At 47.2% G+C, this 55,624-nt stretch carries 70 protein-coding genes and 1 tRNA gene (1 of these 71 cut by a window edge); 12 read left to right on the top strand and 59 right to left on the bottom strand.

All coding sequences use genetic code 11. The annotated features are described in order from the left end of the window. Positions 1-159, top strand: partial view of an alpha/beta-type small acid-soluble spore protein gene (locus GJ688_RS02825; protein ID WP_155475030.1) — the 3' portion only. Its footprint begins 78 nt before the window's first position; the window shows 159 of its 237 coding nt (coding positions 79-237); its start codon lies off the left edge, out of view; its stop codon occupies positions 157-159. A 13-nt stretch (positions 160-172) separates the two neighbouring features. On the opposite strand, the gene surE is transcribed toward GJ688_RS02825, so the two are convergent. The 5 genes from surE to GJ688_RS02800 form a co-directional block, all read right to left on the bottom strand. Then, on the bottom strand, positions 173-976 hold the full coding sequence (surE, locus tag GJ688_RS02820) for a 5'/3'-nucleotidase SurE (RefSeq protein WP_155475029.1): 804 nt from the start codon (positions 974-976) through the stop codon (positions 173-175). 359 nt (positions 977-1,335) lie between these two features. Then, complete coding sequence (locus GJ688_RS20490; RefSeq protein ID WP_155475028.1) at positions 1,336-1,950, bottom strand: DUF4264 family protein; 615 nt, start codon at positions 1,948-1,950, stop codon at positions 1,336-1,338. Between the two features lie 17 nt (positions 1,951-1,967). Beyond that, the gene (gene folE, locus GJ688_RS02810; protein ID WP_155475027.1) at positions 1,968-2,540 is read right to left on the bottom strand and encodes a GTP cyclohydrolase I FolE; all 573 of its coding nucleotides are present in this window, start codon (positions 2,538-2,540) and stop codon (positions 1,968-1,970) included. A gap of 20 nt (positions 2,541-2,560) precedes the next feature. After that, positions 2,561-3,313 carry a 7-carboxy-7-deazaguanine synthase QueE gene (locus tag GJ688_RS02805; protein ID WP_155475026.1) on the bottom strand — a complete coding sequence of 251 codons (753 nt, stop codon included), beginning with the start codon at positions 3,311-3,313 and terminating at the stop codon, positions 2,561-2,563. Next, positions 3,306-3,866 carry a DUF366 family protein gene (locus GJ688_RS02800; protein ID WP_170291602.1) on the bottom strand — a complete coding sequence of 187 codons (561 nt, stop codon included), beginning with the start codon at positions 3,864-3,866 and terminating at the stop codon, positions 3,306-3,308. The genes GJ688_RS02805 and GJ688_RS02800 overlap by 8 nt, the downstream gene beginning before the upstream one ends. 151 nt (positions 3,867-4,017) lie before the next feature. On the opposite strand from GJ688_RS02800, the gene GJ688_RS02795 reads away from it, so the two are divergent. Continuing rightward, positions 4,018-5,058: a DUF2225 domain-containing protein gene (locus tag GJ688_RS02795; protein ID WP_170291601.1), complete on the top strand. Its 1,041-nt coding sequence runs from the start codon at positions 4,018-4,020 to the stop codon at positions 5,056-5,058. Here GJ688_RS02795 and GJ688_RS02790 read toward each other — a convergent pair. Then, the gene (locus tag GJ688_RS02790) at positions 5,055-5,501 is read right to left on the bottom strand and encodes a Fur family transcriptional regulator (RefSeq protein ID WP_235910728.1); all 447 of its coding nucleotides are present in this window, start codon (positions 5,499-5,501) and stop codon (positions 5,055-5,057) included. The two genes, GJ688_RS02795 and GJ688_RS02790, sit on opposite strands and share 4 nt — an antisense overlap. 73 nt (positions 5,502-5,574) lie before the next feature. Further along, on the bottom strand, positions 5,575-6,243 hold the full coding sequence (locus GJ688_RS02785; RefSeq protein ID WP_170291600.1) for an SIMPL domain-containing protein: 669 nt from the start codon (positions 6,241-6,243) through the stop codon (positions 5,575-5,577). Positions 6,244-6,321: 78 nt separating this feature from the next. Here GJ688_RS02785 and GJ688_RS02780 point away from each other — a divergent pair, with 78 nt between their 5' ends. Further along, positions 6,322-6,717 carry a TIGR04086 family membrane protein gene (locus tag GJ688_RS02780; protein WP_155475022.1) on the top strand — a complete coding sequence of 132 codons (396 nt, stop codon included), beginning with the start codon at positions 6,322-6,324 and terminating at the stop codon, positions 6,715-6,717. Between the two features lie 195 nt (positions 6,718-6,912). Here the strand turns inward: GJ688_RS02780 and GJ688_RS02775 are convergent, their stop codons facing one another. The 8 genes from GJ688_RS02775 to GJ688_RS02740 all read right to left on the bottom strand — a co-directional run bounded on the left by GJ688_RS02775 (position 6,913) and on the right by GJ688_RS02740 (position 12,518). Then, the gene (locus GJ688_RS02775) at positions 6,913-7,482 is read right to left on the bottom strand and encodes a glycerol-3-phosphate acyltransferase (protein ID WP_155475021.1); all 570 of its coding nucleotides are present in this window, start codon (positions 7,480-7,482) and stop codon (positions 6,913-6,915) included. Between the two features lie 55 nt (positions 7,483-7,537). After that, the gene (locus tag GJ688_RS02770) at positions 7,538-7,744 is read right to left on the bottom strand and encodes a hypothetical protein (protein ID WP_155475020.1); all 207 of its coding nucleotides are present in this window, start codon (positions 7,742-7,744) and stop codon (positions 7,538-7,540) included. Positions 7,745-7,932: 188 nt separating this feature from the next. Beyond that, positions 7,933-8,442 carry a CDP-diacylglycerol--serine O-phosphatidyltransferase gene (pssA, locus tag GJ688_RS02765; RefSeq protein ID WP_155475019.1) on the bottom strand — a complete coding sequence of 170 codons (510 nt, stop codon included), beginning with the start codon at positions 8,440-8,442 and terminating at the stop codon, positions 7,933-7,935. 52 nt (positions 8,443-8,494) lie between these two features. Then, entirely contained in the window at positions 8,495-8,791 is a 297-nt protein-coding gene (locus GJ688_RS02760) for a DUF3343 domain-containing protein (protein WP_155475018.1), read from the bottom strand. Beyond that, positions 8,781-9,485 carry an HAD family hydrolase gene (locus GJ688_RS02755; RefSeq protein WP_155475017.1) on the bottom strand — a complete coding sequence of 235 codons (705 nt, stop codon included), beginning with the start codon at positions 9,483-9,485 and terminating at the stop codon, positions 8,781-8,783. The genes GJ688_RS02760 and GJ688_RS02755 overlap by 11 nt, the downstream gene beginning before the upstream one ends. A gap of 76 nt (positions 9,486-9,561) precedes the next feature. Further along, positions 9,562-10,800 carry an adenosylhomocysteinase gene (locus GJ688_RS02750; RefSeq protein WP_235910751.1) on the bottom strand — a complete coding sequence of 413 codons (1,239 nt, stop codon included), beginning with the start codon at positions 10,798-10,800 and terminating at the stop codon, positions 9,562-9,564. 39 nt (positions 10,801-10,839) lie between these two features. Beyond that, a complete protein-coding gene (locus GJ688_RS02745) occupies positions 10,840-12,219 on the bottom strand; it encodes an LCP family protein (RefSeq protein WP_155475015.1) in 1,380 nt (459 codons plus the stop codon). A 107-nt stretch (positions 12,220-12,326) separates the two neighbouring features. Beyond that, positions 12,327-12,518 (bottom strand): hypothetical protein, encoded by a 192-nt coding sequence (locus GJ688_RS02740; protein ID WP_155475014.1) that lies wholly within the window; start codon positions 12,516-12,518, stop codon positions 12,327-12,329. 171 nt (positions 12,519-12,689) lie between these two features. Here GJ688_RS02740 and GJ688_RS02735 point away from each other — a divergent pair, with 171 nt between their 5' ends. Both GJ688_RS02735 and GJ688_RS02730 read left to right on the top strand, forming a co-directional pair. Then, on the top strand, positions 12,690-12,842 hold the full coding sequence (locus GJ688_RS02735) for a hypothetical protein (protein WP_155475013.1): 153 nt from the start codon (positions 12,690-12,692) through the stop codon (positions 12,840-12,842). A 216-nt stretch (positions 12,843-13,058) separates the two neighbouring features. Beyond that, a complete protein-coding gene (locus GJ688_RS02730; RefSeq protein WP_207708738.1) occupies positions 13,059-14,282 on the top strand; it encodes a DNA polymerase IV in 1,224 nt (407 codons plus the stop codon). A gap of 5 nt (positions 14,283-14,287) precedes the next feature. Here the strand turns inward: GJ688_RS02730 and recJ are convergent, their stop codons facing one another. Both recJ and GJ688_RS02720 read right to left on the bottom strand, forming a co-directional pair. Further along, positions 14,288-15,979, bottom strand: coding sequence for a single-stranded-DNA-specific exonuclease RecJ (gene recJ, locus GJ688_RS02725; RefSeq protein ID WP_155475012.1), 1,692 nt, complete (start codon positions 15,977-15,979; stop codon positions 14,288-14,290). An 89-nt stretch (positions 15,980-16,068) separates the two neighbouring features. After that, positions 16,069-16,692, bottom strand: a complete 624-nt coding sequence (locus GJ688_RS02720; protein WP_155475011.1) for a GNAT family N-acetyltransferase — start codon at positions 16,690-16,692, stop codon at positions 16,069-16,071. A gap of 138 nt (positions 16,693-16,830) precedes the next feature. Here GJ688_RS02720 and GJ688_RS02715 point away from each other — a divergent pair, with 138 nt between their 5' ends. Then, positions 16,831-18,132 carry a uracil-xanthine permease family protein gene (locus tag GJ688_RS02715; RefSeq protein ID WP_207708737.1) on the top strand — a complete coding sequence of 434 codons (1,302 nt, stop codon included), beginning with the start codon at positions 16,831-16,833 and terminating at the stop codon, positions 18,130-18,132. Positions 18,133-18,167: 35 nt separating this feature from the next. Here GJ688_RS02715 and GJ688_RS02710 read toward each other — a convergent pair whose 3' ends face one another. After that, on the bottom strand, positions 18,168-18,620 hold the full coding sequence (locus tag GJ688_RS02710; RefSeq protein WP_170291599.1) for a GNAT family N-acetyltransferase: 453 nt from the start codon (positions 18,618-18,620) through the stop codon (positions 18,168-18,170). Positions 18,621-18,630: 10 nt separating this feature from the next. Continuing rightward, positions 18,631-19,032: a phage tail fiber protein gene (locus GJ688_RS02705; RefSeq protein WP_155475010.1), complete on the bottom strand. Its 402-nt coding sequence runs from the start codon at positions 19,030-19,032 to the stop codon at positions 18,631-18,633. A gap of 381 nt (positions 19,033-19,413) precedes the next feature. On the opposite strand from GJ688_RS02705, the gene GJ688_RS02700 reads away from it, so the two are divergent. Beyond that, positions 19,414-19,490 (top strand) — tRNA-Pro (locus tag GJ688_RS02700). A 273-nt stretch (positions 19,491-19,763) separates the two neighbouring features. Continuing rightward, positions 19,764-20,612, top strand: coding sequence for a lipid II flippase Amj family protein (locus tag GJ688_RS02695; protein WP_155475009.1), 849 nt, complete (start codon positions 19,764-19,766; stop codon positions 20,610-20,612). A 257-nt stretch (positions 20,613-20,869) separates the two neighbouring features. Here the strand turns inward: GJ688_RS02695 and GJ688_RS02690 are convergent, their stop codons facing one another. The 4 genes from GJ688_RS02690 to GJ688_RS02675 form a co-directional block, all read right to left on the bottom strand. Further along, positions 20,870-21,607, bottom strand: coding sequence for a hypothetical protein (locus GJ688_RS02690; RefSeq protein ID WP_155475008.1), 738 nt, complete (start codon positions 21,605-21,607; stop codon positions 20,870-20,872). Further along, positions 21,604-22,557 (bottom strand): ATP-grasp domain-containing protein, encoded by a 954-nt coding sequence (locus tag GJ688_RS02685; RefSeq protein ID WP_155475007.1) that lies wholly within the window; start codon positions 22,555-22,557, stop codon positions 21,604-21,606. Before GJ688_RS02685 ends, GJ688_RS02690 begins: the two co-directional genes overlap by 4 nt. 6 nt (positions 22,558-22,563) lie before the next feature. After that, the gene (locus GJ688_RS02680; protein ID WP_155475006.1) at positions 22,564-22,791 is read right to left on the bottom strand and encodes a hypothetical protein; all 228 of its coding nucleotides are present in this window, start codon (positions 22,789-22,791) and stop codon (positions 22,564-22,566) included. Between the two features lie 393 nt (positions 22,792-23,184). Beyond that, positions 23,185-23,712: a hypothetical protein gene (locus GJ688_RS02675; RefSeq protein WP_155475005.1), complete on the bottom strand. Its 528-nt coding sequence runs from the start codon at positions 23,710-23,712 to the stop codon at positions 23,185-23,187. A 1,002-nt stretch (positions 23,713-24,714) separates the two neighbouring features. Between GJ688_RS02675 and GJ688_RS02670 the strand changes: the two genes are divergently transcribed. Then, positions 24,715-25,041: a hypothetical protein gene (locus GJ688_RS02670; RefSeq protein ID WP_155475004.1), complete on the top strand. Its 327-nt coding sequence runs from the start codon at positions 24,715-24,717 to the stop codon at positions 25,039-25,041. A gap of 46 nt (positions 25,042-25,087) precedes the next feature. Then, on the top strand, positions 25,088-25,453 hold the full coding sequence (locus GJ688_RS02665) for a hypothetical protein (RefSeq protein ID WP_155475003.1): 366 nt from the start codon (positions 25,088-25,090) through the stop codon (positions 25,451-25,453). Positions 25,454-25,514: 61 nt separating this feature from the next. Here GJ688_RS02665 and GJ688_RS02660 read toward each other — a convergent pair whose 3' ends face one another. Both GJ688_RS02660 and GJ688_RS02655 read right to left on the bottom strand, forming a co-directional pair. Continuing rightward, on the bottom strand, positions 25,515-26,024 hold the full coding sequence (locus GJ688_RS02660; RefSeq protein WP_207708736.1) for a ferritin-like domain-containing protein: 510 nt from the start codon (positions 26,022-26,024) through the stop codon (positions 25,515-25,517). A 46-nt stretch (positions 26,025-26,070) separates the two neighbouring features. Then, the gene (locus GJ688_RS02655) at positions 26,071-26,592 is read right to left on the bottom strand and encodes a ferritin (RefSeq protein ID WP_155475002.1); all 522 of its coding nucleotides are present in this window, start codon (positions 26,590-26,592) and stop codon (positions 26,071-26,073) included. A gap of 148 nt (positions 26,593-26,740) precedes the next feature. Here GJ688_RS02655 and GJ688_RS02650 point away from each other — a divergent pair, with 148 nt between their 5' ends. Further along, positions 26,741-27,184 (top strand): cytochrome b5 domain-containing protein, encoded by a 444-nt coding sequence (locus tag GJ688_RS02650; RefSeq protein WP_235910727.1) that lies wholly within the window; start codon positions 26,741-26,743, stop codon positions 27,182-27,184. 518 nt (positions 27,185-27,702) lie between these two features. Here GJ688_RS02650 and GJ688_RS02645 read toward each other — a convergent pair. The 19 genes from GJ688_RS02645 to GJ688_RS02555 all read right to left on the bottom strand — a co-directional run bounded on the left by GJ688_RS02645 (position 27,703) and on the right by GJ688_RS02555 (position 42,500). Then, the gene (locus GJ688_RS02645) at positions 27,703-28,377 is read right to left on the bottom strand and encodes a hypothetical protein (RefSeq protein WP_155475001.1); all 675 of its coding nucleotides are present in this window, start codon (positions 28,375-28,377) and stop codon (positions 27,703-27,705) included. Between the two features lie 379 nt (positions 28,378-28,756). Then, the gene (locus tag GJ688_RS02640; protein ID WP_155475000.1) at positions 28,757-28,918 is read right to left on the bottom strand and encodes a hypothetical protein; all 162 of its coding nucleotides are present in this window, start codon (positions 28,916-28,918) and stop codon (positions 28,757-28,759) included. Positions 28,919-29,045: 127 nt separating this feature from the next. Next, on the bottom strand, positions 29,046-29,453 hold the full coding sequence (locus GJ688_RS02635; RefSeq protein WP_155474999.1) for a hypothetical protein: 408 nt from the start codon (positions 29,451-29,453) through the stop codon (positions 29,046-29,048). After that, complete coding sequence (locus GJ688_RS02630) at positions 29,450-29,818, bottom strand: sigma factor-like helix-turn-helix DNA-binding protein (RefSeq protein ID WP_170291598.1); 369 nt, start codon at positions 29,816-29,818, stop codon at positions 29,450-29,452. The genes GJ688_RS02635 and GJ688_RS02630 overlap by 4 nt, the downstream gene beginning before the upstream one ends. Continuing rightward, positions 29,751-30,368 (bottom strand): nucleoside/nucleotide kinase family protein, encoded by a 618-nt coding sequence (locus GJ688_RS02625; protein ID WP_207708735.1) that lies wholly within the window; start codon positions 30,366-30,368, stop codon positions 29,751-29,753. The genes GJ688_RS02630 and GJ688_RS02625 overlap by 68 nt, the downstream gene beginning before the upstream one ends. After that, positions 30,356-30,547 (bottom strand): hypothetical protein, encoded by a 192-nt coding sequence (locus tag GJ688_RS02620; RefSeq protein ID WP_155474997.1) that lies wholly within the window; start codon positions 30,545-30,547, stop codon positions 30,356-30,358. Before GJ688_RS02620 ends, GJ688_RS02625 begins: the two co-directional genes overlap by 13 nt. Before the next feature lies 1 nt (position 30,548). Continuing rightward, the gene (locus GJ688_RS02615) at positions 30,549-31,061 is read right to left on the bottom strand and encodes a hypothetical protein (protein ID WP_328597295.1); all 513 of its coding nucleotides are present in this window, start codon (positions 31,059-31,061) and stop codon (positions 30,549-30,551) included. A gap of 80 nt (positions 31,062-31,141) precedes the next feature. Next, entirely contained in the window at positions 31,142-32,278 is a 1,137-nt protein-coding gene (locus GJ688_RS02610) for a DNA-methyltransferase (protein WP_155474996.1), read from the bottom strand. 79 nt (positions 32,279-32,357) lie between these two features. Then, on the bottom strand, positions 32,358-33,296 hold the full coding sequence (locus tag GJ688_RS02605; RefSeq protein ID WP_155474995.1) for an FAD-dependent thymidylate synthase: 939 nt from the start codon (positions 33,294-33,296) through the stop codon (positions 32,358-32,360). A 33-nt stretch (positions 33,297-33,329) separates the two neighbouring features. Continuing rightward, positions 33,330-33,830 carry a dUTP diphosphatase gene (gene dut / locus GJ688_RS02600; RefSeq protein ID WP_235910725.1) on the bottom strand — a complete coding sequence of 167 codons (501 nt, stop codon included), beginning with the start codon at positions 33,828-33,830 and terminating at the stop codon, positions 33,330-33,332. 83 nt (positions 33,831-33,913) lie between these two features. Continuing rightward, positions 33,914-35,143, bottom strand: coding sequence for an anaerobic ribonucleoside-triphosphate reductase (locus GJ688_RS02595; RefSeq protein WP_328597294.1), 1,230 nt, complete (start codon positions 35,141-35,143; stop codon positions 33,914-33,916). 156 nt (positions 35,144-35,299) lie between these two features. Beyond that, positions 35,300-36,145, bottom strand: coding sequence for a hypothetical protein (locus tag GJ688_RS02590; protein WP_155474992.1), 846 nt, complete (start codon positions 36,143-36,145; stop codon positions 35,300-35,302). An 82-nt stretch (positions 36,146-36,227) separates the two neighbouring features. Continuing rightward, positions 36,228-36,911: an anaerobic ribonucleoside-triphosphate reductase gene (gene nrdD / locus GJ688_RS02585; RefSeq protein ID WP_155474991.1), complete on the bottom strand. Its 684-nt coding sequence runs from the start codon at positions 36,909-36,911 to the stop codon at positions 36,228-36,230. A gap of 3 nt (positions 36,912-36,914) precedes the next feature. Further along, entirely contained in the window at positions 36,915-37,352 is a 438-nt protein-coding gene (locus GJ688_RS02580; protein WP_155474990.1) for a 4Fe-4S cluster-binding domain-containing protein, read from the bottom strand. A 103-nt stretch (positions 37,353-37,455) separates the two neighbouring features. Then, positions 37,456-37,815, bottom strand: a complete 360-nt coding sequence (locus GJ688_RS02575) for a PDDEXK family nuclease (RefSeq protein ID WP_155474989.1) — start codon at positions 37,813-37,815, stop codon at positions 37,456-37,458. Further along, positions 37,815-38,720, bottom strand: a complete 906-nt coding sequence (locus GJ688_RS02570; RefSeq protein ID WP_170291597.1) for a hypothetical protein — start codon at positions 38,718-38,720, stop codon at positions 37,815-37,817. The genes GJ688_RS02575 and GJ688_RS02570 overlap by 1 nt, the downstream gene beginning before the upstream one ends. A gap of 15 nt (positions 38,721-38,735) precedes the next feature. Next, the gene (locus GJ688_RS02565) at positions 38,736-41,003 is read right to left on the bottom strand and encodes a DNA polymerase (protein ID WP_328597293.1); all 2,268 of its coding nucleotides are present in this window, start codon (positions 41,001-41,003) and stop codon (positions 38,736-38,738) included. Between the two features lie 102 nt (positions 41,004-41,105). Next, positions 41,106-41,846 (bottom strand): hypothetical protein, encoded by a 741-nt coding sequence (locus GJ688_RS02560; RefSeq protein WP_155474988.1) that lies wholly within the window; start codon positions 41,844-41,846, stop codon positions 41,106-41,108. Positions 41,847-41,852: 6 nt separating this feature from the next. Then, a complete protein-coding gene (locus tag GJ688_RS02555) occupies positions 41,853-42,500 on the bottom strand; it encodes a sigma-70 family RNA polymerase sigma factor (protein ID WP_155474987.1) in 648 nt (215 codons plus the stop codon). 142 nt (positions 42,501-42,642) lie between these two features. On the opposite strand from GJ688_RS02555, the gene GJ688_RS02550 reads away from it, so the two are divergent. After that, entirely contained in the window at positions 42,643-43,095 is a 453-nt protein-coding gene (locus tag GJ688_RS02550) for a helix-turn-helix domain-containing protein (protein ID WP_155474986.1), read from the top strand. On the opposite strand, the gene GJ688_RS02545 is transcribed toward GJ688_RS02550, so the two are convergent. From GJ688_RS02545 to GJ688_RS20240, 15 genes are all read right to left on the bottom strand, one after another. Further along, positions 43,049-43,999: a toprim domain-containing protein gene (locus GJ688_RS02545; RefSeq protein ID WP_155474985.1), complete on the bottom strand. Its 951-nt coding sequence runs from the start codon at positions 43,997-43,999 to the stop codon at positions 43,049-43,051. The two genes, GJ688_RS02550 and GJ688_RS02545, sit on opposite strands and share 47 nt — an antisense overlap. Next, positions 43,996-44,802 carry an ORF6N domain-containing protein gene (locus GJ688_RS02540; protein ID WP_155474984.1) on the bottom strand — a complete coding sequence of 269 codons (807 nt, stop codon included), beginning with the start codon at positions 44,800-44,802 and terminating at the stop codon, positions 43,996-43,998. Before GJ688_RS02540 ends, GJ688_RS02545 begins: the two co-directional genes overlap by 4 nt. A 156-nt stretch (positions 44,803-44,958) precedes the next feature. Then, positions 44,959-46,227: a DnaB-like helicase C-terminal domain-containing protein gene (locus tag GJ688_RS02535; protein WP_155474983.1), complete on the bottom strand. Its 1,269-nt coding sequence runs from the start codon at positions 46,225-46,227 to the stop codon at positions 44,959-44,961. Beyond that, the gene (locus GJ688_RS02530) at positions 46,227-46,988 is read right to left on the bottom strand and encodes an ATP-binding protein (RefSeq protein ID WP_170291596.1); all 762 of its coding nucleotides are present in this window, start codon (positions 46,986-46,988) and stop codon (positions 46,227-46,229) included. The genes GJ688_RS02535 and GJ688_RS02530 overlap by 1 nt, the downstream gene beginning before the upstream one ends. Positions 46,989-47,001: 13 nt before the next feature. Next, complete coding sequence (locus GJ688_RS02525) at positions 47,002-47,979, bottom strand: helix-turn-helix domain-containing protein (protein ID WP_170291595.1); 978 nt, start codon at positions 47,977-47,979, stop codon at positions 47,002-47,004. 100 nt (positions 47,980-48,079) lie between these two features. Continuing rightward, positions 48,080-48,310 carry a hypothetical protein gene (locus GJ688_RS02520; protein ID WP_155474981.1) on the bottom strand — a complete coding sequence of 77 codons (231 nt, stop codon included), beginning with the start codon at positions 48,308-48,310 and terminating at the stop codon, positions 48,080-48,082. Positions 48,311-48,362: 52 nt separating this feature from the next. Next, positions 48,363-49,043: a peptidoglycan recognition protein family protein gene (locus GJ688_RS02515; RefSeq protein ID WP_155474980.1), complete on the bottom strand. Its 681-nt coding sequence runs from the start codon at positions 49,041-49,043 to the stop codon at positions 48,363-48,365. A gap of 5 nt (positions 49,044-49,048) precedes the next feature. After that, the gene (locus tag GJ688_RS02510; protein ID WP_155474979.1) at positions 49,049-49,294 is read right to left on the bottom strand and encodes a BhlA/UviB family holin-like peptide; all 246 of its coding nucleotides are present in this window, start codon (positions 49,292-49,294) and stop codon (positions 49,049-49,051) included. Between the two features lie 57 nt (positions 49,295-49,351). Next, positions 49,352-49,495, bottom strand: a complete 144-nt coding sequence (locus tag GJ688_RS02505; protein ID WP_155474978.1) for a CD1375 family protein — start codon at positions 49,493-49,495, stop codon at positions 49,352-49,354. Then, positions 49,488-49,703, bottom strand: a complete 216-nt coding sequence (locus tag GJ688_RS02500; protein WP_155474977.1) for a hypothetical protein — start codon at positions 49,701-49,703, stop codon at positions 49,488-49,490. The genes GJ688_RS02505 and GJ688_RS02500 overlap by 8 nt, the downstream gene beginning before the upstream one ends. Positions 49,704-49,715: 12 nt before the next feature. Beyond that, positions 49,716-50,630 (bottom strand): hypothetical protein, encoded by a 915-nt coding sequence (locus tag GJ688_RS02495; RefSeq protein WP_155474976.1) that lies wholly within the window; start codon positions 50,628-50,630, stop codon positions 49,716-49,718. 3 nt (positions 50,631-50,633) lie between these two features. Continuing rightward, positions 50,634-51,359, bottom strand: coding sequence for a choice-of-anchor R domain-containing protein (locus GJ688_RS02490; protein WP_155474975.1), 726 nt, complete (start codon positions 51,357-51,359; stop codon positions 50,634-50,636). 12 nt (positions 51,360-51,371) lie between these two features. Next, a complete protein-coding gene (locus GJ688_RS02485; protein WP_155474974.1) occupies positions 51,372-51,782 on the bottom strand; it encodes a hypothetical protein in 411 nt (136 codons plus the stop codon). Then, positions 51,783-53,456, bottom strand: a complete 1,674-nt coding sequence (locus GJ688_RS02480; protein ID WP_155474973.1) for a hypothetical protein — start codon at positions 53,454-53,456, stop codon at positions 51,783-51,785. Continuing rightward, on the bottom strand, positions 53,456-55,624 hold a 2,169-nt coding region (locus tag GJ688_RS20240), incomplete at its 5' end, for a hypothetical protein (RefSeq protein ID WP_170291594.1). The genes GJ688_RS02480 and GJ688_RS20240, both read right to left, overlap by 1 nt.

The following is a 55,624-nucleotide window of genomic DNA, read 5'->3' as shown; positions in this document are numbered from 1 at the left end:
CTAGGGCTGACGCCGAAAATCCAGGACGGATACTGGGGCGCCCTCTCTGCCGCTGATTGTGGCCGAGTGGGCGGAAAAATCGGCGGCAACATGGTCAAAGCCATGGTTCGGCGCGCCGAAGCCTTACTGGCTCAGGACCAGGCGAATAAATTGACTTAACTTAATGGGAAGGCTACGTGCCTTCCCGTTTTTTGATCAATTCCAAAAAGGGCCTCTGGGTCTCGCCTAGCCACTGATCGACCTCTTGAATAATGGTGTAGTTCGTTAAATCAAAATGAATCGGCGTTACCGAGATCATCCCTTCATTGATAGCTCGAATATCGGTCCCTTCCCCCGCATCGACGTCTTTCACCTCACCAGCCATCCAGTAATAGGTTCTCCCTCGGGGGTCAGTACGTTTGTCAAAGATGTTTTGGTAGCGGCGGCTTCCCAACTTCGTCACCCCGATACCATGGATTTGCTCGCGAGGCAAATCCGGGACGTTCACATTGAGAAACGTTTCCGATGTTAGGCCTTTTTCAACGAGTTGTTCACATAAAAAACGGGTCGTTTCTGCCGCTAGGCCGTAGTCGGTCGTCTTCCACCCGGTTACAGAGACGGCAAGAGCAGGGAAACCATAGATGGCTCCCTCCATCGCAGCGGACACAGTGCCGGAATAGAGTACATCCGTTCCCAAGTTCGCTCCTCGATTGATTCCCGAGATGATGATATCGGGAGGATCGTCCATGAGTTCTTCCAGCGCGAGCTTGACACAATCTGCCGGTGTCCCGTTGACGGCCCAACCGTGAAAATGAGGCTTCGCGAAGGTGAGTTTTTCCACACGCAGGGGCTGGTGAACCGTAATTCCATGGCCGGTAGCGCTCCGCTCTGAATCAGGGGCTACGACAAAGAGCTCTGCCCAATCTTCAAAGATGTGCCATAACGCATGGATTCCTGGTGCATGTATCCCATCGTCATTGGTCAGTAGAATTCGCAAAACTGTTCCTCCAGTCGATTCACTCCAGAACCCCTATTACATGGAGAGACCCAAAGTTGAGTCCCAGGTCCCCAGGAATGGTAGGCGCGGCATCGAGGACAGCGAAGAATCAGCCCCGAACCCCGCTTCATTATGATTTCCCATTGTTCCGGTTGTAAATCGAGGTAACAACATAAGCAAAACTCAAAAGGGATCATAGCTGTGACCTCCAGTATGCCATTTAAATGGAAGAGTTTTACTACAGTTTATCCCTCATCAACCGGAGTTTGTTCCCATACTAATGAATTTAGATGCTTATTTAAGAATAAATAAAGAAGTTGTAGCAACATCAAAGGATAGCATTGTGATTCTGAGCGTTATTATATCTCAAATACGGAAATGGTCATCGTATCCCCATTTTCTCTCAATCCAAACCGAAGAGACCGTTCAGAAAGGGTGCTATTTAGAAAATCCACGAGTTTATAAAGGTCAGGGTGAGCTGTCAAAGTTTCCTCAGCGATCGGTTCAGATGCTATTTCGGCCTGGAGAAATGGATTCAAGTTGGAAAGGTTTTCAATGTTCGGAAGCGGTTCAACCGTAAAAAGGCATTCCTTCCTCTCGGAAGAACCCACTTGCTTCGACGGATCTGAAATATCATCGGCAAAAACCTCTCGGTTACCGATATAAACCCAAGCTTCAGATGGTTGATCGTCTATCCGAATCGTAACTTTTTCGCGGTAATACATAGGAACATCATCGAATAATCCTTCGTACTCATCGATTCGCTGCAGGTCGTCGTCTGTTAAACCACTCCATAGGGTTCCTTTTACGATAGCCTCTTGCACCGGAAGAATAAAGGGGTAGCCGTAGGACGAGGGATACCGCTTATAGCCAGTCAACAAGGCCGGGAGGGGTTCTCCTGCACTATGGTCTAAGAGTCCTTCCATCGTTTCCCGATCCATGAGGGTACCATAGACGAAGAGGGCGTGATCCATAACCTGCTCCTCCTTCCTTAGGGGAGATCTCGGGAGTCGCGGATCAAGGCAAAAGCTTCGCTTCTTGTGGCTTTGCTCGACTTAAAGACACCTCGTACAGCTGAGGTAACCGTTCGGGAGCCCGGCTTTTTGACGCCGCGCATCGTCATGCACATGTGCTCCGCCTCGATGACGACCAACACACCTTGCGGGTCCAGTTTTTGCATAATCGTATCAGCGATTTGCGAAGTGAGCCGCTCCTGAAGCTGAGGGCGACGGGCAAAACCCTCGACGACCCGGGCCAGTTTACTCAAACCGGTGACACGACCAGACTGAGGGATATAGGCTACATGGGCTTGACCGTAAAAAGGCAGCAAATGATGTTCACACATGGAGTAGACGGGAATGTTCTTGACGAGCACCATCTCTTCATGCTCTTCCATAAAGAGCACATCCAAATGCCGGGACGGGTCCTCTTCCAGTCCGCCGAGGATTTCTTGGTACATACGGGCGACCCGCTTCGGCGTGTCTAGGAGGCCTTCTCGTTGCGGGTTTTCCCCTACCGCTTCGAGGATCATCTGGACTGCTGTTTCAATTTTTTTCAAGTCCATTGTTAAACACCTGCGATTCTTTATAAAATTCCTAAAAACTTATGGGTTTGAGGGATGAGGCGAACGTCATGGTGAACTTGCAAGGCCGCTGCTTGCAAAGCTAAGAGTCGGGAAGGCAGAAGTGAAATTTTGCCGTCTTTTTCCGTGAGGGGCTGTAAGATGAGTGGATACGTCGGGGCTTCCCGCTGAACCATTTCGCCGGCCCGTAAAAGTTCCCTTTCGCTCACAGTGTCGGTAATGACGATCTTGGCATAGCCCTGTTTTCGGGCGGCGAGGCGCAGAAAATCCCGATGGAGAGCCCAACGAAGTGAATCCTCTGACTCCGGGATTTTTATATCCATACTGACATAATCGACAAGATCGATAAGCACAGCCAACTTGTCCGGGAGCGTTCCGTTCGTCTCAAGATAGAAAGGGATACCCAGATAACTCCATCGAGTGATCAATTCCTTGATAAATTCAACTTGCAGAAGCGGTTCACCTCCGGTTAAGCAAACCGAATGAACCGGTTTTGACGTTTGTTGAACTAGAAAATCCTCGATGCGAGATAAGGAAAAAGGGTTTTCCCAGTATTCGAAAAGGCCGCTGCCTGGTTCTCTCTCTACCCGGCAGTGAGTAGGTCTCGGCCCACTTCCCGGTGTGTCACAATAAGAACAGTCCAAATTGCATCCGAAAAAACGCAGGAAGATCTGGCGGCAACCGATCCAGGGGCCTTCCCCTTGGGCAGAAGTCATCAGTTCAACGAGGTGGGCCGCTTGCAATGATCTATTCAACTCCTCGTACTTTGCACCGAGCCATATAGATGTCTGCCACCTCTGCGGCGTACTGGTTCATTAACCGTCGCGCAAAAGCCTCTGGATTTTTTTCGCCAATCTGTTCCAAGGAAGCCGTAGGCACGGGAGTACCGTCGGTGCGCAGGTTTAATCCGACGTGGATCATCGTCGATACTGGAGTCAATGTAGCAATGGACACGGATAATTTTTTCTCCCGCCAGTACAGGTCGTCTCCACGCCGGATCAATGAGCCGCCACATACTTCTTCCAGATCTTCTTTGATGATAGTCATGAATAGCCGCTGACGGTAGACCGTTTTCTCCAGATCCATATCAAAATGCTCGATAATAAAATGCAACATCTCTGGACTATAGATCGTATCGCCGACGAGGACGTCTTCCAAATCAACCATTTTATCTAGGCCGACCTTACAAGGGCCGCGAAATGCTGTGACACTGTCTCCCATGATATGAAAATGGCGGTAGGCCCAAAGGGAACGCAATTGTGTGCCGTCATAGCCTAAGGGTTCTGAAAAAAAATAGGTTTTTAACACCGCTCCGACTCCTTCCCTGTAACAATCGTTACTTCATCTTTTCATTGTACCATTGAAAAAGGACGAGGGAAAATATAATTTCGGCAGGAAATGTCCCTTATAACCCGAACTATCCATGAAGGGACCTACGCAGAATAAAGGTGGTATTTGGATGACAAGGGAAAACGCCTTTTTCTCATTAGAGAAAACCTGCCCAGTCTGCGGCAGAACTTTTTCAGTCACTCGAATTCGCAGTTCCTCGATTCGCGTTAAAGAGCGGCAAGCCGATTTTCGTGTGGTCTTTGAGGGCGTAAATCCGCTCTATTATCAAGTATACGTCTGTCCAGCCTGTAACTACGCAGCTTTAGACAATAGCTTCGATAACCTCTCCGGAAACATGGTGACCATTCGCCGTTCTCTTCTCGACGCCCAGGAGCAGGAACCCGATTTTCAAGGCCGTCGCACGGAAGCGGTGGCCCTGCGGTCCTTTCAATTAGCTCTTCGAACAGCACAGATCTGTGGCTACTCCCAGAGCGTTCAAGGTGCTTTGTCACTGCGGGCAGCCTGGATCGCCCGGGACATGGGAGATCATGATACAGACCAGATGTACACGGAGCAAGCCCTGCATTACTATGAACAGGCTTTTGAAAATGATCGCTCTACCAAGTCAAATACAGTGACGATCACTTATTTGATCGGCGAACTGCACCGGCAAGTGGGCCATTACAATGACGCGATCCGCTGGTTTTCTCGGGCGGTGACGAACCCTGCCGTCAAACAGGAACCGGAAGTAGAGCGGTTAGCTCGGCAGCAGTGGGAACTGACCCGCCAACAGGCCAAAGGGGGAAGCGGAGACGATGCTCCAATGCCCCCCTCCTCTTCCCCAGTCGTTCCAGTTGCCGTCCAAATCGAAGAGTCCACGAATGAGAAGGCAGTTTTCGCTAGTCCCAACGTGGTGAAAACAAAAAAACATAGCGGTCCCAAAATCCGATTCACTGTTTCCCTTTATGAAGACGAATTGGATTGGCTGAAAAAGATCAGCACTGTCCCTTACAAAGAGGCCAAAGAGTTCATGGATAAAGAAACGGTTTTACGAGCCTTGTTAGATGCGGCCTTGGAAGTTATTCCAGATGTACAGGGCTTTACCAATGAAGACGAATTGAGGGAACGATTGATTCAATTGATGAAAGACGGAAAGAAACCAGGGAATTAATCCCTGGTTTCTTGGTTTTGACAGTGATGACAAATGCCAAAAAACTTCAGTTGATGATCGACGATTTTGAAGTTCTTTCGCTTCTGGATCGCCTGTTCCAGCGAATCAAGCAGATCATCTTCAAATTCGTAGACCTTGCCGCATTGAGTGCAGATGAGATGATGATGATGGTGAGCTTCATCGCCGGTGAGTTCATAGCGGAGTCGACCGTCACCAAAATCCATTTTCTGCAGGATATCCATGTCTGCCAGCAGTTCTAAAGTCCGGTAGACAGTGGCTAGCCCGATTTCTGGATGCTTCTGTTTCACAATACCATAAAGGTCTTCGGCGCTAAGGTGACCGTCTTCATCAAGGAGCAGGGCTTGAAGAATGATCTTTCTCTGTGGCGTAAGTTTGTATTCTTTTTGGTGGAGCCTATCGCACAAATCGTGAAACCGGTCCAAATTGATTGGCCCCCTGACACAGTGAAGTGGTTTTAATGGCATTATACTGATCTTGAGAATAGTGTGTCAAACCTCAAAATTTTAAACGGTACTGCACCATCAATTGCAGGGTGTTTCCCTGTTCCGTCTGCTCGATAGAGACCGTCTCCCCCAGTTCCCTGCCCATGGAGGCGGCGATCACCTTGGCTTTTTCACTGGCGTCGTTGAGAGCCGCTTTTACAGCCTGTTTCTTCGCTTCTGTTCCGGGAAGAGCCACCGATTTTACCAACTGAGTAGCACCGTTAGCTAAGGCCACGTTGAGGATGTTGTTCTGCTCGTCGGCAACGATGCCGCTCACTTCGACGGTCGTCGTCGCGATATACCCCTGGATGATCGGGGTACGGTACGAACCGGGGGCAGACCATTGAGGTTGGATTTGCCTATCGCCGATGTGGATGTTTTCCTGGGAAATACCATTATCAGTGAGGTTAGTGGTAAGCTTGTCCAGGGATTTGTTCATGGCCTGTTGTGCATCGTTCGCCGTCCGTCCTCCCTGTTGAACCGACAGGATCAAACGAACTTCTGAGGCCGTCAAAGCACTTTGACCGGTAACCGTAATATGTACATCCCGGGGGTCGATCGCAACGGCTTGCTCCAGGGGCGGTGCCGGTACCCGGTGAGTAGACAGATAGAAGGACGTGAGCACGATAACACCGAGAAAAACGACGACGACTTTGTTGGCTGTTGAAAAGGGTTTTGCCACAATCAATCCTCCGATACGGGAAATCTCGTCCTAAATCGGCTAAATCATGAATACAGTGTAGGCGAGGAGGTGGACTCGATGACAGATCAGAACGAGTCTGGTTCATTGTCTTTGGTTCCGGTGCTTATCGGAACCGGATATGCAGTGGCCGCATCGCTAGGCATATCGATCCTGCTCGTCTTGTTGACTCAATTACCCAAAATATCCGAATACCATAGCATGAACATGACCGTTGTACATACAGCCTATGGTCTTTGTTCTGTTGGTGCCGGTTGGGCGGCGGCTCGGAGAGCGGGAGCAAAAGGATGGATTTATGGTCTGCTCGCGGGTCTTAGCTTTTATCTCGTCACCATCGCGATTGGCTATTTTGTGCCTGAACCTGCATACACGGTAACGACATGGTGGAAAAAACTTACCTATGCGGTCATCGGTGGAACCGTCGGCGGTATTTCCGGAATTGCTTGGAAAGAATGAACTACCCCTTCGTATCTTATCATAGGGGCAAGAAAAAGCCAACGGGAAGAGGCCAAGCCTCTCCCCGTTTTCATGTGTGACTATCCCATGATTTTCAGCAACAAAGAGCGCAAGAAACCGGGCAATCGTAAAAAATATACCCGCATGTCGGTTCACTCCTTTTAATGTGTCCCTCCTACTCCCATTCCTTTCATATCATATTTTGGACAGGGGCATTTGGTGACAACGGATCAGCCAAGTTTGAAAAAAAACAGCGGCAGCTGTTACAGACAGTACCATGAGAACGGTCGTCGACAAATGGCTACCAAACAAAAGCAAGGCCGCCATGGCTGCGCTAGCACTCAAGCTGGGTGAGCGTGTCAATAGAAGAAAAGACAATGCCACCGCTACAGAGAGACGGCCCAAATCAGGAGCAAGCCAAAGCAATAAGCCGTTGAGCGGTACCCAGACATTTCCTCCCCGGCCGAACAGTACTGGTGACCAGCCATGACCGAGCGCAAGAAACAAAAGGGCCACCCAGCAATTGGTTTCATGAACTTGAAACCATGTAGCCAGGCAACCGATAAATACTCCTTTGGCCGATTCTAAAAGAAAAGCCAATAGCATCGCGTCAGCGCCAGCCAGTCGTAACAACTTAACCGGTCCAACCGAACCGGGTCCGTAATCGTCCACTGCCAAAGAGTAACCGAGTCGCCCCACCCAGTATGCCAGAGGGAGGGCGCCCATCAGATAGGCGCAACAAAAAAGCGCCAAGGCCGTGAACATAGAATACCTCCCAGAATGTGGTAGTAATGTCTATGCAACGGCCTTGTTCATTATGCTATCGTTCAGTTTTCGTCGGAACCTGTGTACAATCATCCATACCGGTACGGCAAGCGGCGCAGATAAAACGGCCGCACTTTTTGCAGACAAACATGTTGATCTGCTTTTTTTCCATGCAGTCGTAACAATACATGGAATCACAGTGGCCACAGATAGCTCCTTGCGTGTCCGTGGCGCCACAATGTTCGCAATAAGGGATTTGCATGAAAAATTTTTTCACCTCACTGTATGAAGGATGATATCGACGGTCATACTATGGGTGTGGAAGTCCCCTGTCGGCAAGATGGTCCCTTCCCGACTAGCCTAACCAGCGAAGAGGGACTTCCACTAATCTTTTTATAGACTTTGAAAAGAAACCCCTGGTGTCGGGCCAGGGGTTTTGCTTTTATGGTACTAAAACTTGGGAACTTTAAGATTGGATACCATCAGCCCCGCCAACAGCAACATAGCCACTGGGAAAAACAAATCAGGTAAATGATCTCCTGCTAAACTAAAGAGGGCCATCAAGGGGCCGGCGACGGTGATGGGGATACCGAGAAAATGGGTCGTAATGTTGAGGATGTTGAACCGAGCCAAGCGGATAGCGCCGCATAAGGCAAACAGGATAGCGACAGTCAGTCCAATGATCCCGTATGGCTCATTGAGTTGAGCCGCGTAGATCAGGATAGCCGGAGCCACACCGAAGGAGACAAGATCAGAGAGCGAGTCCAACTCTTTCCCAAAGGGAGAGGCCACGTCCAGTTTTCTGGCAACCTTGCCGTCCATGCCGTCCAGTATGGCTGCTAACAGAATCATGATGGCGGACATGCGGTAATTTTGATCCATTGTGTAGACGATGGAAAGGATACCGAGCAGCAAGTTCGTCAGTGTGAAGGCATTAGGGATGGCCGCCTTATGATTCATCAAATAAACCTCCATGGTACAACGCTTTGCCAGGGGCACGACGGACTTAGCTTTATTCTATCACCTTTATGGCTCCGACGAAAGGTTGCCATTTGTTTTCCTTTTCATTCCATTCGTAAAATTTTGCCTGAATGGTGCGCTGAGCCAGTGCGTCACCGCATTTTTCCACGTCCTGTGGAAATACACGCAACGACAAACCGCATCCCTCAGCTAGTTCGCGGGGCGTCGGGACGACGAGGCAGCTAAGGGTGACCTCTTTAAGGATTTCTTCGGCAGCCATTGCTTCTTGGGGCGAACGAAAGGTGATCAGGGGAAAGGTTTTATGACGCCAAAGAGTCTTAGCGGGCATATCTCCTCCAACCCAACCAGTAACGGCTCGGCTGGGCAAAATCAAGTATTTCCCGGCCTGTTTCCGTCATTGTTTCCGTTACGACGATGCCGGGGATCCCTTTTTGAATGGCTTTTGGGTCGGCACTGCTGTCAGCAGGTGCAAATAATATGGGCAGTTCCACTTGGCGAAACATCGGAATGTCCCCCGCTGAATCACCAACAGCTACGGTCTGTTCCGTACTCACTCGATATTTTTTACAAAAATGACGAACCCATGCTCCCTTATCCCGATGAATATCGTCGGCAGAGACATGAACAAAAACCTTTCCGCTGGCCTTCTCTTCCACTATCTCCAGTTCATTGGCTACGGCGTCGAAAATCCCGAATTCTTTGGCTAATCGGTCTGTCAGCAAGGTCAACCCGGTCGATAAAAGGATGATTCGGTGTCCCTGTGACTGTAACGTGTGCAGCAATTCTTTCACTTGAGGGCGAATCGGAATTTGTGAAACCCATTCTTGAAGCAGACGGGCAGGAGTGTCGGCAAAATGGGCGGCATCCCTTTGGGCAAATTCTTCGTAGGTGATTTTACCGCGCAAAAATCGTTCTTGAATAGGGATTCCTATTGTGTTCCATATACCTAAGCGGCGGTAGATATACTCCCATACGTTCGACCCTTCCGTCAGGGTTCCATCCACATCGAAGAATACAAGCATGCTGTTCTCCTCTCCCTCGACTCATGCGAAAAGGCCGTCAGGTGACGGCCTTTTTTCTTATTCCACGTCAGCGAGGTTATTCCTGCCAACTGTTCAGGTACTTCGATTGGACTTCCGTCAATTCGTCGATAGATACACCGAGAGCTTGCAAACGAAGTTGTGCGACTTTGCGGTCGATTTCTTCGGGAACGGGATAGACTTTTGGTTCCAACTGTTCCCGGTTGGTGAAGACGTATTCCAAGGACATCGCTTGCAGGGCAAAGGTTAAATCCATCACCTCAGCAGGGTGGCCGTCTCCACAAGCTAAGTTCACCAGTCGACCTTCTCCGAGCAGATAGACTTTGCGTCCGTCGCGGAAGGTGTACTCTTCGATGTTGTTCCGTGCGATACGGACACTCGTGGAAAGGGCGCGAAGATCTTCTTTATTTACTTCTACGTCAAAGTGGCCGGCGTTACAGAGAATCGCTTTGTCTTTGATGACTTCCAGGTGTTCTCGGCGGACAATATCCCGGTTGCCCGTGACGGTGACAAAGACATCACCGATTTTCGCTGCTTCCACCATCGGCATGACTTCAAAGCCATCCATCAAAGCTTCGTTTGCTTTAACGGGATCGATTTCAGTGACGACGATGCGGGCATTGAGGCCTCTAGCCCGGGCGGCAACGCCTTTCCCGCACCAGCCGTAGCCGCCGACGACGACGACTTTCCCGCATACGACCAGGTTAGTCGTTCGCATGATAGCATCCCACACAGACTGACCGGTTCCGTAGCGATTGTCAAAGAGGTACTTCATTTGGGCGTCATTGACGGCCATCATGGGGAAGCTTAAGTGACCTTCCTTCGCGAGCGCTTTCAATCGCAAAATACCGGTTGTCGTTTCTTCGGCTCCGCCGATGATTTTTTTGGCTTGCTCAGGCCGTTCCGCGTGAAGCGTAGCCACTAAGTCACCGCCGTCATCGATGAGAATATCCGGCTGAAAATCGAGGGCCTTATTCAGGTGCATTTTATATTCTTCATCTGTAGCTCCGTACCAGGCATAGGCGGTGACGCCGTTTTGCACGAGCGCAGCTACCACATCGTCTTGTGTGGACAGCGGGTTGGAGCCGCAAACAGCCACTTCCGCACCGGCTGCCTTAACAGTCAGCGCCAGGTAGGCCGTTTTCGCTTCCAAGTGCAGGCAGATGATTACTCGTTTACCAGCTAAGGGCTTGCGCTTTTCAAAATCCTTTTTCAACTGGTTCAAGATAGGCATGTGTTGGGCCACCCAGTCGATTTTCAACTGGCCTTTCGGGGCAAGAGAAATGTCGCGAATCATCGATTCCACAGAAGAAGCCTCCTTGAAGTCATTATTCATTTACAATCCGCTGTCAGGAGACTGAACGCCTGACGGAACGGGGGGAGCACCAGGGATGACACGGTTGGGCGCCGCCGTGGAGGGGTTAGTCGGCTCAACGGAATTACCAGCAGCAGGATTATTTGTGGAAGGAGTTCCGGTAGAGGGTATGTTGATATCGGGATAGCCAGAGCTATTGTTTTGGGGATTCGTGACAGAACCTGTTGAATGATTCCCCGTAGTAGATTGGTTACTGGAAGGCGCTTTCGGATTCTTCGGATTCAGCGGGTTTTCAGGAGATGCCTTTCCGTTGAGACTGTCCGTCTTTCCGTTGGACGTTCCCGGCTTGAGCGAGCCTTCGCCAGTCGTCTTTTTGCCGTCAGAGGCAGTCGATGGGTCGGCCTTCTCATCCGCTTTCTTATCGTCAGCTTTTTCGCTGTCATCCGATTTGACCCGCGGTTTTTCCTCTAAGACGACGGTCCCTTCATCGATCACTTTCGTCGTAATGATGCCGCGCATAAAGTCTAGGGCCGCCTGCTTAGCTTTCGAAGGGTCAACATACCAGTAACTGATCCCGTTTAAGGTCATAAAGTTGCCTGGCAAGGTGTGCGCGATGATGTTCTCAGACTTCCAGTCTTTGGCCATCATGGCCAAAGAAACCATATCGCCGACTCCGAGATCGGTTTCCACCACTTTAGATAGTTGCGGCACCAAAGCTGGCAGTTTCCACACCGTATTCATTTGCAGGGCCGATTTGGCCAAGGCTTGTAGAAACTTTTGCTGCCGTTGAGTACGGCTGATATCGCCGAGCTCGTCCGAACGAAAACGAACGTACTGCAAGGCTTCTTTGCCGTTTAATGTCTGTACGCCCTTTTTTAAATTAATTAAATCCTCGGAATCTCCTTCATTATGATACATGTTTTTTTCAACGTCAATTTCTACACCGCCGAGCGTTTCGACGATTTCGCGAAAACCGTCAAAATCGGTTTTCACGTAGTAATCGACCGGGATGCCCAACAAGTCTTCTACGGTCTTCTCCGCCAAGGGAACACCGCCGTACATGTGGGCCGAGTTGATCTTGTCCAAGCCGTGCCCGTCAATTTTTACGCGTGTATCCCGTGGGATCGATAAAAGGAAGACTTTTTTATCCTGACGGTCGATGCTGGCCAGGATCATGGTATCGGTCCGGCCGGTATTCTCACCGGGTCGTTTATCGATGGCCAACAGCAACACATTCATGCGCTTTTTTAATTCGGCCTGTGTCAGCGGGCCGTCGGAGGTAACCCCGTTATTCTCGGAAGATTGTAAGCTAAATAATCCGTATGAGACCCCTGCCGTCAACATAAACAACAAAAATAAACCCAAACCAAGCGTCAATCGGGGATTTGTAGGTTTTTTCATGCATCACCCTCCTTGCCCTTAGGATTCCATGCCATTATAATTCCTTACCCCTGGCATGGCAAGAAAATCAATAATAAATGAAGGAGGCTGCCGCCTCCTTCAGATTTTTACTGTTTCTTTTTGTCAATCGGTGCGCCGCAAATCAAGCAACGCTCCAGGTTTTCTCCTTCTACATTGTCGCATTCTTTACATTCAGGCGACTTTTCGACGACACCGCCCTCGACGAATTTTTCACGAAACCGCTCCAGTTCGTCCTGTTTGTCACGGCGGCATTCGTTACACTTGTCACAGAGAGACATCAGCGTCTCCTCCCTTCCTCCATTACAGCCATTATATCCGATTCATAGGAATACTTCCAATCATATCATTTACATATGCTTTTATCAGTGTTACACTAAGCTTGTACAATAGATGTACAGGTTGCCACTGGGAACACTTTGACATCATGTGTAGCTAGAAGGAGGATTCCCATGCGAATTTTCATCCCCTGGACCGAAACGACCTGGACCGTGCTTCAATACTTGGAGGATAAAGTCCTCGTTGTCGCAAACGATGGCCGCCTCACTGGTAAAGAGCTCATCTTTCCGCGGTACCACGAAGATTACGTCTACCTTCCCGCATAGGACAAGCCTGTTTCCAATAGGTTCATAATTTCCGATTTTTCGGGCGCCTTTACGGCGCCCTTTTTATTTTTCCCATGCACCATAATTTAGCAATCGAAAATCGAACAAATTTCCATGACAAAGCCAACGAATGTTCGTATAATGAAACTGACGTTCTAAGAATATATGTTCTAAGGTGAAGTTGTACACAGAGGAGACGATGGGTGTGAGTGAGCTGTGAAACCTACAGTTCTGCTGGCAGACATGAATTCTTTCTATGCTAGCGTGGAGGTAGCCCATAATCCCTCTCTGAAAGGAAAAGCGGTGCTCGTCTGCGGTGATCCGGAACGGCGGCACGGGATTATTCTGGCCGCTTCCCGGGAAGCCAAAGCCTACGGCGTGAAGACGGCCATGACCGTAGGGGAAGCCCGGGCTGTCTGTCCCGAGGCGATATGTGTCCGCCCTCGTATGAGTCTTTATATGGAAGTTTCCTGGCAGATCCAGCAAATCGCCCGGACTATCTCCCCCCTTGTCGAGCCCTACAGCGTCGATGAACTCTTTATCGATGTGCGGGGCACGGAACACATTTGGGGAGACGCCGTAGAAGCAGCCCGGCGATTTCGGCAACGAGTCTGGGACGAGGTGAAGGTCCCCTGCTCTGTCGGTATCGGCCAGAACAAGTTCTTGTCCAAAATGGCTTGCGACGTGGAAGCAAAGAAAAGCCCCTCTGGCGTGGCGCTTTGGACGTCCGATGATATCGAAACGAAACTTCACCCCCTGCCGCTCCGAAAAATGTTCATGGTTGGTTCCCGCATGGAGCGCCATTTTCGCAACATGGGCTTAATCACTATCGGCGATTTAGCCTACTATCCGGTCCATTACCTCATCAAGCGCTTTGGCATCCGTGGTGACATTTATCATGATCTCGCCTGGGGAATCGATGGTTCACCGATTATTCAGCGAACCCTGGAAGAACCGAAAAGCATCGGCCATTCGGTGACTCTTCCTCGGGATTATCACCACAGTTCCGATATTGAACTGGTCCTGCTGGAATTGACCGATGAAGTCTGCCGGAGGACGCGGCGGCTGAACAAAGCAGGCCGGACTGTTTCCGTCGGGGTGCGGGCCTATGATTTGACCCGTGGATTTTACCGGCAGACGACGATGCCGACGCCGTCCAATTTATCGGCTCAAGTTTATGAGAAAGTGCAAACCCTTTTTCGGCAGCATTGGGACGGCCGGCCTGTACGCAGTCTTACCGTAGACATTTCCGAACTCAAAGAAGACGGCCCGCTTCAACAGGAGCTGTTTCGCGATATGGACCGGGAAGACCGAGCCAGCCGGGTCATCGACCGGATCCGAGAGTCCTTTGGAACATCGGCCATCCTGCGCGGCTCTTCCTTAACCGCAGCAGGGCTGGCCCGGGACCGAGCTGAAAAGATCGGCGGTCATTATATGTGAAGGGCTCACTGATTCGCAGCGAAAACATCCCCATAAGCCTGCCAACCATCATCGCGCATGCGAAACTGAATCGCACCGTCGTAGTCATTGATTTCAGGAAGGCCTAAAATCGCCAAGGGACCATCAATGCCAGCCTGGCGGTATTCTTCGGCTTGGTTGAAGCCGATCACTTGAACTCCACCCCCACTCAAGCGCAAGTGATTCCCTTCCCGGCCCATAAACCGCACCTGTTCAGGCCAAAAGGGGGCCAGCAAGATGTTGGGCCGGGGACATCCAACGCCATAAGGGGCGAATTGCTCAATCTCTTCAATCAGCACCATATCTAAATCTTCCGGTCGCAGGAGGTAATCGATCTCCAGAAGGGGTGTGAACAGTTCCGGAGAAACACTGCCAGCGGCTCGGTTTAAGCGCTCCCTCAATAGGGGCAGGTTTTCCCGAGGCAATGAACAGCCGGCTGCCATCTCATGCCCACCGCCTTTCGTCAGCAAGTCGGCACAGTCGTCGATCAGGTGCTCCTTAACCGAAAAGCCTTTCACGCTTCGGACAGAACCTTTCAATATGCCTGCATCCTCGCTATCGGTGAGGACGAGCACAGGTCGATAATACTCCTCCTTGAGCCGTGAGGCGATTAAGCCCACGATGCCTTCGTGAAATTCCGGATCGTAGACGACGAGAAAAGAATCCCGCTGATTGACCAGCCGAGTTGCCTTGTCTGTCTGCCGGCGAGTCATTTCCTGCCGCTGTTGATTTACATCCTTTAACTCCATAGCCAATGCCCGGGCTTGTGCATAGTCCCGGGTGAGCAGCAGGTCTACCGCCGTCGCCGGGACGCCGTCAAGCCGACCCGTCGCATTGAGCATCGGGCCGAAGATAAAGCCCAAGTGATAGTGTGCATTGACTTCCCGGTGTAAAGCGGCCACTTCCTTAATAGCCCGCAAGCCCGTCCGAGCCCGCTCTCCCCAGTTGATCAGCTTCAGCCCGTTTTTTACGAATATCCGGTTTTCTCCAGTCACCGGCATGACATCAGCGACGGTGCCGATAGCGACCAGATCAAGGGAGCGGAGCAACTCACGAGGGCAGCCGGCCTCGTTGAACAAGATTTGCAACACCTTAAAGGCGACACCGACGCCGGCGAGACTTTTATAGGGATAGGGACAATCGGCTTGCCGGGGATTGACGATGGCGTCAGCCGGAGGAAGTTCGCTTCCCGGCTCATGGTGATCGGTAACAACGACTTGCATGCCGAGCTCTTTTGCCCGCTGGACCGCTGTGACAGCGGAAATGCCGTTATCGACGGAAACGATGAGCCGAGGGTGCCCTCCCCGCCGGGCGATCTCCTCTACGCCATTTGGGTGCATGCCAAAACCGTCGACAAAGCGGCTGTTGATATACCAGTCCACCTGAGCGCCGAGTTTGCGTAAGCTTTCCACCATCAAGGCGGTCCCGGTGACACCGTCACAATCGTAATCGCCATATACGGTAACAGGCGTTTGATTATCGATCGCCTGGCGGATCAGCTGCGCTGCTTTTCCGGCGTCTTTTAATAGAAGGGAGTCGTGCATATCGTCAATGGACGAGCGGATGAAGGCCTCCGCATCATCCGGTTTGATACCCCGTCGCCACAACAAGGCCGACTGAAAAGGAGAAAGTCCTGGATAAGGGGGCATCGATTGCTGCTTGGGAAAGACCCAGCGCATGGGGTCACCTCCGTGTAAATACAACTACTTCGATTTTAGGCTGCAGAATAAGCTTACAAAATTCTCTTTTTCTCGAAGGTTTTCCTGCTTCAATCATGAAGGTGTGGATTCGCCCACTCCACTAACACTGCTTTGTTCAGCGATTCTTCATCGTCTAAGTAATCATCTAACACCTGTAAGGGGCGCAAGCCTTGCCGTATCATAAAGGTGAGCACCAAATCAGTGATATCCCCCTTCACCACCTGCTGAACATATTCCTCACAGGACATTCGACGGGCATGCTTGTGGAAGTTCGGGATCCGGCAGCCGGCTAAAAAACGTTTCAGGCCACGGCGGATGACCAGTTCCTTGCGGGCTTCGTAAAGGGCGCGGGCCACGCCGCGGCCCCGGTAGGCGGGACGAACACAGACGTCAATGCCGTAGAGGCTGTCCCCATAGGGATCATGACTGCCGCGGATGTATCCGTCGTCAGCGACTTCTGCCCAGGTATGAGGTTTGCCTTCATGGCGGATCAGCAAAGACGTAGCCGATCCGACGATTTTTCCATCCTGTTCAGCCACCATGGCTCCTTCGGGAAATGTGTCTACATGGGCGGCGATTTGCTCTCGCTTCCACCATAACTCCTCTGGAAATGGCGGCGGAAAGGCTTCCCGCTGCAGATCGAGCATTCCCTCAAAGTCATTGAGTGTGTAGGTACGTACAGTGATCCCCATTAACGCTCCCCCTTTTCCACATGGATAATCATTTAACTAAACAGGACAGATGATCAGGTAATTTAATCCTTGTCCCAGGTAAGGTATAATAAAAAAGTCATGTTCGGTCATGAAGTAATTGATTTGGAGATGACCTTATTGAATGTACCATCGTACCGCTATGGATTAGAAGATCGTCCTCCCCGTTGGCAAAACCTGATCTATGGCCTTCAGTGGTTAGCCATTACGGTGCCGCTGATCATCATTCTGGGAAAGATTGTTGCCCGAATCCATTTTACCGATCCTATGGCCCAAATCACCTATCTGCAAAAGTTGTTTTTTATCACTGCAGTGATGCTCCTCATTCAGGTCTATTGGGGACATCGACTACCACTGGTCACTGGGCCCGCAGCGATTTTACTTGTAGGCATTATAACGAACGCAGGAAGTCCCATGGATGCCATCTATTCATCGATGATGGTCTGTGGATTTCTGCTGACTATATTCAGTGCAACCGGCTGGTTTACCTATCTAAAGAATCTATTTACGCCACGGGTCGTAGCGGTTATCTTGTTGCTCATCGCCTTTACACTTATCCCCACCATTATGAACCTCGTCATTGCCCCTGAAGCCGAAGGCTCTCCCCTTCAACATCTGCTGTTTTCTTTGCTGCTTTTGCTGGTTGTGGTGGCTCTGAGTCAAAGGCTGTCCGGGCTCTGGAAATCGACGCTCATTATCTGGGCGATGCTCGGCGGATCTTTGACTTATTACCTGTTGTTTCCTCAAGGCCCTTCCGAGTCTGCACAAGTACCCTTCTTGGCTTCTTTCTTTCGCGATGTGACCTTTCATGTTTCGCTGGAACCAGCTTTGATTGTATCTATGCTGCTATGTTACGTTGCCTTGGTGATCAACGATCTGGGGTCTATACAATCGGTTGGCAAGATGGTTCTGGCCGACAGGATGCCGGTGCGCATTTCCCGAGGTGTAAAGGTGACCGGTTTGGTGAATTTACTTTCGGGTTTTTTAGGCATTATCGGTCCAGTCAACTTTTCTCTAAGCCCCGGTGTCATCGCCTCGACAAGCTGTGCCTCCCGATTCACACTCGTACCGGCAGGTGTTTTCCTCTTCGTCATTGCTTTTTCGCCGAAGCTGATTCAATACCTCGGCAACATCCCACCGGTTGTGATCGGCACTTTGCTTCTATATATCATGTGTTCCCAAGTAGCGACGGGATTGAGGATCGTCTTCGAGTCGACAGACCCCTTGAGCATGGACAACGGTTATATCGTAGGCCTGCCGATGATGTTGGCGACAGTCGTTTCTTTTTTACCGCCTGCAGTCACAGCCAGTTTCCCAGCTTTGGTCCGGCCTATTTTGGGCAACGGTTTTGTCATCGGTGTGCTGGCGGTGATCATTTTGGAGCACATCATTTTTCGAACGGAGGATTTAGAAAGGGGCTGACCCGCTTAGTGGGTCAGCCCGCTTTTTCTTTTATTTTATTTCTTTGGAGAAGGCAAGACCTTCATCATACGAACGTGCCATATACCAGCGTCTAAGAAGGGCTCAGAGGACACTTTTTCGTAGCCCAATTTCCCATAAAAAGCTTGTGCATGTAATTGGGCATCGAGGAGGGTCCGGCGGTATCCCTCCCGTCGAGCGTTCTCCTCCAAAGCTTGGACGATGATCGCTCCCATCCCTTTACCTCGGTGTTCCTTCCTAACGGCTATGCGCTGTAACTTCGCCGTTTCCTCGTCATAACGGCAGAGCCGGCCCGTGGCGACACCTTTCCCGTCCAAGCGGATCAAGAGGTGTTTACAGGACGAGGGAGAGCGATCGTGATCGTCCACTTCCAATTCTTCTGGGACGGCTTGTTCCAGGATAAAGACGTCTTTGCGGATGGCCAGGCATTCCTTTAGTTCATCGACAAGGGTGACTTCTATTATATCCACTAGACACTCCTCACTCTTGATTAGCTTGGGAGGCCTTCTGTTGGCAATGCTTGCAGGTATGCTGGGGAATGAGTAATGCCAGCTCTCCGGGGCGTATTTCTATGGTATCACCGGCGATAATCTCCAATCCCTGGGTCAAAGGGGTACAAAATCCTCGATCTTCTTCAAACAGGACGGACATATGGGTGACGACGCCCCAGTCGGTCAAGGCTTCTGGAAAGAGAATAGAATCCAGATTTCGAGCCATGAATCCGTCACCGGTTTGGGTAAACTCAAACTTAACCGGCTGGCGCTGATAGCCTTGGCCAGACACTTCCACAGTGATATCCATTTCGTATGTATCAGTATAGGTCTCCACTTTAACTGGGTCAGCAGTAAATAGAGCGACGTAACATTCCGGATGTTGGGTCAATGTACTCCCTCCTCTTTTCCCGGTTATCATACCATATCGGGAGGGAAGTTGACATTTCTTTCTCCAAACGAAAAGCTTCCGCCACAATTCCAGGATTTTGAGCACCAAGTAGCCGGCTCCCATCCAATCGTGATGGTGGCTAAGGCTGCACAGGTCGATCCCTACAAGCAAACCGCAAAGCTGGGCGATTCTCTCGGTAATCTTGACCCCTGCAGGCGTCCGCCTGAGCCAGGTTTGGCATGGATAAACGCCAAACCTGTTGCATCTCGAAGGAAGTAAAATGGAGGTTTGTTAGGCTGTCTAAAACAGATTCTATCTTCGGTCAACAGTTATCCTCAGCTTGACTTCCGTTACGTATTTGTGTAGAATAACCTTTGTGTTCGGGGCGTGGCGCAGTTTGGTAGCGTGCTTGGTTCGGGACCAAGAGGCCGCAGGTTCGAATCCTGTCGCCCCGACCATGGTTTATCCGGGGTTTATAAAGTCTGACAGTGGCTATGGTTATGATTTGACGCCTAACGTGACGCCTACGGTGGTTTGAAGTTGGTATAGTTTAGGTCCAGGATGAGATGTCCTGGGCCTTTTTACTTCAACCGGATATAGATATTCCTTCTATTTCCGATTTATGAGATTTTCTGTTTTGATGAAATAGAAAATATTATGTCTTTAGAGTTATAATATTACTGGAATAAACAAGTTTGACTAGCCACTACGAACATAAAAGGAAGATTGTTATGCTTACGGAGTTTCGACTAACGATAGTTTTTTTACTAACTGCGTTCATCCATATGTTTCAAACGTTTAACTATTCTGTAAGACTGGCTGGTGTCCGTACAAGGCGGGTATCGATGGCCTATTCATTGTTTAGTGTATTATTTCTTTTAGCGAGTACGGCTAATACTATTCAGGCACCATTAATGGCTAAAGGAATTGAGGCAGCCAGTTCGTTGCTTCCAAATATCAGTTCTAATAGTCCCGATGCATACTCTGTTTTTGTAGAATCGGTAGATACACAACTAAGATATATTCTCCTAGGGGCGACAGTAGGGACAATTTGTGGTACGCTGTTGATTCCCAGTTTTACGAGAATTTTTTCAAACAGCATTCTGTTACTTGAAAAAGCAGGATCTGTTCCAAGGTTATTACTAGCCACTCTCTCTTTTCGAAGATTTAAGCACTTGGTCAACAACGTACAACTCCCTAACTTGGAAGTCATAGCCCGTATGAGAGAAGAACGTACAATACCCACTAAAACGCTCATCCTTAATATTATTGTCACAGCGATATTTTCGACAGGTGTTTTATCCGCTTTGTACGCTGGGGTGCTCGCACCTGAATATCGCCAAACCGCGGGATATTTGGCGGCAGTAATAAACGGAATGGCAACTATCTTACTTGCTACGTTAATCGATCCAGTAACAGCGATTTATACCGACGAGGCAATTAGTGGAAAAAGATCCGAAGACGAAGTAAAGTCGTTAGTCATGTACATGGCTTTTAGCCGGATCACCGGCACATTGTTTGCACAAGTGTTATTGTTGCCATCCGCAAAAATCATTCAGTGGGTTACTCATATAATCTAAATAAATGTTTGGCCGCAGGTTCGAATCCTGTCGCCCCGACCATGAGTTAGCTCTGGGGGTTTGTAACGTTAGGCAGTCGTTACAGTTAGGATTTGACGCCTACAGTGACGCCTACGGGGGTTTGGAAGAGTTAAAGATTGAGGGAATAGTTAAGGCCAGGATGAACGTCCTGGCTTTTTTGCGTGCTTAGTTTTTTTTCGGTTATAAGTCTGGTAAGTCCAGTACCATGCTTAAAAAGATAGTCAATAGTTATGAATTCAGTTTATATTCCGATAAATGCAAGGAGAAATATTTATTGATATTAGGCTATTATTAGCAATCAACATCTTGTATTTATCTTGTATTTTTTCATTATTACCATTTATTACATACATAATACTGCCAAGTAAGACTAATAACAATAATGCTATGATAGCATTCTTTATGTTATCATAGCTTGACGTCACAAAGTTTTCTTTTATAGTATTATACTTGTAATTAAAATGAATAGACTTGGATAGCTCTAAGCATCTTAAATACGAACCCTTAGACGCCATTTTTATTTCATCACTTAAGTATATATCATAAACCAACCCAAGCTGTAATGCTTTTATTGCATCTAATGCACCTAGAAATAGATAAATAAAAGTCGATAAAAACAATAGTAATAGTATATCTTCAGTAACACCGTGTTCAAGTTTTATGTTTGAGGTTTTAGTTCCATTCAAAAAGGTGATCGAACTAGACAACAACGTCAATGCTAAAGTTATTCCAGTAACATTTACTTTTGCTTTATCTTCAATTGTTTTTCTTCGTTCTTGTTCTTTAGAATATAATTTTTCTAAACGATCCAATTTAACTTTTTCTAAATAAAAGTACTCATCTTTTTCCTTTGCTAATTTATCTATTCCTTTTTTTACATTTCTATTGAGGCAAAAAGCTCTAAAACTAGGCATTATTAAATATGCTACTTTTTGACTTAAAAAGAGTGAGCATACTTTATCAGTTAAAGTCATTCGATAAGGCACCTAGTTATCGCTAAATCAATACGTTGTTCAGCCTGATCAATTAACCAAGCCCATTCCCCGGTTGGGTTTATTTCTATAAAGTAATAACAGTTATTAACTCTTACTAAATCTATCGCACCAAATACTAGTCCCAATCTGTTTACTAAATTGATACACTTTTGCTCGACTTCTGGTGGCAATGTTACTGGTATATACTTTACCTGATTTTTTCTTAATCTCCAGTCACCCCTAATTCCCTTTTGTTCTTCTAATATTTCTACTGCAAATACTTCATTCTCAACGATAGTTACTCTTAAATCCACCTTAGGTTCAAGTAATTCTTGTATTATAACGGGGGCCGATGATAGTTCAGCATCTAGTAATTCCTCTTTGTGAATAATATTAGTATATACAAATGCTTGTCTTTCTCCTAAATCTAACAGTACCGCATCTAAGCTTTTAACAACATAGTTATCGGTAGTGACTTCCAACTTTTCAATTAGTTTAGACGAGTTAGATATTATTGTTTTCGGTACTGAAAAACCTATTTGGTTAGCTAAAGATAATTGCACTGGCTTAGTTTCGGCATAGTATGTTGCCTTTGGATTATTTACCCACTTACTTTCGTTAAAAATCATAAGTGCTCTAATGAATGCTTGCCACTGAGATCGTGATAATTGTTCATCAGCAGATAGGGTAATTCCCTTTTCTCTCAAAAATGTAGGTCCACGGAAATATATTGACTTAAGGTTATTTGAGGACACTTCGTATACATCATTTTTATTTTCTACAATAATGCTATTACGAACGGGGTCCATAGAAACGTTAACAAAAGGCAAGTCTTCCTTATTTATTCGTAAAAACGAAACTTCCTTTTCTAACAAAGCCGTTGTGATGTAATCTGACGCGAAATCATATCTGTTGGAAACAATTAAAATATTTGGTTTTATGTTGCCCAAGAAAGCTTACTCTCCTTTTTGATCTTCTCCAGTTTCAACATCAGCTTTTTTAGTACCCGCAATAGGCTTGTTTGGATCTTGGGAACGCACTAGGGTGATTAACAGTCCATTTTCTTCTTTCATCCAAGCTCCTTTAGAAAAATCATAAGTGCAACCTTGAGGATCACGGGCTCCTTTTTTTTCGTGAAACTTAAATGCCTTATCTAACAAAAGATGATTACGAGCTACACTCATAAAAAAACACCCTTTCAAAAAATTATGGTTGGATTATATTTCTAGTCATAGTCAAGAAATCCTTCCTTACCAAGTAAAAATATCCTTGTAAATTTGGTTGAGCTAACTCCGGTTGACTTCCTCCCCCACCAGAGCGATGATGTCACTGCGGCCCCAAGGGCCGCCAACCACCAGGATCGCCGCTTTGAACCTGGCTTTCCTCAAATTAAATAGCGACCAACAGCGGAAGGACGGCTTGCTACCTACCCCTTCCTGAATTGAATAGCGATCATAGTTCCATAAACGAGGAAAAAGCGGAAAGGCACGTCGCCCTTCCGCAGTGGTTATTTATCGTTATTATTTCTTCGGTATTGAAGGTCAATTTTGAAGTTAAATCGTCTTTAATATCTATAGTTATTTTATTATGTTCCATCCTGCAGTCTTAGCATATTCTTCAACTTGAGGGAACATTTTTTCAACCTTTGAAGCCTTTAGAACCACATTAGCCATAGGTTCAGAATCTTTCGGAACAAACTTTTTCATATCCACTGTGTATTGAAATACTCTAATATCACCTTTCATAACTCCAATAGTAACTGTATTTGCACCCTTGAGGTCATCCTGTTGTAAAAAGTCATAAGACTGAGTTAAAACGTGTTGAGTCGCCAATGCTGGGGTTAGTTCGTCGCTCATAAAAACTGTAGCTGTTACATGTTTAGTAATGTCTCTGGCATCAGTAATATCTACTTTCTTGGCGTATGCAAATACGCCAGTCTTAATACTAGGTTCCTCTTTTTTAGCTGCTTCAGTCTTTGGTGCTAGAGTTTCAGATTGAACAGCTACGGTTTTCGGTTCTTCCTTCTTTGTGGCTTCCATTGTTTCAGAACAACCAGTTAATATTAGGCCAAAAGTAAGGACGATAAATAATACTTTCAATTTCACTTTACTCTTCCTCCTTATTTGGGTTGAGTTTCATTCTAACATAATTGGGTTTTAATGTCACCAATAGCTATGTGTTTGATATATCGCTTAGTTTTTTAATTCCAACGCTTGCAAAATAACTTTGAACCCATACCCCGCTAGCCTCCACTGCCGACAGATATAATCATCACCATACTTCTTCCTCCACTTCAGTAGCAGTTGAACATGTTGCTCGTACTTCATCCGATCAAACACTTCAAAAGGCACTAAGTCCTCAAATTATAAATAAGTGATCAACGGCCCTGGCCGTCGGTAGTCCCGTTTGGCCTTACCCGACATCCGATCGGACGGCATGACCATGCTGCGACACGGCCCAGTCGCTTTTTCTTGATAATAACTCGATTAAAATACCAGATATTACATTGCAAACTTGTGATCCCAATGGTAAATTTATAACGTCTAGCTCTTACACCCTCAGCCACTCCCTCAGTTGGCTTGAGGGTCTTTTTTATCCTGATATTGATCCTCAATTAGTATTATCATCCCTACGAATAAACATTCGAAAGCAGTTTATCTGGAAGGTCTTGTTTATCCGTCTAAAAGCTGTAGTGAAGCCTAAATAATATTTCTTGTAAATTAGGATAAAATAAAATTGTCTCCTGTTATAATTCTCAATATCTTGTCGCAAAGACAGGACAAAGCCTAGCTGTTACGGTCCGCAGCTAGGCCTTTTGTTGCAGAAAAATAGCGTTCGGCAAGCAATGGGGCCGGACGCTTTTATTACCTTTAGGTGACACACACGTGGAGTCATAACTCCTTTCGATGTTCAAGATTGACTAATTGCGAGGGAGGCAGGATAGGTTATCTCTAGTGGGGCAGTTAGGGAAGTTAAAGTTTCGGCGGCAGGAAGTTAGGAAGAGCTAATATTTGTCACCTAATTGTAACGAAACTGTCAAACAATTGAAACGAAGTGGTGAGATAATACGGATGACGGATAAATAAATTGAAAGGGTGGTATCTACGATGAAAAAGCAAATTATTGCTACCGCTCTAGGAGCTACGTTACTCGTCAGCATGGTAAGCCTTTCTGGTCCTGCAGATGCAAGAATGGGTATGCGAGGAAACGGGAACGGTGCTACGGTAACAGGTTGCCAAGGTCAAGGTCTTTGTAACGGTCAAGGGCGTGGTCCAGGGATGGGACTCTGTCAAACTCAAAATATAACCCCTCCGCCATGGCAAGGCACGGGTAGAACGCTATCACCGGAAGAACGGCAAGCGTGGTTTGAAGGAAGAGAAGCCCGACATGCAGCTCGGTTACAACAATTACAGCAACAACAAAGCCAAGAATAATGATTAGTCCCGAAAAAAATTTTCAAGAGGATGTGTTTCAGTGTTCGTGACCCTAAAGCGTTTTGCGGGTCTTCTCATTATCCCATTACTAATCGGATGTTCCGCTCAAAATCCTTCTATACCAACACAACAAACGATAGAAAATCAATCACAGCCAGACGCTAGTAATAATCAAATTGGGAACGGACGAGGACAAGGAAGAAATAATCAGGGTCAGGGGAATGGTAAAGGCAACGGTAATAGCGGTAACGGCCAGGGTAATGGTCAAGGAAACGGGCAGCACCTACAACAAAATGGGACTGCACCCCCATGGCAAGGAACGGGAAAAAACCTCTCTCCCGAAGAACGGCAGCAGTGGTTAGATGGTAGAGATGAGCGTCATAATGCGTGGGTACAACAGCAACAAAATTAATGACAATATGATAAGAAAAAGAAGCGGGAGCCATTTTGGAGTCTCGCTTCTTTGTTATTTCTCAACGACTTCTAGGTATACAATTGAGGCTATACAAAAAGTTCCACTTAACTCCATGTTTTAATTCGTCAGTATATATCTCAGTGATCATATTCCTATATGGTAGAAATTCAAAACCAAAGAGAATTTTACGGTATCGTTCCACCGCAGATAGTTCACCAAAGAGAGCTTTTTGGATACCCTCGCAAAAACTTCCGGGTTCTTGGAAGGTGACCTCAGGTGCTTGGGGAATCTCTTGTCCGGTTACTTCCCAATAAATCTGCCGTAGCATCTTGAAGTGCTTTAACTCATCATCCCGTATTGAAGCGACGATCTCTTTTTGTCCTTCTGGAGCCACTTTTAACAAGAAGCTATAAAATAAATCATCCTCTTTTTCGGCACTGACTGACTGTAAAATCAACTGTATCGCTTCTGGATACGCGAACATCGGTACGTACATAAACGTAGGATGGTATTTATAAGTGGTAAAGGGATAGCCTGGGTAAGGTGACTTGGGGATTGAAATATTCATCGTTACCCTCTCTTTCGGGTTTATCATCCATGAAGTACATTTACAACTAACCTGCAGGTGCCGCCACAGGTTGTTTTACTTGTCGAAGTCCTCCGACTTCCCGGTCAACCATGAGAATGCCGCCGGGCATACCTTCCACCAGCTTTAACTTACCAATTATGTCTGTCGTTTGTGCTTCCTCATCGACCTGTTCAACCAAAGCAGTTTGCAAAATCACTTGACTTTGTGTATCTCCTTGTTGTAAAGCCACATTATAACCTTTCTGGTACATATTTGTGACATATCGTTCGTGCTGTAAAACTACTTCCCATGCCTGCAGTGGGGTGCCGAAGTTGACTGGTTGTTGTGGAAGGGATGGGATTACTGGCACTCCACCCCTGTCTAAAAGATACCGAATAAGACCATGTGCATGTGTAAGTTCTTCATCGTGCTGTGCCTGAAGCCAGACGGAAAAACCTTTTAGGCTCATACGTTCAAAATAGTTCGCTATAGCCAGATAAAAATAAGCTGAATTTAGATCTACCTGAATTAGTTGATTGAAAATCTGCTGCATCGTTTGACTAATCATTTAACCGCCCTCCTTTTTCAGACCATATTATGCCTATTAGAAAATGTGGTTACATATATTTAGCAACATCTTTTGGGGACCATTGGAACTAAAGTAATACCTTGAGAATACCCTTAATTGATAAATATCGTTTAAGGGTGGAGATAATATGCATGAACAAGAAAAAGCTTTTCTGGAGTTTTATCAGGGCATTTGGGAACTAAATTATTATACAAGTGCAATGACTTATGAACCCTGCCCTTTTAGAAGAAGGTCATTCCAGCAATATATTCAGAGGGTTTCTTATAAGCTGCCTACTCTATTTAACGAAGCATTTTCAAATCAAGTTCAAGAATGTAATACCTCGCGTTCCACTAAGGCCACCCAAGTTGTAATTCCAAGGCAAGAATTATCGAAGTATAACGGAAAAAATGGCTTCTCTGCTTATGTTGCAATAAATGGTATTGTGTACGATGTGACTAATAATCCAAGTTGGATTAACGCTTCACATTTCGGCCTCTTAGCCGGTAAGGATTTGACACAAGAATACAACTCATGCCATACAGGGCAATCGTTGTTAGGACGATTATCGATAGTAGGAAAAATAGAGTAATTGTTATTCACAACGATAACGTTGACTTTCCCGCCTACAAGAGCGATGATGTCACTGCGGCAACCGCCCACAAGGAGGAATGAATATCGAGCAATAACTGGCTCCAATAAAAAATTGAAAAATAATTCCGCATAAGATTTTACCGTCGAATCAACGACAAGCATTTGCTTTAGGTATCTCAATCAACGACCCAGTGCATGATGGGCCAGCAGCAAGGAGGAGCGAATATCGTGGAATAGCCGCCCCAATAAAAATAAAAAATATAATTCCGCAATGATTCTATCGTTGAATCAACGTACAAGCATTTGCTTCAGATATCTTACATCTTGGTCCAGTGCATGATGGGCCGGTTAATTAGGAGGGGTTTTCAAGATATAATAGGGTTATCATCGTTCATTATCCCGTATAGCATAAAAACTTTATTGCAGGACTTCTTTTTTCTTATATAAAAGCGAATTGGCCCCCTTTTATGGAGGCCAATGGAACTTCATTATTAAGTTTGGAGGATATGTTATTTTTTAGGCCGTCATGATATGTCCAATTGAAAGCAAACATCCGATCAAAACCATAGAAACGTGGATCCGTCGCGTAAAGCCGGGTCTTTGAAACCTGATCATTTGGGCAATCCCCCCCAAAGCTCCTACGAACATAACTATACTTGCTAAAATCCCAAGAATAAATTCTTCTTCAAAGTGACCCTCTCCAATATACATAGCCATACCGTGCGTTAGGATAGCTGCAATCGCAGCAAGTCCTAGACCTTTATGAATACGACCAAAGAATCGACCCGCACTGTTAGTCATTTTTGTAGAAATGTTACTCTGGCTACCCTGGGAGGTTGTATTGCGAGTACCCTGAGTGAGTGGTTCAGAAGTTTTAGAATCTGAAGAATTTGATTCACATACTTCATTTGACGAGGCAACAGAGACAGCTTTATCCATTCGTCCCAATCGACGCAAAGGATAGAGCACTGCGGCACCTACTGTTAGCCATGCTGCTAAAACTCCTAAACCTTCACCAAGTTCTTTAATTGGATTATCCTCTTCTCGCTCTCCCCTTTTTTCTGTCCTCTCAGTTGAATGGTAATTTTTGGTTTTCAAGTCATCTGCAAACGCATAGTTAGGGATGGCAGAGAAAAAGAATAATCCATAAATCAATAACAGACCACTAAGTATCCTTTTAGTATTTCGCACAAATTTGACCTCCATAGTTTTAATCTTTACATTCTCTTAATTTAATGGATTAAAATGAAATTTAGCTGAATTAAAAGACTAATTGCTTTAGGAATAATCATCCAGATAATTCCATATTCTTTTGAGGTCCACAGTGAACTTCGCTGATTTTACTGAAAGCCAACCAGCTCGTAGAACTGACAGCCGATCTCGACCGCTAAGCATGGAGGCCAGTTTTTCATCACGATCAACAGCGAAGTCAGCTTATCCATACCAGAGTCTACGTCCGACCATTTATCAAGCGAAGGTACTTCAATCTTCTGATCGTCGCTTATTTGGCGTGGGCTTTTTTTGTTGTCAAAGAGCGAAACAGCCCCCGTTGCGGGGGACTGCGTTGACGTCATTCGGCTTTTTCGGGTTTACCCATGTTCTCGTTGAGCTTCTCGATATTCTGGTTCAACCGGGCCAGCTGTTCAGCGATGGTGGCTAGGGATTCAGCGATTTTTGGAACGTCTCGTTCGTAGAACTTCCTGCCCAGTCCGGTTTGATAAAACTCTGTCATTCTGTAAATCCTCCCTGCTTTTGTTGCGAGGCAGGTACAGCTTATCTAGGAGTTATTCAATAGTAAAGTTAAGTTAGTTTCGTGAACGCAATGTGTCATCTCCAGATATAAAAAACAGAGAGGGCGATTATGCCCCCTCCCGTTGCATATGACGGTATTTTTTCGGCTTAATCCTTTGTCGTTTACCGATAGATGAGAAGAAACCCATATCCCCAGTTGGTGTTTCTCTTTTCATCCGTACTTGTATCTGCCCTCTGCTCAAAAACGGAAAATCAGTTCGCGTTATCTTATCCGGGCATTGATCTCGAAGATCATCCTGAAGAATGTAGTTCGCCAGCCGGTGTAGCTGTACTCCATCTGGTACCTGTTTAGTCTGTTCAATATAAGCTTCAGTTAACTGTTCAACCGCATGATTCCGCCATTCCAACGGCATATTCTGTTTCTTTAACCGGGTAACTTCATCTTCAAAAGACTTCTTAAATTTCGTCCCCGGTTGAAACCGTCCGGAATACGGATTCTTCAATGTATCATTCACGCTACCCCAACCCCCTGCTCTTTCATTCGATTCACCGAAGCGATACGGACTACAGCAGCATTGATATGATCGCTTACCCCCTGCTGGGTAATGTTAAGCATCCGGGCCACCTCATGTTGAGAAAAGCACCGAATGTAGATTAGATACAGTACGAGCCGTTGCCGAGCGGTAAGACCGGCTTCCCCTACGGCATCTGTGAAGTCGATTAAAAGGTTGCTGGCGTCATAATCGCCTCGGCTGAACCGCATTTCCCGCAGCTTGTGTACATTAGCGAGTAAAGCATATATCCCACGTTCTTTATCTAGCGGATACGTTACGTCTATCCTTTTTTGTTTTCCTGAGAAGTCGATCTTGCAAGTTCCCAATTCTGGTTCCCCCTTCGCTCATAGATGAAAGCATCGATTCTATCCTCTTATAAAGCTGGTCAACACCATCGTCGTTTGTGATATCGAAATCAACCACGAAATTGTCTATGTGAGATTCCGTTTCGTGATTGATATCATCCATGGTGAACACATCTCCTACGGCGTTCATCCGGGCCAGGCGGTTTTCAACTGTGGATTGAACCCGCACTATGGTAAAGCCGTTATTCAAGAGAGCCTTATACTCATTTGGCTGTCTAAGGTCGGAAATCACGATGGAGTCGAATGGGTTGGTACTGGCGTTGATTTCTTTCAGTGTATAGTTCAGCCATACCGCCGGATCTATCTGCCGTAAGGCTTGTCCGATCTGCTGATATAGGGAACGGGGTTTTGTACCGCTGTTTTGTATGTCGGGGTAAATCAGATGCGTTACTGCCCTTACTCCATCCCCGAAGGCGAAACGCCTAAATCCGTATTTCCGCACAAGGTACTCCGCGATCAGGTCTTTACCGCTTCGCATTTTTCCGGTGATGGCGATTTTTACACCGTACATTTTTTAACCGCCTTCGCCGAATCTTTTCGCTGCCACCGTAGCAACAGGCCATATCGCCGTTCAAGCCATTTCAAATAACCTAACATTTCGCCGGGTTCGATTCCTTGGTGGTTTACGATTTCTTCCACTTTTTCTTCTGTTCGCTTCAGGACATCGAGATAGCGAAACAAGATACCCATTTTACTCTTTCCCTCCTTCTTTCAATGCCGTCCACGTGTAATCTGATGCCGATAGTTCGTAGCACAGTTTACTGCCCCAAAAAATGAAAGGTAACGGTGTTTTGCTTTCTTTAATCAAACGCAGATGTTTTGGTTTTAGAACTGTAAATACCGGAATTGAAGTCTGCCACCCATTTACCCAGATTACCGAGGCACCCTGCTTCATGTAACTGTTTAACTGGTCCGATTTGAATCGAAATGTGGAGAGATTCGAGTTGTTAAACTTGACCTCCACGGGCCTTCCGTTTAGCAAGTAATCTGCCTTTAGGTTTACGTTGGCCCCCAGCAAGAGCCGTCCGGAATTATCGCAACCGTTGTTTTGAATGGAAAGCACCTCACCCGTCTTTCGTTGCCAGTAATCAACGTACAGTTCGATAATCTCTCGTTCCACCCTAGAGCCGTGTTCGATGTCTCGGGCAAAATCCTTTATATCTCTATCGTCCATCCGGTAGTTCAGTCGGGCTACTTGGTTCACGGGTATTTCACCTCCAAAATGTTCGTTCACTATTTAATGCCGACAAATAGAGGACTTTGTGACAAAGAAAAGGGGCCGGGTTATCCCACCCGAGCCCTTGCGATTTCTACATATTCTGCTTCCCGTTCAATCAAGATGAACTTTCTGTTCTCTTGTAAGGCTGCTGCCCCTGTTGTACCGCTACCCCCAAACGGATCGAGCACAACGCCTTCTGGGGCCGTCACAAGGCGAATCAACCACGCCATCAACCCGGTTGGTTTTACCGTTGGATGATGGTTGCGGTTAAAAACGGGCTTTCTCTCTCGACCATCTAATGTATGAGTACTGTTTAGAACTCCTCGACCACTACCGGGATACACTCGCCGTTCTTCTAGGTCGATGACGTTTCCCTTCCAGTCGCTGTTCTTGTCTTTCTTAGTGGACTTCTTCGATAGTTCTTGGGGCGTAATGTTGAAAAACTTGCTATACCATTCGTTCGGTTCAACGGTAACACAGTTGGCCGGGTATCTACCTTCTTCTCCAATTCGGCAACCGTCCACGTTGATCGCCCCAGTACCGAATCGTTCAACCGTATCACAGATGTTACCCGTTAAAGGCTTTCGGCCCATAATTACTGGCTCATGTGCGGGTTTGATTGAACTACCCCATCCATCCCATTTCTTCGCCAGTTCACTGACAGGCTCATCACCGTCCACCTCATGAAAACCCTGCTCTAACGCTTTTTCCATCCATGGCCGAGTGTTCTGGCCGTTTATCATCATCACCGGGTTATATGGAATCCGTATCTTTTCCCTTACAGCACCTACTCTTTTATCGAACTGTTTGCTGACATCTAAGTTTTTCGGAAAACCACTGGTGTACAGCCATTCGATGACATCACGGATTTCAAATCCGGCGATCCGCAAAGCCACTGTCATCAAGTCTTGGGTTCGTGTTCCGGCGAAGCAGAGGATGTGTCCACCGGGTTTTAGCACCCGAAAAACCTCACGCCATATAGCCGGTCCGGGAACGAAGGAGTCCCACGTCTTCCCCATAAAACCGCTACCCCGATGAACATAATCTTCACCGGCCAGCCATTTCGTAAGAACTTCCTTAATATCCGGCTCCTTTGAAAGACCGTATGGGGGATCGGTCACGCATGAATCCACGCTATTATCCGGTAGTGTTTTCAGAATCTCCAGGCTATCCCCTTGCAGCACTTGATTTATAAATTGCATCGTTTGATTACCCCCTTCAATACTTAATGCCGACAAGAGGACGAATTTGTGACAAAAAAAGAGGGCCGAAGCCCTGCTTTTAATCCCACATTGTTTTCGGTGCTTTCCCCAATCTGTTCATCAGCAGTTTGTAAACGTCCAGGTCCAATACGTCGGTGGCCTGGTTTTTTTCTTTGTCATCCAACAGTTCACCCAGCCTAGGCCGCCTAACCCGAAGTTTCCGCATTACCCGCTTTTGCGTTGTCATGTGCTCCCCATGATACTCCTTTAGGAAGTCCCATTTTTCGGGGTCGAGTTCTCGAACGGCATCGAACATGTTTTGTACGATCTCCCTTGTTTCTCCTTGAGCACCCCGCTCCCAGAGACGTTGCTTGAACACGTTCTTCACCAGTGCTTCTTCAGAGAAATCAAACATAAACGGGGGCATCATGACGCCCATGGGGTAAAGGGAACGCAAGGCTTGAAGCGGTTCTTCGGGATGCTCTTTCATGACCTCTTCACAGCGTGCTAACTGATTTTCCATCATCATAAAATACCAGTTTGGGTTTTTCGCCTCATGGGGAATCACTAACCCCCATGGCTTATTTGCCCGAAAGCCACCGGCAATTCTACGGTTACGGATCGTGTACGTGATGAGATGATCGTAGGTAGTCTTACTGACACCTATATAAAGGAAAGAAACTGATTCACCACGGATGGGTTCGTAAGAATGACCGGCCTTCACCATGCCGTTAAGGAAGCGATTGGTGTTATCCATATCGTCGTACTTCCCCAGATATAAGGCAGATGCGAAAGCGGAAGTGAGCCGATCACGGTCGGTTGCCCGTAATGCAATAACCCGGCCCTTTTGAACAGGTTGATATCCCTGTGAGGCATATATCCGGTTAATGAAGTATTCAATATTTGATATATCTTCATTCCGTTTGGGGTCCATATACACTAGGGTGTTTCCGGTGATGTCGTTCATGTTAATCGAAAAGGTATCTTCCGGGGCGAGGTTTTTCATTGCGTAAGTCATCTGCAAGCTCCTTTCTTTGTTGTATCGCTGTTACTAACCGGTGTGGCCAAAGCCTCCGCATCCCCGTTCTGTTTTTGTGAAGGACTCAACTTCCGTAAGTTCCGTGTTATGCAAGGCTTGTGGGAAAATCATCTGGGCAATCCTGTTTTCAAAGTTGATCGTGAACGCCTTATCAGACAGGTTAATCAGAATCACTCCGATGCCACCGGTATAATCCGCGTCAATCGTACCCGGCGTATTAAGCACAGTAATTCCATGCTTCCATGCAAGGCCGCTACGAGGACGCACTTCCGCTTCCATTCCAGCAGGCATCTGTACGGCAATCCCTGTTCGGACCATGCAGCGTTCGCCGGGACGCAGGGTATAATGTTCAAACCAGGATTGTAAAGGTTTACTGGGATCTTCCGATGGCTTTATCACATCAAAAACTCTCAGGTCGAAACCACTGGAAAGCGGTGTCTCCCGTTCGGGGATCGTAGCAAGTAAATGGAGCTTCTTCGTCGGGATCAGAATTTTCGTATTTGTGTGTTTCAATTTCCGCACCTCCATAACTTAATGCCGACAGAACCTCGATTTTGTGACACAAAAGTTGGGGGAAAACTCCCCCATGTGTTGTATCAGTTGAATTTTCGTTTTGGGTACTCGTAATTTTTCCGGGTAGCATTCCAACTGGAAACCTTGGTAAAGTAACCGATAATCCGCGTCAAATAGTCTGTAATAGGAAAGCCGCAAATAGGGCAGGTTTCCCCTGTTCCCACGATGGACGTATGTCCTTCCTTACAGATGCCGAATCCGTAGTTAATGGCAAAATGCTCTACCCCTTCGGTTAATGCGATGCGAATCAGCCGTTCCATCGTTACAGATTCGGTAATTCGCTCCTGTACATTCAAGTGAAGAATCCCGCCACCACTTACATGCTTCATGAAACGTCCGGTTAATCGGATTCGATCCATGGTTCCCATATCCGCAATCAACGGAATGTATTGATTAGAATACAACTCAAAGGGCTGCTTATCTCCAAAGATCAACCGGTCTTTTCGAGCTAGGCTGACGGCTGTGCTTTCAGCGGGGATTTCCTCTGTGTTGAAGGAGTAACCTGTTTCTTGACTAAAAGCCAGAGCATACTCTTCCGTTTTAATCAGCACTTCCTCTACGAAATCCTGACCTTCCTGGGATTCCATCGGCATCCCTAAGAAGTGGCTCATCTCATATTGACCATGGATTCCGATAGTGGAAAACAGCATATCCAGAGTAAACCAGCGTAGAGGCTTGAAAAACTTCAAAAACCCTTTTTCCACACGTCGCTGCAAAATTTCTTCCCGGTGTACCAGAAGCAAATCACGAGCCATAGTTAATCGCTTGTCCAGCAGACGGAAAAAGTCTTTTCGATCTTTTGCTTCTAACGCAATCCGAGGGAAGTTCACGGTAACCACTCGGTGAGAACCGATATTCAATCCGCCATTGCCAAAACTATCCGCCCGGTAATTCATCCGTTCGGTATCATTTACGAAGCGACAGCACATTGCGATCTTGCTGCCTTCGTTGGCGTAAATATTGAAGCATCCTAGTTTTGCATTCACCCGGCTGATAAATGACATAAAATCATCATCAAGGGGCTGCCGATTTTCATCTACAGACAAGTTTGCGGTCATCACCGGGAACCGGTATGGTAGACCTGTAGTCGGATCACCCTGGGCAAAGAACTCCGCGAGGATTTTCTGAACTTTCATTACAAATTCAATGTCTACTGCAGTACCATCTGGGTAACGATACTCCGCAAACAGTTTCTCAAGGTTTACTCGGTCAAATATAGAGATGTTTGTGAAGGGGCTTTGTCCTGAAGTCACTTGTGTTACGAAGATGTTCGCTACACATCCCCTGCTATACGTCGCCGCATAGGTCAGACTATCTCATACACTCATCGCTTTAGGTTAGGCGTGAGTGCCCCCGCACTTTGAGCACCCATCGCTTGTGCCCTACTCTACTCAGTTCCATTGGAAGTCTTACGCGACTCCAACATCCAATGTCTTTTCGATAGTCGTTGAACCTTCCTCCATGGGAGGCTTGGCTGCTGATTGTCTCCGATGAAGTTCTTTATGACAGTGCCCACATAAAATCTCTAAGTTATTGAGGTCGTTATAGGCTTTAGAGTTTGCTTTCATCCAATCGTACAAAGCGTTTTGATTATCTTCTGTATAAGGAGTAATCCCGCTCTGATTCACCGCATCGATTACCATAGATTTCATCTTTACTTTATGGTGCATCTGTAGGTCTTTATCTGTACCGCATTTGGAACACTTATCTCCAAATTTCCTTAATGTTCGGTCGAAGTATTTTTGCTTGTGGTAACATCGCAAAAGGTTGTATATCCGTTCTGGATACACGTTGTCATGATATTTCACCGTTAATCCATAAGATTTCAGCATATTGCTTAGAATCACAGAGTCAACGTTATAACAATTGGATAACTGAATAATTGATGTTTCGGTGTTCACGTAATTTTCGATAAACCATTTCTTCGTGAATGTAGCGTATTTATCGACTCGTTTGATGTTTGGGATATGCTTAATCCCCTGAGTCTTGAAATGGTAGACAACGGTATCAGTGCTGACGCCATAGTGCCGAGCAATTTCAATAATGGACATACGCTTCATAAAATGCAGGCGAACCAAATCATGAATCGTAAACTTTCTAGTTCTACGAATACCGTGACGCCATAACCAAATATTCACTGAAGCTGACTTACATCCAATCTCCTTAGCAATTTCCTCACGACTTTTCATTTCTACAACAAATCTGTGATGTAACCAATTACGGTTTTCGCAAGGGTTATATCCTGTAAATCGCATTGACATTCACCTCCTTCCTGGGCACTTTTTTAATCGGAGACTTCCCAGCAATTCACGGGGTTTGCAATAGACAGTCGCCTGCCTATGCCGCTTCACAGAAACGGAATTTGTTGTTGGCTACATGAATGAACTTCTGCCAGAGGTTCACTATTGCATCTCGATCACTGGCGTCATCCGGGCTGGTGCCTTCTCGTTTCAAATACCAAGATAGGTTCACGATGAAGTCGCCTGGGGCCACAGCTCCCGCAAATTCCTGCGATAAATCCATCACCGTTTCTGTTACTTGAGCGACGAAACTATCCGCCCGTTTTGGGGATACGCTCCCGAGTTGACCATAAGGCCGCCCTAGCAGCATAAGATTCTGTGTGGAAAATGCGAAGCAATACGGAATCTGTATCCCTTGTCCACTGGCGTCATGGAAATACAGTTCGCCCCGCCAGATTGCCGAAATGAGTTCATTGGCCCGGCGAACACCGAATCGTTTCATCGAATAACGCCACAACAGGTAATATCCTTCTAATTTCAAGATGCCTTTCGTTACTTCCGCTTGGTAGTTGTTCGCACTCAACTCTTCATTAGAGTTGGCATTTTGGTCCACGGTGGTATCGGCCAACCGCTTAGTGAAGTAATCGTGAGACATCTGGCCCACGTCAACTTTATCGGGACTGATTCCTTCCAAGGATAAAAGTTGCAGCCCTTGAGGGTCTTTAGCGAAACGCTTATAAAGAGCGTCAAACTTCTTATCAAAAGTCAGCGTCTGTTGCATCGTTTATATCCTCCGCTTGTCGATGATGCTCTGGTTGCTGCTGGCCGGGAAAGCCCCGGTACGCAGTTCCTCTCGATACTCCCCTGCCACGATAACCGTACACCAACAAGATATTTCTTTCGGAATATCTTCATATGAAAACCCGGTATAGAGCCAAGATTCTAATCCCATTTCGTTGATGCCGATTAACAGGTGTATCAGGGCGTCCGGCTGTTCCAGAGGTTCGCCACCGACAAACACCACGGCATCATAGTGGTTACGATACTTTTGGATTCGGAGCAGAATGTCTTCCGGCTTGATATCCATTCCCCCGTCGGGGTCTTGTAGTTCGGGATTATGGCATCCAGGGCAACCCCTGCTACATCCTTGAAAGAACACCGAATAAGCAATACCGCCTCCGGCATCGGATGTATTCAAATCGTTGAATCCTCCTACGATCATTGCGAACACCCCCCTTACCCTTTTAATGCCGACAATTCGACCGATTTGTGACAAAACGAAGGGACAGCGTATTTGCCGTCCCAGTTATAAGAGGACTATTTGATTACCCGGTAAGCAAGTTCTCCTCTAAATCTAACGGTAAAAAATCAGTCTGGGTGACTTTCCACCTTCGAAACCCTTTGTGGTCTATCCATATCCAAAGTTCAAAGTCCATCGTATTACCGAGGTCATACTCTCGGATAACCTCTTGAATGGACGCTATCTCTTTTCGGTACGCCGCTAAAGAAAAAACTTTTGTCCGCTTGGATTGCACGGCCAAAATCCGATCCTTGCGAATTCCCAGTACATCGATTTTGGAATGGGAGCCTGCCGAACGAAGCACTAGGTAGCCATGAGACGTTAAGTCCTGCACGATTTTCCTCTCAATCTCATAACCCCGTTGGTAATTCGTCCGTTTGGGCATTAGGCAATCTCCTTGCACTTCATCTTATAGGGGCAGAAGATACACTTTTCGATCACCTTTTCAGGCAGCACTTTCGCATAGTACATCTGGGCCACCGTTGCGAATTTATGGAGCAATTGGTTCCGGTCCTCATCAGTGACTTCAAAGTGAAAGGCTCGCATATCCGGTTTTGCCTCATCTCCTTTGGTCCAGCCGTCTTTGGCCAGAGATTCATAAACGATGAGGAACTCCCGGAGACCGAACAGCAGTGAATAGGCTACACACTGGGTTTTATGATCTTCTTGGGCGTCTTTCATTTTGTATTGTCCGATCACCCCTAGAGTGGTTGACTTTGTCTTAAACTCAAAACCCACTTTGGCTCCATCCCGATATTGAAGAACACCATCCATCATGCCGTACAGCTGGAATTTAACATTGTTGTATTCCTGGGACCGAACCTGCCGAATGTTCTTTTCCCATGCGGGTAGTCCTTTTTTTGTTCGCACCACTGTAAAAGCTGGGTGGTCCAAATATTTTTCTGCATATAACAAATCCCGTTGAACGGCCGCATGAACCGCTGAACCATTCCTTACCCATCGCCGCTGATAGGGACACATCTCCCCTTCTTCCTTTGGAATCCGGTCAGCCCGGAAATACAGCTCTCGTTCGCACTTAGAGGCCGACGAAGGAGTAAAGGTAACAATACCCTTATCAAAGTGCAGATCGCTTTTGTCATCTGTAAGAGCTATCTGTTCACAATCCAGAATTGTTCGTTCTATTTCTACATCACTTGGCAGTTCCAACGAATGAATTTGATTAAAATGCCCAAGGATCGCTGCCGATAGTTTTGTACCCCGAGCTGAAACAGGATGTTCCAGTACTTCTTCCCGAAGTTTTTTTGCCCCCAACTTATTGGTAAACCCCACGATTCCGCCTCCTGTTTATGCCGCGTTTTTGAACCAATCCTGTTTCTTAAACCCTTCACCCCAGCGTCTCATTAACTCGGTATCGACTTTCATTGGAACATCCAGATTCACCGCTGACAGCATACATTCTTCGATTTCCTGCACTTGAGCCAGAGTAATTCTTTCGTCTACCAGCATCAGAGCTTCATCGTGCACAGTAGCGAAGAGTTCCCACCCTTTGTTCTTACAGTAAGCATGAAGCTTCAGAAGGGCTTTTTTCATGATATCTGCCGCTGTCCCTTGGATGATGGCGTTGACACTTTGTCGCCGTACTGATTCCACCGGACCTTTCACCTTTCGGAACTCTTCTTTCAGCGAGCGGGGAATCTCTTTCACCCGCCAAAAGTTTGTGGGGACCTCGGCTGTGTTCGCTAGTCGGCATATTCGCCCAGCCAATGCATCATACACCTTTGCATGTTCCCGATATCCAGGGAAACGCCGCTTTCGGCCGTCGATGGTCTCTACATACTCATTGGTTTTTACGAATTCGTGGACGGATGCAATGAACTTGTGAACACCGGGATAGGAAGTAAAGAAATCTCGGATGAACTGTTGGGCTTCTTCGGCGGTAATTCCTAGCTGCTGAGACAGCGTAAACATACTCGTGCCGTACATGACTGCCAGCAATCCGATCTTCATTTTCTTTCTATATATTGAGCCGTCTGCACAATCTTCGATGGGAACGTTAAAGACCCGGCTCGCTAGGTTAGAATATAAATCCTGCCCCCGGAGGTATGGTTCACGGAACAAGGGATCACCGCTTAAATGGGCTAAAATTCGGGGTTCAATCTGGGAAAAGTCGCTCCCTAGGATTAGCTTTCCTTCGGGGGCGATGACCAGCTTTCGGGCCTTCGGGGGCAGGTTTTGCAGGTTGGGCTCACTGCTAGAAAACCGACCGGTAACGGTTTGCACTTGATTAAAGGAGCCATGCAGCCGCCCATCGCTTTGGATTTGCTCGGGGAGGGCGTCGACATACGTCCCTAACAGTTTTGTCAGGCCGCGATAGTTCAGAAGATGTGCGATTCCTTCGTGTTCCCCTTGCAGGGATTTTAAGGTTTTTACGTCTGTGGACCGTTTGTTTCGATCGGGGAGTTCCAGTTGGTCATAGAGCACCTTGGCAAGCTGGGTGGGAGAGTTGAAGTTGATATCGCCGAAAGCGTCTTTCAGCTTTCCTTCCGTTACAACGATTTCATGCCGAAGCTCATCCCCATATTCCACCGCAAAATTCCGATCGATGAGAAGCCCTGCCTGTTCCATATCCACGCATACATCTACCAGTGGATTTTCAATATCTCGATGTAGTTGCAGCAGCTTTTCTCGTTTCTGTAAGTGATCCAACTGCCATTTGTACAGTTCGAGGGTTAAATGGGTGTCCTTCGCCGCATAGACCAAAGCCACGTCCAGTGCCACTTCATCAAATCTGGTTTTGCCGAACAGTTCCTCGAAGGTGTGGCTTTCTTCTTTGAAACCGAAGTGTTTGCCATACTTCGTGGCCAGATTTTTGAGAGCATAGCTGGTCTCATTTTCATTGAGCAGGGCCATGGCGATTCGGGTATCATACAACAGTCCTCGCATCCGCACCCCATGCCGGATGAACATGTGAATGTCATACTTGGCATTGTGGAGCACTTTCCCTATATCGGGGTTGGTCAGCATTGGCCGCAGAGCGTCCAGTACACAGTCCCGGTCTAATTGCTTACCGGTCTTGTGGGCAACAGGGATATACACGTGATAGTCGGCGTTGGGTAAGCTAATGGATATCCCCACGATTTCATTCCGGTAGACGTTTAACCCAGTCGTTTCAGTATCCAGAGCCACAAACGGTTCCCTTTCTAGGTCTTCTACGAGTTGTTCTAGCTGGGATAGGGTCTGGATTAACCGGTAATTCGCTGGAGCCTTGGCCACCATCTCTTGCAGAATGCCGATTTTCCGTTGTTCCATTAACACCCGGTATAAATCAAGGGCTTTGGTTTTGGTGAGGATTTGATTATTCTTTAGTCCAGTACCGATAATGCCGTCCTCGATCGCTTTTTTGACCTCTAGTAGCCGGGCTTTATCGGTCTGAGAATTGTTCATCTGCAATATTCCGAGTTTGGGCTTGCCGTTCTTGGTTAGATAGCCTGATTCCCATATCTCTACCCACGAGGGTTCCTGTTGAACATTTTCTTTTTTCGCTTGAGCCGCTTTCGCCCGTTGTACCTTATCGGTGTCTTTTTTCAGCTTTAACTCCATGCTAAGTTCCACGTTTAAAAACCCCCTCGCTTAGAAATGCCATCAGCAAGTGGGCATTTTTTATTCATAGGAATGAAACGGGAAGGGCTGTTGACCCTCCCCAGTTATTTTTGACTAAAACACACTGTCCGGTTCATCTTCGGAGGCCGGGGGAATCGGTTTTACATCATCCCCACCGCCGCTTTTTACTGATTCCCATTCGTCTATCTGTGCTCGGGCGGAGTTTACTTCTTCGGAGCTGAACAGTTGGGTTACCGGGAACCCTGCATCCATAAGAAGGGCAATTTGCTGGTTCCGAGTTCGAGCCTGAAGTCCTGATTCAAAAAGGTTGGATTCCACGGTTAGCCCGTCAAATTGAGCAAACCTTTCTTTATCCTCAGGTTTCAGTCGAAGGATTGGTGAAAGAGAATAGTTGGTATCAACTTTATTGCCGGTTCTCTTGAACAGAAATGCGTACGTTTCCAAGTCGTAAGCATACTGTTCAATGGCCGCGATCAGTTGCTGGGCTTGTCCCTTCGTAGCATCAAAGAGTCGGAGTTGGCCCATATCGATATCGGCAAAGGCGAAAAGGTAACGTTTTTTGGCGTAAAGCCCGTCAAAACCTTTGGCTTTGACGTTAGATGCTTCACAAAGAGCACATTTCTCCCCTACCGGTGTAATGCACGGTTGGGTATAGATGCCGTTTGCATAGGACGCATGGGCCAGATATTCGCAGTAATCCTCTGTACTTAGCAACCGAACTCGGCAACTTTCGCCGTCCTTTAGCCGGATATAGAGCTTTTTGAAATCGATTTTTTCTACCTTTTTATTCAAGGATGCTTTCGCATCTTTCCCTTTAGCGGTAATAATGGACATTTGATTTTACCCCCCGAAGTTTGTTAAAATCTTAACTTGAAGTTGTGCAAAAGCATCAATGAAGGCGATGTACTCACGGAAAGCTTTTTTGGCCCGTGAAACCGCCTGTCGAGCCTTTTGTGAATACTCTTTTTCTCCGAGAAATGCTGCGATCTCTTCGTTGGTAAAGCCGAGTCGTAGCAGTTCAAGGATTCTTGCTTGTTGCTCGTTGGTTGTTGCAAAACCAGCGAGCATTTTTTCGTAGTGGAGTGTTTCGATCACGGTGTCTTCATAATTCTCTTTATCTTCAATGATGGAAGCGAAGGTTTCTCCACAGGCACCCGGAATCTCGTTATCCATCGGAACTTCTGTGCACAGGGATCGTTTTAGACGACCCAGTGCTTTTTTTATATCGGTGATTTTGTCTTTGGCGAAGAAATTAAATCGCTGAGTAAAATTCGATTCCCCGTTATATCCCACAGATGCTTTCCATACCGCCTCCCTTAATTCGCTGATAAACACGGCAGATTCAATTCCGGTTCTCTGAGATAGCTTATAAGCCATCCTGTCGATCAAGGGGGCCATGAGGTCAAGCAGTTCGGAGAGGCTTTCTTCGGACGGATCGTTGTCACATCGAAGGGCGGCTTTGTTGATGGCTTCGTTATCTACATTCAAGATTGATCCCCCTTACACTTATTTAATAACGACATAAAGTTCGGTTCGTGACTTCAAAAACGGGAATCTCTCCTGGAAATAATATACTAATATTTAATTACCTGATCTGAGGGAAATACTAGCTACCGATTGAGGTGAACCGATGGGGAAAGGTTTGGTATCAGTGAATTTGGACGATAAGATTGATGTGATCTACAGGCTTGTGAAGGCGGGTGAATTTCTAAAAAACATGCGGGTAGAAAAAAAGCTGTCTCTTGCAAAATTATCGGACGCATTAGGAGGGACTGTGTCGAGTAACTATCTCTCGCTTTTGGAGAGGGGAAAGGTTTCCGAACCAAGCGAAGAAGTATTACGAGCCTTAGCTAAATTTTACGAAATACCCGAAGAAGAGATATTTAACCAATTCGGTAAAATACCCGAAGAGGTCATACGAGCCTTACGGGATCAACCGTTTATGACAACAATCTTTAACAGTATTTATAAAAGAGGATATCCCGAAGATATTCAAAAAAAGGTTGTTAGTGAGGCTTTGCAAGCGTTTAACGAGATTACGAAAAAATACGAACATACTTTAACGAAAACGGACGAGAAATAACACTCAGCAATTCATCTGGGGGTAACTCATTCACATCCTTTACGTTCTCAGGTAGGCGAATCGCCTCTAGGAGTAAATAACCCCCGAGATTTTCAGAAATACTTTGTGCGATTCGTTCCCCGGCCTTATCGTTATCTGTCGCAATAATTAGCCGTTCAATGGGCGACTGAATCAGAAGTTTACGCTGCTGCTGACTGAGATTTGCTCCACCTAAAGCAACTGCGGGACATCCTGCTTGCCAAAGAGTTATAGCATCAATCTCACTTTCTACAATAAACGCTTCAGCCGTTTTTAATCTATAAACAGCATTAAGTCCGTACAAGTGATCTTTCACAGGCTGACCGCCAGAATAATACCAAAACATTTTCCCGTGAATACTACGGTACTTTATATTCACCAACTGACCGTTTTTATCGAACCAGGGAAAGGTAATTGCACGGGACTTTTTGTCATATCCTATTTGAAAAACCCGTTGGTACCTCTCCCCGATTCCTCTCACATTTTCCAGATAAGGGTGCCGAAAAAGATAGTTTCTTAAAATTGCCTGGTCCAATCGACCGGGCTTTTTCTTTTCCGTCAAGTCTACCAACAAGATCAAATCATCCGGGTTGGGGACGCATGTCCCGTACTTATTCAGCAAATACTCTTCCGTTTCGCCGTAAGTCTCATTGCGGAGATATGCCATAAGCGTTACAAAATTACCCTTATTCCAATCTGGATTATCCGCTCCACTGTCCAACCATACACCGTGTTTTAGATGGACTGCAAAGCTGGGATGTCGTTCGTCCCGAAAGGGTGAGCAGGCGATGAAGTTTTTTTCATTCCATTTGGGATGTTTCCAATCATATTGTTCAATTTCAGCCTGAATATTTACGGGTAGTTCAAATCCCCTTACCGTAATCAATCCGCTTTTTTCATCCCGTTTTTGAAGCTCGGATTTGGGAGATCCCTTCTCACTAGACTCAGTATTTTGTCCGCCACACGAATTCCGTCTTCCACTTGCCCCACTCTTTCTAGATAATCTGGATAGGTTAGGTTTTTCAGACCGTGATTTTTTTGGTAATCGTTCATTCGTCTTTGAAGGTTTGTTCCGAAAGCCCGGTTAAAGGCTTGCTTAAATTCAACATGAGCTTCCGAAAAAGTCACACCATTCTTTCTCGCTATTTTTTTAACCATTTCGTTTAACTGCTGCCGGGGAGTTCCGTTAACGTTCACGGAGTCCATCAAATTAATCCGGTGATGAGCGAGGGCTGCTTTTCTCTCCGCTCGCTGGCTATCATCTTCGACTTTTTTCAGTCGGCGATCATGTTCCACCATGAGTTCCGCCTGTTTTAGAAGGATTTCCGCTTGCGTCATTGGCTGTTGTGATTCGTTTAGATTTAATCGGTAATACTCATCGACCAACAATTCGTAAGCTTCCCATGCCCGATCGGTATTCAGGGATTTGGCGTGGAGCCATGCTCCTTTTTCCGTCCACAAATAAAGGACCCTGACCATCGTACCAATTTGCAATCCCGAATTTCGGGATCGCAAATCTGTGAGTTGATCTCCCTCTATACGGAAAAAGTGTTTACCTTCGGTGTAACGTTCTTTGTTCTCGGTAAAATTGCTTGACACACGTTTTGGCTCTGTTCCATACGATTCGGCTAATTGTGATGTTGTGAGTACTCTTTGGTTTGAATGTTCAATCGGTTGAAGGTAATTCATATTCTTGTATTCCTCCTCATTTGTCTGGTTGAATGCGTTGATGTGATCATGTTTGTAAATTTGTATTTTTTGTGGTTACGAACTTACAGTGCTAGATAATAAACTACGATGAACGTTTGTACAAACTATAAATTGTGGCTTTATTCACAAATGATTCTAAAAGAGGTCGGTTACATCCGTTTCCCGGACATGACCCAGGTTAAAATTCACCGATAATTCCACAATTTTTCCCACATTTGGTTCCCGACACTTCTCGATGGAGATTTTACCGATCCCATCAGCGGCATCGAAAGTAAGCACCGTTGCTGCATCTTGGATAACGGCGATGGTTTCACTGTAATCAGTTAGCCTTGGGGGTTTTACAATCCGGTTGCCATCATCGTCCTGCTTCAACCCCTCTTTTTCGGCAGCTCCCGGAGTTTGGTGCACAACAAGGCCAGCCACATTGTACCGCCCAAAAAGCTGACGTAGTCGTCGCGATGTGATCGTCATGGCGTCCCGCATCCCTTTTCCTTTTCCGTGAATCATCAAGTTGAATCCGTCGATCACCACCATCTTGGTATGCGGGTAGGTCTGTAGATCGGCTTCGATCGCTTCCAACGTTAATCCACCCGGAAGGTCTTCCATCGTTTTAATGATGTAGGCACCTTGGGCTTCTGCCACCTCAGGAGTAAAGCCGTTTAAATATCCGAAATAGGACTGTTCATTATCGAGTATCCCGCGCCGTAAACGGACGTTATCGAACTTTCCCATCAACGTATCCAGTCGAAGGACCTGCTGTTTTTTCGATAACTCCGGTGAATAGTGAATCACCGGGAAACGGTTTTCCCATGCCGTTAGCCCGATATGAGAGGCAATCCATGACTTCCCCCGGTTTGTAAAGGCCATTAAAAGAATAAAGTCACTCGTTTCAAAGCCACCGGCGAGAGCTTCGGTTAGACTAGGGTATGGCGTGGGAATATAGACCGATTCTCGGGCCGTCTTTGCGTCCTCATACCACTCCCGCCGTTCGGAGCCGTTTGCAGCATAGTTCGTGCCCAAGGAAAAAGTCATCGCCGTTACGGTTTCAATTCGGGCCGTTTCTTCCTTGAGCCAGGTAATAAACTTATCCCCCGATAATTCCGAGAACTTCTTCCCTGCTTGGTTCTGCAACAACTCAAAAGCTTGCCGTTTGGCGGTTTGTGCTTTTAAGCGGGTACAAAGGAATTTGAAGGTATCGACCACACCCGGCATGTAGTCGAATTCCTCAAATTCTGCCGCCACTGTCCGGGCATCAGGGGATTGGCCGTGATCTTTTACATAGTCGCAGATAAATTGATATACATTCCCCAACGTGGGAAAGTCGTCACCATCAATGTTATATAGAAACAACTGATGAAAACTGTTTTCGTCGATCGCTTTGGAGAGCAGTTGGGATTCCAGCATTAATACAACCCTGCCTTTCTGTGGTCCACGCCCCGGAATGATATGGGGATGGCAGCCCCTTCGATTCGGCTGGCGATTCGGTCATCCAACAATCCAGCAATATCCGTCAGAGGCACATTGGATGTATAGATGGTTGACATCTCATCGATTGCCCGCCCGTCGATGACCTCGTAGAACTCCGAACGATAGGCTTCTGTGGCTTCCCTGACCCCGATATCATCCAGCACCAGCAACTCCGCTTTGAGCATTCGTTCTTTTAACCGGTAATACTGAGCACTGGCCGTCTGTTGCATTTCAGGGGTTCCTCGAAACTGGGCGTTAAAGCTGTTTTGGTATTTTGATGCGTTAACAAAAAGGGCTGGGACTTCCTCAATCCTCCGCTGCTTCGTTACGTGTTCAATCGTCCGGGCCACCAAGAATTCGTTTAAGATGGCCACTGCAGCCGTGGTCTTTCCCGTTCCGGTTCCCTTGGCGTTATCCGACTGGGGGATAGAAAAAAGATATAGGCCACAACCCTTCGCTACCTTCCCCAGTACGTCCACACAATACTTTTGAACGGCAGCATAGGCCACAGGGTTTTCTTGTTCAAACGGGAGTTCCCGCGCCGAAACCCCGGTATAGGCTTTGGGGATTCCGGCTAACCCCCAGATACCTCCGCTACCGCTTTCTCCTTGCAGTTTTAGGAAGGCATAGCACAGGGGGCCGCACAAGGCGGGGTTCCCGGCTTGCTTGCACTTTACCCTTAACAGGCATTTCACCACGCCACACACCCCCTTATATTCGATCTAACAGGGCTAACAGCTCTTCCGCCGTTCTCCCACCGTGTTCTGGCACATTCATTCGAGCTGTTCGCTCTTTGGCAACCGCCAGGGCTTTTTCCGGCATCCATGTACATAAGGCCGCGATGGAGGGCCGGGGGAATTTCGAAAGGGTTCCCCACTTCTCGTACATTTCCACCGAGATATCGACGATCTGCCGTATTTGTTCCGGTGAATACTGTCCCATAAGCCGTTGCTTCACCATCTTGGTATCCTTGGGCCAGTTGGGGTTGCAGTTCGCATCATACTTTTCCCGGTATCTCATGCAGAAGTATTTAATTACACCCTGTGCCGTCATCGGTTCATCTTCGGGGATTCCTGTATTACTGTTTAGATCTTTATTACAGTGATTACTGGTAGTTATAGAAGTACCATACTTTATGTCAAATTCCGTTGCGGGGGCGTCGGGCTTTTTGACATCAGGTAGTGTATTACTGTTTATACCGTTATTACTGTTATTACCGGTAGATATAGTAGTACCGTACTTAGTGTCAAAGACCGTTGCGGGGGTGTCGGGATCTTTGACATAGGTAGGAGGTACAATCTGTGATACCGGTAAAATCGTATAGAAAGAATAGGTTGCCTGGGAGTTCGGCGTTTGCCGTTTTACCCGTTGGATAATTGGTTGCCCCTCCCAACGGAACTCCAATAACGAGTTCACCCATTTACAGGCCGTCTGTCGACTGCACCCCATCCCCTTTGCGATCGTGTCCTGAGAGGGAAAACACTCCCCGTTTAAGTCCATATAACTGGCGATAATGCACAAGACGGTCCACCGTTCCGGCCCTAGCTGTGCGATTAATCCGGTTGTAACCGCCGTTTTATAAAACTTAAAATAGATTTCTTCCTCCCAGGTTTTCTCGATGATGTCAAATCGTTTGTCAATCTCCATCGTAATCATGCTGGCCGTAGCTGCGTTTTTTTCGTTACCCATTTCATCCACCTCCAGAAAGTTAATGCCGATTTTCAAACCGATTTGTGACAAAAAAATAACCCGCCAGCCGAAATGGCCAGCGGGTACATGTATTATTTGGTTATTGTACGGTGTGGATGGACTTTGATACATCATAGAGACCGCAGGCGGATAAACCGGCGATTAACCCGTTAGTAATGCCCGTTTGAAGCGTATCGGCAGGCATGAGAAAAATACCACCCAAGATACCCAATACTAGGGATAGGGCTGGTATATATTTCACGTCGATATAGTTCTTCGCCAACTGTCCTAGAGCCACGATAATTCCAACAATTACACTTGATTCAAACATAATGTTCCACCTCAGCGTTTTTATTGGGAACCCATCCGGAAAATAGTTAAGATTAGGCACACAACTTTTCAAACAGCCCTTGTTGATCCAACAGCACCAACACCCGGTAAAAGGAGTAATCTCCTAGCGGATCTGCCACGATTTTCTTTTCATGGAGCTTAATCATGGTGGGCCTTGCCCAATCTGGAATTTGAGCATAGAGTTTCTGAGCTTCTGTTTTGTTTTTTTCTGCAGCAAGGCGAGCATTTTCTGTGTCCACCCGTTCTTTTACACCCGCGATAAATTGATCCCAATGGGGTAAGATTTTCCGAGGACACTCTTTCCCCGTCCAACTTTTGTGAGTTACCACGTTTTCCAAGGGGATTCCAAGGTCAAACATGAGCTTACAGATTAAATCCTGGGCGTTCGATTCTGCCTTTGCCAGATCGCCGTCTGCATTTTCGCACACCTCGATGCCAATACTGGTCCGGTTGCCGGGGCCGTTTGTCCCATCACCAGCGTGCCATGCGTTTTCGTTGGTGGGAATGTGTTGGATAATTTGATGGTCGTCAACAGTAAAATGCCAAGAAGTTGAACCGGCTCCAGTCGATTTAACATAGGCAGAGTGACCCGCTGCGTCGGCTCCTTTTGAATCATTACCAGTGTTATGAATGGTAATGGACGTGGGCTTCATGGTGTAGCCCGGACGGTTCTTGGCTCCTTTCGGAATGAAATCTTGCGTAATGGTGGTCATAACTGTTACTGCCCCTTTCCCCGAATTTCAGATTTAATTTCTTGGACATCGTCACTGAGCCTTTCATACTGTTTTGCCAGTAGTTCAAACTGCCGGGTGATATCCCGGAGAAAATCGGTCAGTTTATTTTCACGTTCTTTTGCATCAAACTGAAGTCGCCGACTATCTTGAAGTTGGTACAAATATAACGACACAAACAGCAACGCCCAGATTCCTTGTTCGACCGCTTTGGTTAGTAGCGTTTCTTCCACCGTTCCCCCTCCCCCAAAATAAACCCGCTTCCTCTAAGGCAGTGGGGTTTTGAATTCTTATTGCGGCTGGGGTTCTACTTGCGATGCCAAGTATTCGGCGACAGGGATTGGGTAATCCGCCGGTAAAGTATTCAAGTCACGCCGTCCCACCTTCACCAAAAATGCGTACACCTTCACCATGTAATCCAGCACATCAGCCACGTTTCAACCCTCCTTTCAAAGTCTGAAGTTCTTCATATAAAGCAACAACCGCCTCAGCCAAATCGGCAAGGGCGGTTTGTTCTTCCGGTGCCACCTTATTCGGACTAGATTGGGGTGGAGATGGTCTTCCCGGTCCCGAATATTCCCACTCAGTTCCATCTTTTTCTCGGAGATACTGCTTCCCTTTCCGATCAATTAACTCAGCCAAAAGTGATCACCTCTATAATGGAATTTTAATAACAGATCCGTTTCCGCCTGCCGCACCTGGGTTTCCCGCCGTGTCCATTGCACCTGCAGCTCCACCTGCCACAGTTAGCATCGGGATGGATATGGTTTTGGCGAATAAGAAAATACATCCGCCACCCCCGCCTCCGCCTCCTCCCGCAGCGGAAAGGCTTGTACCGTTGTTGGCCGTACCCCCGCTCAAACCGTCTGCTCGAATGGCACCAGTTCCGATAATAGTGTCGGCGACGATAAAGATACAACCGCCACCAGCCCCGCCGCTTCCTCCTTTTCCTGAATAACTGCTAGATCCGCTATATCCGGCACCTCCCCCGCCTCCGGCTCCACAAAAGGACAGGATATCTCGAAGATCAGAGGCAAATCGGCCTCCTTTCGTGCAGTTGTTTCCTGTCGTTCCTGGGTTGTTCAAACCTCCATTGGAACCGAAGACATCGGTACTACCTCCGCCACCCCCTCTTGCCAACGTAGTGCCTCCAGCTCCTCCCCCCGAACCGCAGGGACCAAAGCCGTCGACTCCATTGTAGCCAGGAAGGTGTCCCGCATTGTTGGTGGCATTAGCTCCGCTCCCTCCAGCGGCACCTTTGCCCGATGCAGATAAGGTACCGTTAATCGTAAGCGTCCCTTGTATGAATAATCCCAAGAAAGATCCGGTTGGAGTCAGGGTAACGCCGCTGTTTACCGTAGCTGAAGAAAGCCGATATATTCCCGATTCAAGAGTCGTATTCGTGGTCCATGTCGCCAGTCCATCGTACCCGTCATTCAAAAAGAATACTCCCGACAGCATGGTTCCCCGGATTTTAGAGTGAAGGCTTCCGTTGATATCTAACCGATCGGTTTTCGCTCCGACCAGCCGACGAATATAGGCCAGTACCGCTTCATTGGCTCCAAACATCGATCACACCGCCCGTTTCAAGTAGTCGTTACTCCAGATGTACGTGAGCACATCCCGAATCCCGCCTGCCGTCGTTCCAAGTGGTGGTAGATAGCGACAAACCCTTGTGAGTTGATCGCTGCTGTACTCCATCGTGGTAAAGCCGGAACCATACAGGCCATGCTTTAGCTCACCCGTGTCTCCGCTATAGACACGAAAGTGAATCGCGTTTTCCATGGTCCATGCACCACTTGATGACGAGCGGCTATAACAGGGATAGTTCGCATCTTGGGTGGTTTCCCCGTGAACATGAACGTGGTTTGTGGCATCTCCATTTTTCTTTACCACCAGCCAATACACGGTCCCGGCCGTCAACCCAGTCAAGTCAAAGGGAATGCTCACAAATGAACGACTGGTGGGTATAAACTCCTTAGGATAGGTCATGGACTTGAGCAAGGTTCCCTCATTCGTTCCGTCGACCAACAGCCCAGAACGAATCTCGACGGTGAGGTCGACGCCATTCCCATGCTTGACCAGTTCCATCTCGAGTCTTGCTAACTCCGTGGTTCCGGTGGTCGTAAATCGAATCGCGTGAGAATAACTGGCACAATCAAACTCTGCAATCCCACTTCCGCTTTTGCCATCAAAGGGTGTTCCGTCATAGACCAAGGAAAAGGGTTGGAGGCTAATCAAGCTGTTCATGGTGGTTACATCCAGAACGGTTCCTGTCGTAAAGGCATTTAACGCCATAATTCACCTTCCTCAATTCCCGGTGATCGTAATCCGAGCTTCAATCGTGAGTACCGTGTTCCCATTCTTTGACCATGGTTGGGTCAATAAATTCAGCATAGTCCCCGTTCCAGCGACATCCGTTCCACCAATAACGATCGCCATTTTATTGTGATTTCCGTTACAGTCTGCGGGTACTAGTTGAGTCCGAAACCGGACCTCCCCGGCTGTGCACGTCACCGAAGAAACGGGTTTGCGGAAAATCTCCGTAATGGTTTCTCCGGGGCTGTTGTCGTCCCCCACCAATAAATAAGGGCTGGAGAGATTGCTGATACTCGACGCAATCAACCCCAACCCCGCCTGAGTAATGAGATTATGCAAAGGTCCGTGCACGGTACCGTCTTCATATTCGATAAACCAGATTCCTTCTGCCGTTACATTCATCTATATCACCACCCCGCCGCAAACGACCCAAGACTGGCCGTAGGCCTTTTTCTGTTGTATGACTCGGCAAGCCCCCGTATTGGATTGGATGGAGACGTATACTCCCGGAATAGACGGGACTTCCAAAGCTCCACCCACAGGAGCAGGTATCCAGGGGCCATATTGATTACCGAAATTAGTGCTTACTCGGTATACCACCTGCGGAAGTGCTACGCTTGGATTTGTCGGGATAAACAAAAAAACGCACCCAGAGGTGGCGTTTACTGTTACCCTGGATATGGTTGCTGCGTCAAGTAGGATATCGTAACTGGTCTCTACTTTAAAGGGCAGTGGAACCTCGGTGGTAGCTAGTTGATCAGAAACCATAACAGACTCAGTCCCGTAAACAAACTTGTTTAATCGAGCCGCATTATTCACATCTACGTTATCCTGAGCACTAATCACCGCTCGTAACAGGTCGGGAATCCCTAATAAACGACCGCCGTATTCGATATGATAGATCCATTGGTCTGGCGTTAACGGGGTTAACGTGACCGATTGGGCAATATAAATGCCGGTAATCCCCAGATTCGGAAGTTGAATGTGTAACAATTGTCCGGGAGTGATGCCCGGCATCTCGGTATCCAAACTGCCTTTGACTCGGGGATTGCTAAAGGCTTTCAGGTCCGCTAATCCGGCGGCTTCAGCGGCCTCAACGGTAAAGAGTTTATTGTTGGTAATGGCGTGTTCATAAACACCGTCTCCGCCCTGAACCGAAGCAATCCCTTGCTGCGACTGCAGATCTTCCACCATCGTGATGATATCGATGTCGTATTGATAGGTAAACGTAAGGGTGGCCCCAGAGGGTAATGTTGCCGTCTGTGAACTGGCTCTCACATATTTCTCTTGGTAATTGACGAGGTAATCTACCTGAGTCTCTTCGTCCACATTTTCAATCCCAACTCGGGCCGATGTACTTGTTGTGGTGAGCGATAAGTTGTGCGGTTTATGGGGTAATGTCCAAATCCGAGCCGCACCGTCTGCCTTAATTTCATAGACAAAAGGGTCGGACAGCATCATCCCGCCTCGTACATAAACCCGGTTCCGAAGCCCTTGGGTGTCGATGGTGTGCTTCAGGTTTCGTAAGGGAAATAAGGAATTTACCAGCAACGGCTCAACGGAGGAATCTGTGGCCGGATTTAAAAACCATACGTCCCGGTAGTAATCGACGTACCAGTCCCATCCGCAATAATCGGCCAGCTTTTTGAAACACTCAGAAGGCCGCAAGTAATCGAACACGATGTACTGTACCGTAGGAGCACCCGGACGGACGTGTTCTCCGGTAAACCCTTGACCGTATTTTATTAGAATGTCCTTTACAATCTGGTCTGCCGTCAAATTCTCGTAGGTTTCTACGACCAATTTGCGATCCAGTTGATAGGTGTAGTCCTGGCAGTCGACATCCCAAATATGGATTCCGGTCGTCTTGGAGAATTTGACGATGTCTACGATCCCACCAAAGACCCTCACACCGTCGATTTCAACGATCACTTCGTCACCTTCAGAGGGCTTATGGTTTTTAATAGAAAAAGAGCAGGTGTCCACTGCCGAAGTCAACACTTGCTCTATTGAAATACGGTCAATAAGAATATTTGCAGTCTGATCGACGCCGGCGATACGAAAAGAATCCGCCATTAAAACTTCACCCCTCGTCGAATCAGCTGCCGTTCAAGCTGCTCCCAGATTTCTTCACCGTTGCTGCCGTGGATCGTAATGTGAAAGGTTTGGCTCCCCGCTGTGATTGAGTTACCGCTTGTAAGCAAGGGATTAGTTGAAACTCCCGGTAAAGCCACAGAGGCTACTCCGGCCATTTTTGCTGAGGCCGTCGCCAAATACGGCAAACTGTTTGAGATGCCTTCGGCAAACACTTTTACTAACCCCGGCCCTGTTTCACCTAGGCGGGACAACGGCCCTACCTTCGCCGGTGAATGGGGCATGTAGGAGTCCACTAGGCTGGTCATATTCCACAAGACATCTTCCAAGTGCCCGAATTGACTACGAATCCCTGCAATAAACGTGGTAATCAGGCTGACGCCCCAGTAATTTGCTTTAGATACAAGACCTTCAAACTTTAGAGAGACCTCATTGATAACATCGAAAACTGTCTTTTTCATCGATGCCCACGTCGTGGTGACGTCAGCGAGGAGTTTCGCCCATACGGAAAATAAGGCCGTTTGTACCGTTTGCCATAGGGTGAGGGTGTTGTCTTTGATCTGCGTTTGCTGGTTCATCATTTGTGTAGATGCATCGGACCAGGTTTGAATGACGGTTGCGGCCGTCTCCCGGTTGGCTTGAATGACCCCGGTTTTTTGCTCAGTCGCAGCCTGCAACACGCCGTTCTTTTGGTCTTGGGCCGCCTTCGTTGGATCGCTATTCATCTGCGGAACTCTCGGATCGAACCCTTTCAAAGCAGAAGCGAGTTCCGGGGATGACTTGGAAATCACAGCCGCTAATCGGGTCACCATCAAGGCCCCCATCTTTTCGGCATCATCGACCATCCCTTTTAAATCCTTGAGGGCATTCTCTTTAATTTCGGCCGTCTTCTGTTGCCATTCCATACGATATTGTTCCAGTTGTTGTGCTGCATCTGCCCGAAGTTGGGTAATCTTTTGTGATGTCTGAGTCGCCAAATCCTGCAGCTCATTCACGGCTTCAGACTTCGCGAGGGATGATCGTTCTTGCCAAAGGGAGACATACTGGTGGAGTTGTTCGTCAGTCATCTCGGTCAGGGCTTGCACTTCGTCCGCTGCTTTTGGCCCTAGTTTTTGAAGTTCACTAAGTAGGCCGTCGCTTATCCCTCGCCCACGAAGGCTGGATAAGTTACTTTCCCAACTGCGTAAGGTAGACACTTGGTCTCCGAGGTTGTTCAAAAGATCTGCACCAGATACTCTTTTGTGTTCCACCGCAGAAAATAATCCCACAAAGTCGGCGATCGCATCGGCCCGGTTTTGAAGTTCTTTCTGGAAATCTGCCGTGGCTTTTTGTTCATCTTCCCGGAGCTTATGATTGACTTCTGTGACCTTAGAGCGGTAATCTTCCTGGGCTTTGGTGAGGTCTTCTTTATATTTCTTGGCTAACTCGACCACTTTGTCGGAGAGTTGGCTGAACTGCTTTTCCTGCTCGGTAAGTTCGTCGGTCAGGTCGGAGACTTCTTTCTTCATTTTGGCCATCTCGGCTTCCGCCTTGGCCATATCGAGGTACGTCTTCCGGGTGGCTTCGTCATCTTCCCCTTTTTCCTGAACGAGCCGGGCGTATTCCCCCTGAAGATCTCGAATCAGTTCGGCCTGAACACTCATCTTTTGATTGAGGAAATCTGTTTTGACCGCGACTTCTTGTGCCTTTTGTGCATGGCTTCCGAGTTGAGCGATCGCCTTTTCTTCCTCAGCGTCCAATACGCTGAGTTTAAAGTTCATGGTATCGATGGCGGCTTGCCAAGCCAATTTGACGTCCTCGGCATGCGTTTTTAGCTGCTTTGCCTTTTCCGAAGTATCGCTCATTCCCGAACCGGCATCTTTCCAGCTGGTTTTGATGGAACGTAAGGCATCTTGCAGGGCTCTCGACGCATCCACAGTTTGGTTCGCCGATTCCTCGATTTTCTCCCCCTGCGTATCCCAAGATTGAAAGGCCGCCGAAACATTGTCACTGGCTCGATCAATTGCCGCAGACGCTTCCTCAGCAGTGGTTTGCAACGATTCGATGTTGAGGCTGATATCTGAAACCGTACTGGATACGGAAGCCCGAATTTGCTGGAATCCTTCCTCAAAGCCGGGAGCGAGTTTGCCAATCAAGCCCACCACCGGGCT

It is taken from the genome of Heliobacterium mobile, assembly GCF_009720735.1.
Lineage (GTDB): Bacteria > Bacillota > Desulfitobacteriia > Heliobacteriales > Heliobacteriaceae > Heliobacterium > Heliobacterium mobile.
Note: the sequence above shows the minus strand (reverse complement) of the source record. Positions and strands in the feature narration are given on the sequence as shown.

Coding starts and splice junctions, on each gene's coding strand:
- GJ688_RS20490 (WP_155475028.1), bottom strand. CDS start 1,950: ATGGATCACGCCCTCTTCGTCTATGGTACCCTCATGGATCGGGAAACG.
- folE (WP_155475027.1), bottom strand. CDS start 2,540: ATGGACTTGAAAAAAATTGAAACAGCAGTCCAGATGATCCTCGAAGCG.
- GJ688_RS02795 (WP_170291601.1), top strand. CDS start 4,018: ATGACAAGGGAAAACGCCTTTTTCTCATTAGAGAAAACCTGCCCAGTC.
- GJ688_RS02780 (WP_155475022.1), top strand. CDS start 6,322: ATGACAGATCAGAACGAGTCTGGTTCATTGTCTTTGGTTCCGGTGCTT.
- GJ688_RS02775 (WP_155475021.1), bottom strand. CDS start 7,482: ATGTTCACGGCCTTGGCGCTTTTTTGTTGCGCCTATCTGATGGGCGCC.
- GJ688_RS02770 (WP_155475020.1), bottom strand. CDS start 7,744: ATGCAAATCCCTTATTGCGAACATTGTGGCGCCACGGACACGCAAGGA.
- pssA (WP_155475019.1), bottom strand. CDS start 8,442: ATGAATCATAAGGCGGCCATCCCTAATGCCTTCACACTGACGAACTTG.
- GJ688_RS02760 (WP_155475018.1), bottom strand. CDS start 8,791: ATGCCCGCTAAGACTCTTTGGCGTCATAAAACCTTTCCCCTGATCACC.
- GJ688_RS02755 (WP_155475017.1), bottom strand. CDS start 9,485: ATGCTTGTATTCTTCGATGTGGATGGAACCCTGACGGAAGGGTCGAAC.
- GJ688_RS02750 (WP_235910751.1), bottom strand. CDS start 10,800: ATGATTCGCGACATTTCTCTTGCCCCGAAAGGCCAGTTGAAAATCGAC.
- GJ688_RS02745 (WP_155475015.1), bottom strand. CDS start 12,219: ATGAAAAAACCTACAAATCCCCGATTGACGCTTGGTTTGGGTTTATTT.
- GJ688_RS02740 (WP_155475014.1), bottom strand. CDS start 12,518: ATGTCTCTCTGTGACAAGTGTAACGAATGCCGCCGTGACAAACAGGAC.
- GJ688_RS02735 (WP_155475013.1), top strand. CDS start 12,690: ATGCGAATTTTCATCCCCTGGACCGAAACGACCTGGACCGTGCTTCAA.
- recJ (WP_155475012.1), bottom strand. CDS start 15,979: ATGCGCTGGGTCTTTCCCAAGCAGCAATCGATGCCCCCTTATCCAGGA.
- GJ688_RS02720 (WP_155475011.1), bottom strand. CDS start 16,692: ATGGGGATCACTGTACGTACCTACACACTCAATGACTTTGAGGGAATG.
- GJ688_RS02695 (WP_155475009.1), top strand. CDS start 19,764: ATGCTTACGGAGTTTCGACTAACGATAGTTTTTTTACTAACTGCGTTC.
- GJ688_RS02690 (WP_155475008.1), bottom strand. CDS start 21,607: ATGACTTTAACTGATAAAGTATGCTCACTCTTTTTAAGTCAAAAAGTA.
- GJ688_RS02680 (WP_155475006.1), bottom strand. CDS start 22,791: ATGAGTGTAGCTCGTAATCATCTTTTGTTAGATAAGGCATTTAAGTTT.
- GJ688_RS02670 (WP_155475004.1), top strand. CDS start 24,715: ATGAAAAAGCAAATTATTGCTACCGCTCTAGGAGCTACGTTACTCGTC.
- GJ688_RS02660 (WP_207708736.1), bottom strand. CDS start 26,024: ATGAATATTTCAATCCCCAAGTCACCTTACCCAGGCTATCCCTTTACC.
- GJ688_RS02655 (WP_155475002.1), bottom strand. CDS start 26,592: ATGATTAGTCAAACGATGCAGCAGATTTTCAATCAACTAATTCAGGTA.
- GJ688_RS02650 (WP_235910727.1), top strand. CDS start 26,741: ATGCATGAACAAGAAAAAGCTTTTCTGGAGTTTTATCAGGGCATTTGG.
- GJ688_RS02640 (WP_155475000.1), bottom strand. CDS start 28,918: ATGACAGAGTTTTATCAAACCGGACTGGGCAGGAAGTTCTACGAACGA.
- GJ688_RS02625 (WP_207708735.1), bottom strand. CDS start 30,368: ATGTACGGTGTAAAAATCGCCATCACCGGAAAAATGCGAAGCGGTAAA.
- GJ688_RS02620 (WP_155474997.1), bottom strand. CDS start 30,547: ATGGGTATCTTGTTTCGCTATCTCGATGTCCTGAAGCGAACAGAAGAA.
- GJ688_RS02610 (WP_155474996.1), bottom strand. CDS start 32,278: ATGCAATTTATAAATCAAGTGCTGCAAGGGGATAGCCTGGAGATTCTG.
- GJ688_RS02605 (WP_155474995.1), bottom strand. CDS start 33,296: ATGACTTACGCAATGAAAAACCTCGCCCCGGAAGATACCTTTTCGATT.
- GJ688_RS02590 (WP_155474992.1), bottom strand. CDS start 36,145: ATGCGATTTACAGGATATAACCCTTGCGAAAACCGTAATTGGTTACAT.
- nrdD (WP_155474991.1), bottom strand. CDS start 36,911: ATGCAACAGACGCTGACTTTTGATAAGAAGTTTGACGCTCTTTATAAG.
- GJ688_RS02580 (WP_155474990.1), bottom strand. CDS start 37,352: ATGATCGTAGGAGGATTCAACGATTTGAATACATCCGATGCCGGAGGC.
- GJ688_RS02575 (WP_155474989.1), bottom strand. CDS start 37,815: ATGCCCAAACGGACGAATTACCAACGGGGTTATGAGATTGAGAGGAAA.
- GJ688_RS02560 (WP_155474988.1), bottom strand. CDS start 41,846: ATGTCCATTATTACCGCTAAAGGGAAAGATGCGAAAGCATCCTTGAAT.
- GJ688_RS02550 (WP_155474986.1), top strand. CDS start 42,643: ATGGGGAAAGGTTTGGTATCAGTGAATTTGGACGATAAGATTGATGTG.
- GJ688_RS02540 (WP_155474984.1), bottom strand. CDS start 44,802: ATGAATTACCTTCAACCGATTGAACATTCAAACCAAAGAGTACTCACA.
- GJ688_RS02535 (WP_155474983.1), bottom strand. CDS start 46,227: ATGCTGGAATCCCAACTGCTCTCCAAAGCGATCGACGAAAACAGTTTT.
- GJ688_RS02525 (WP_170291595.1), bottom strand. CDS start 47,979: ATGGGTAACGAAAAAAACGCAGCTACGGCCAGCATGATTACGATGGAG.
- GJ688_RS02520 (WP_155474981.1), bottom strand. CDS start 48,310: ATGTTTGAATCAAGTGTAATTGTTGGAATTATCGTGGCTCTAGGACAG.
- GJ688_RS02515 (WP_155474980.1), bottom strand. CDS start 49,043: ATGACCACCATTACGCAAGATTTCATTCCGAAAGGAGCCAAGAACCGT.
- GJ688_RS02495 (WP_155474976.1), bottom strand. CDS start 50,630: ATGTTTGGAGCCAATGAAGCGGTACTGGCCTATATTCGTCGGCTGGTC.
- GJ688_RS02490 (WP_155474975.1), bottom strand. CDS start 51,359: ATGGCGTTAAATGCCTTTACGACAGGAACCGTTCTGGATGTAACCACC.
- GJ688_RS02485 (WP_155474974.1), bottom strand. CDS start 51,782: ATGAATGTAACGGCAGAAGGAATCTGGTTTATCGAATATGAAGACGGT.
- GJ688_RS02480 (WP_155474973.1), bottom strand. CDS start 53,456: ATGGCGGATTCTTTTCGTATCGCCGGCGTCGATCAGACTGCAAATATT.